The sequence below is a fragment of the Butyricicoccus faecihominis genome (genome assembly GCF_024462775.1).
Taxonomy (GTDB): Bacteria; Bacillota; Clostridia; order Oscillospirales; family Butyricicoccaceae; genus Agathobaculum; species Agathobaculum faecihominis_A.
This window is the reverse complement of sequence record NZ_JANGCE010000009.1, coordinates 57,059-98,469: the sequence shown is the minus strand read 5'-3', so window position 1 is coordinate 98,469 and position 41,411 is coordinate 57,059. Positions and strand designations below refer to the sequence as shown.

Genomic DNA, 41,411 nt, shown 5'->3' with positions numbered 1-41,411 from the left:
CAGCAAACATGGTGAACGCGCAAGCGAACGCCAGTACCAGTGCCAGAATCTTTTTGAAATGGCCTGCAAGGGAATAATTTATTCGATTGAACCGATATGTTAAAGATAAAACCTTGGTTTTTCTAATTTATTTGAAAATTTAATGTTGGTGTTTTATAGACTCGCTTGTTAGTTTGGAGCAAAATTGGTATAATGAAATTATTCAGTATTTCAAATCATATAGCAGACCGTAAATAAAGGAGTTTTCAATGGATAATCTAATACTTAAAACGCTCCGAGAGGAAATGAGCATGAACTATCGCGGTGGGTTATACCATAAAACTCAAATACTCATGGCGTACAATACCAACCGAATAGAAGGCAGCCAATTATCCGAAGACCAAACGCGATCTATTTTTGAAACAAATACACTTTTTTCTGAACAAGATCAAGCGGTTAATATTGATGATATTATTGAGACCCAAAATCATTTCCAGTTATTTGACTTTATGCTGAAGAATGCTGAGGAACTACTATCTTCAAACCTCATTAAGCAGTTTCATAAGCAGTTGAAGCGCGGCACATCAGATGCTCGTAAGAGTTGGTTTAAAGTAGGCGACTATAAACTCTTACCAAACGAGGTTGGCGGACACGAAACAACTGCGCCTGACGATGTGGATTCTGCTATGGAGCATTTGTTATCAAAATATCTTGCAAAAGTGACGATTACAATAGAGGATATTGTTGACTTTCATGCGAAATTTGAAGCGATTCATCCATTCCAAGATGGTAATGGGCGCGTCGGTCGTCTCATCATGTTTAAAGAATGTCTTAAATATAATATTATGCCGTTTATTATTGATACACAGCATCAAGCTTTCTATTATCGCGGTTTGCAAGAATATCAGGCAGGACGCGAAAAGGGTTACCTGATCGATACCTGTCTTTCGGCGCAAGACCAATATGAAGCTATTTGTAAAAAGCTGTTGCCTCCAATATCGAAGTAGTTCGACAAATCTACAAGTTTATATAGCAAAAGAAAAACTCCATGATTTGTTTCAAATTTCGGAGTTTTTCTTTTATTCCGCGATGTACAACAGGATAAAATTCATATGTAGGCCATTTCAAAAAGATTCTGGCGCTGGTACTGGCGTTCGCTTGCGCGTTCACCATGTTTGCTGGTGCTGCGTTTACAGATGAAGCTGACATTAAGAACAGCGAAGCCGTAGACGTTTTGTCCGCGCTGGGTGTCATCAATGGCTACAAAGATGGCTCTTTCCAGCCGAAGGGTACGATCACCCGTGCTGAAATGGCAAAAATGATCTACGTTCTGCGTACTGGCAGCGATAACGCTGAAGCGTACAAGAACACTACGACCAAGTTTGTAGACTTGAACACTTCCAAGAGTGCTTGGGCCGCAGGCTACATCAAGTACTGCGAAGCGCTGGGCATTATTGCCGGCAAGTCTGCTACCAAGTTCGATCCTGACGCGACTGTAACCGGCGAAGAGGCCGCCAAGATGCTGCTTGTGACTCTGGGCTACGATGCGACTAAGGCTAAGCTGGTTGGTACCGGCTGGGGTCAGCGCACTACCGCTCTGGCAGACGAAAACGGCTTGCTAGACGAAGTAACCGATCCGCTGAAGCTGGCATTCAGCCGCGACGGCGCAGCACAGATGATGTTTAATGCAGTTGACGCTTATACGGTGAAGATGACCGACGGCGAGTACTCCAACATGAACATCATCGGCAACTACTATCCCACTATCGGTGAGAAGTACATGGGGCTGAAGAAGGCTGTTGGCACGCTGACCACCATTTCCAAAGAAAGCGGCAAAAATACTTTCAAGATTACTCTTGACCAGTCCGCTGACAACAAGGATGACAGCACCAATGTAGGCACCGAAGACAACAAAAAGTACGACTCCAGCTTCACCGCTGTTGCGAAGGATTACTCCTCGCTGCGCGATCTGGAAGTCAAGGTTCTGTACAAAGCTAAGGACAAGGTTTACGGCGTTTACGCGACCGAAGACAGCGACGTTCTTTCCGGCCTGCTCGGCGCTTTTGAAATCGACAGCAGCAAGCTAAAGTTCGACGGCAGCAAGTACAGCATTTCCACCAAGGCGGTGGTCAAGGAAGACGGCTCCTATAAGATCGGTTATGACACCGATGTAAAGCTGCGCAACTATGTTGATTCCGTCAAGGGTCTTAGCAAGACTTTCACCGCAACGACTCTGTCTGATAATGACAAGATTAGCCAACTGAGCGTTAAGACCAGTTCGATTGCTAAGGTCACCTATGTTGGTAAGGATTATATCAACACCTCCAAGGTATCCGGCGGTACGTTCGACAAGATTGATACGGATTCCTCCAACTATCCGTCCGACTTGAAGAAGGACGATTACGTTGTTGTTTACAACAAGAACAATTTCGCCGATGATAAGCAGCTCGTTGAGAAGCTTGATATCGTTGAAGGCAAGATCACCTCTACCAAGAATGGCATCAAGAATGACGATTACAGCGTTATGATCGACGGCAACTGGTACGAGATGGCTATGGACATCAAGGATGGCCATGCTGGCAATGAAGAGATCGCGCTGAAGGACACCGTGGCGGTTGTTGTAAAGAACGGCTACATCGTTTATGTTGACGACGCCAAAGCCGGAGCTACCGATGTAGCTCTGCTGGTCAAGGCGGCTCAGAAGACTTCTGCGAACGACGATGAAATCGAAGCCCGCCTGATCTTCCCGGATGGCAAGGACGAAGTCGTAATTGCTAAGAGCGAGGGTATCCTTGCTGGCTTTAATAAAACCAGCGAGAAGTTTGATCAGCTCGTTTCTTACAAGAAATCCGGCAGCAAGTATGTGCTGGAAGCGATTAGCAAGTCCAATCTGGCTGGTTACGACCAATTTGCCAAGGAGTCGGCTAACAGCGTTAAGAACGATAAGTTTACTGCGAAGTCCGATTCCGATTCCATCTACTATATCTCCAGCGACGCTACTGTCTATGTTAAGGCCAAGGGTGGCGATGATTATCAGGTTATCACTGGCTCCGCTCTGAAGAATTGGAAGGAATCTGCAAAGTTTGATTCGCAGGCTCTGTCCTCCAAGAGCAACGGTATGCAGTATGCTAAGGTTGTCTTCGCGGATCTGGGCAAGGAGAATATGTCCGGCGGCAAGGATATCACCTACGGCTATGTTGTCGAGTCCTCTCGCTGGATCTCTGAGGATGACACTGATTACACGACCACCAAGGTCTGGAACGGTACTGAGGAACTGACCCTGAAGGTTGAAGACGGCGATGCGTTGACCGAGGGCGATGTGGTAGAGTACTCTAGCAACTCCAATGGCACTCACGATATCGAAAACACTTATACGCTTGGCAGCAGCCTGACGCGTGGTGTTGTGACCGGTTACGATTACAACGCTAAGGATATTGAAGGCACGCTGACTGGCTATGTTGCCACCAAGAACAATGGCGACTGGGTTGCTTCGAGCACGGCGTTTACGCTGAACATCAGCAAGGATGACCACGACTCCGTAGTCCTGTTTGTTGATACGGATAATGCGGATGGTGCTACCGACGGCGAATTCCAGGAAGCTTCTGAGAACAACGACAATCAGAAGCTAGCGAACATTGCTTATGCAGTCGATTCGAATAACAACGTTAAGGTTGTTATCGTTGATACCCAGAATCTGTTCGCTAAGTAAGACAGTACAAAAAATTTGATTACTGCGCAAAAAGGGCCCCCGAGCATACACTCGGGGGCCCTTTTTTGCATATTATCTTACAATATAGAATGTGTTTTACTTATTGTAAGTAACTTCCGGATACATCTTGTTGTTCTCAAGATCGTAGAGGATAGCAGCTACGTCACCGTCGCTGTTCAGTACGATCCGAGCGTTGGTGTAGTAAGCGGTGCCTGCCGTATTCTCTTCAGCAGAGGACGGGACAGACTCAATGCCGCCTTCCATACCCTTGGTATCCTTGTCGTTGACCGCGATGAATACGCAATCCTCATCCAGCGTGTACTGCTGGGTTGCGCTATTCGCGTAGTAGAAGCTGATTTCGCCTTCCTTAGCGCCATCGAAGCCGGTTACTGCAACCGCGTAGCCCGGGTTGTAGCTAATCTGCTCGATGAAGTCGCCGTTAACCGTGTAGGAAATTAATGTGCCAGCAATAGCAGAGCCATTGACAGAGCTGGTGTCTTCATACAGGGTCTTTGCTCCGTCAGCAGTCCAAACATCAAACGCAACCTTCTTCTCACCGTTCTTGTCAGCCTGTGCTGCATCGGAAACAAGGTAAGCATACAGCGTATCCTTGCCGGAGCCAGGTACGTTATTGGACTGAGAAGCGGTCAAGGATGCTACCTTAACATAAGCAATGCCGTTGCTTTCCTTTGTCAGGACAGCGCCGGAGAACACGAGCGGATTAACCGTATCAGACCAGTTCTTAACCTGCTTGCCAGTCAGCACCTTGGTTTCCTTACCAGTCTGAACAAAGATGGTTGCATCATCCATAATAGACATGCCGCCGATCTTCTGCTTGTAATAAACACCGTTGGACGAGCCGCTCATAACGGACGGAGTCACATAGCTCTTGAAGCCAGCCTTGTTGGAAGAGCTAACGATCTTAACGTCATAAGTGCCGTCAGAGAGCTTGCTGTAAGTGACAAGCGAGCTGGCACTCGGAACGCTAGCGTCGTTATACATAACTTCGTCGCTGGAGGGGCTAGCCTTAACGATCTTGTTGCCGTCAACCTTGGAGATCTTAACAACTGCGTTGGTGTTGTCTTGGAAGTACATACGTGCATCCAGAGTGCCGGTATGCTCGCCGGTAACCATATCTACATCGCTGCCATCAGCCTTATTGTCGATAGCGGAGATATAAGCAACACTGGTCGATTCAGCAGCGGTTTCGTCTGCACTGACAACAAAATTGCCCACAACATACAGATCATAGGTGTTGCCTGTGGTAACAGAAACGCCCATATCGAGCGCAATCTTATACCAAGAGTCATTGATCTTTACTTCGTTGGTACGGGTTGCCTGAGCCTTAGCGGTAATCTTGTCAAGCTTAACCAGCGTATCCTTCGTGCTGGCGGTGTTGTCCCCGTCGATGAAGGCTACATATTCATCCTTGGCAATGCCTTCGTAAATATCGTCGTCATCGAACTTGAGTTGACCGACCGTATTGTTTACGTTGACAGCGGTCTTGGTTACAGAAGTAACCTTGCCTACCTTGGAAGGAACATAGGAAACGTAATCGGCCTTGCCGTCGCCATCATTGTCAATCAACTTAACCTGAGCAGCAACACCGTTAGTCGCCTTGGCAGCCTTCGTGGTCTTACCCATCGTTACCAGATCATTCAAAGAAACTGCCGTTGTGTCCTTATTGAACGCATAGGCACTCTGAGTGGTCAGGGTACGATTCAGCTTGTAAGATACGTCATTGAGCTTAACCTTATCGGTAGCCGTGCCATCCGTATCCAGACCGCCGACGTAGCCGGTAGCCAGAACCTTGGTGTCCTCGCCAGCATACAGGCCGTAGACCTTGGACTTATCATTGTCCTTGATCATGATCTTAACATCCTGACCCATCAGATCAGAGTAGTCCTTCTCAACACGGGTGAAGGTCTGACCGGCAACGGTTACCTTATAAGTATCGCGGCCATCTTCCTTTTCAACAGCAGTGACAATGTTGGAATTGGTCTTGCTCTCAACCGTGTCAAGCTTCATCCACTTCTTACCCATGGTCTCGTTCTTGGTAACGGTGACCCACTGGGACGGATTGTTCATCAGTTCGAGACCCTGCGTTTCAACCTTTACATAAGTGGAAGAATCAGCATCCCACTTAACGGTATCGGCATTCAGCGCGTTGTACAGAACCTGTGCAGCATCGTCACGGGTAGCGGCAGCGGTCACAGCGCCGTTAACGCCGTCCAGCAGGCCGTTCTCGTTTGCCAGAGCCAGCGTTTTGTTCTCCCAGCCATGACCTACCAGACCGGCCTTAGTAGCATCGTAACCCAACAGGGTCAGAGCCATCTTCGCGGTCTCGGAAACAGTTACGTTTTCCTTGGGCGCAAACTTGGTTGCGGACTTGCCGGCGATGATGCCCTGCGTCTGGCAGTACTTGATATAGCCAGCAGCGTAGGCGATCGAAGAGTCGCCCAAATCAGTGAACGTGCTGCTGATGGTCTTGTAGCCATCGGCATTATCGTTACCCTGATTGCGGATTGTGTAAATCATCTTGGCCATTTCAGCGCGCAGCACATTTGCCTGCGGCTTAAACGTGCCGTCCGGATAGCCCTTGATTACACCAAGAGCGTTGAGCATGTCTACAGCTTCGGTATTTTTGATATCTGCCGAATCGCTGAAGGACGCAGCACCAGCAAACATGGTGAACGCGCAAGCGAACGCCAGTACCAGCGCCAGAATCTTTTTGAGATTCTTCATAGGTAAGTTACCTCCTTAAAATTTTGGGATGTCTCCCTTTTACGTTGTCTATCGTACCATACCGTTTTCGCCCCGTCAAGCGATTGAATCGCGACGTAACACAGGTGTAATATTGCAGTGACCGGCGGGTCATTATTACCCGCCGGTCACATTTCACAAAAAATTATGCGTTCTCGCTGTTTCGTGTATACAGGATCCGATTTACTGTAGTGCCCTGTTTGACGCGTACCGCAATCGTCTTCTCAGTATCGCCATTCAGTTCATGATTGGTCTCAACGCTGTTTCCTGCAGAATCCAGCGATACAGGCGAGTCGCCAAAATACGCTTCCACACCAGACAGATCGCCAGACTGCACCGTCAGTCGATAATCGCCGTCGCTTTTGATCGTATACGTCAACTGCACCAAACTGTCTGTCTGCGCTGTAAACGAGCCATCGCCATTCCATGCAACCGCCCCTTCCAGCGTCAGTGCGCAATCAGGTGCACCGTCCACATCACAGTCAGCCGCATACGCGGTATCGATGACCATATTAGAGAAAATGTTAAGCGCCGGTTTTATTTCATATGGTTCGATCGCAGAAACCGCTAACAACTTGCCTACAAAGGTATTGTTTTGAACGGTCAGCATCAAATTATCCAGTTGCTTTTCGTTTAATGCACGTAGCTTTTCATAGGTGCCTACCATACGGTCCACATATTGTGTCTTATCCTGTAGCAACTGGACCGCGTTCATCTGACCGACCGGATCGATTATGCTTTCATAAATTTTAAACACGTTTTGCCAAACCATCGCATCGGCTCTGACATAAGCCGCGCCTTTATCCAACGTGTCCAGCGCATCAGAAAACCGACCGGTGCTCGCATAGTACTGTGCCAGAGGAACTGCAATAGAGTTTGACTCTGCCTTTTGCAGATCAGCGGCATATTTATCCGCCACGCCTTCTTCATCACCGCCCGAGAGCAGATAGGAAAGCTTATAGTCGTTCGCTTCAAAGAAGTCGATCGCCGCGCAATTCTTGAGCGTGTCCAGCGTCAGATTTTCACCGTACATCGAGATCTGCGCAAACAGATTCAGGCCAAGCAATATAATAAAGATACTCGCGCCCGCGATCAGCGGCGCGCGGACCGCCGTTCCCTTATCCTTTTCCGGTACCTTTAAACGCAGGCTGTCGCCGCAGTACAGCGTAACAAGCGCCAGCACGGAGAAGAACATCGGCAAGCAACCGCCGACCGACCAGATGACGTCCGTCGTCGCCTGACCAAACATCTGTAGCACACACGCCGCAAGCAGCATCACGATCAACGGCTTTGCTTTACGGCTTTTCACAAAACTCCAAATCGCCGTACCGAGAACCGCCAGATAAGCGAGCAGGCCCAAAACACCTAGATTACAAAGCACCTCAACATAGTGGTTATGCGCGTGCTTAGTCTCATAATAGTAGTCCTGCACGGAAACGACGCCATTTTCAAAGCCGCCCAGACCACGGCCAATAATCGGCGAGGTCGCGAACAGGCGAAGCGCATCCTGTCGGTAAACACCGCGCTGCACAACGTTACCATTCGCGGAAAGGTCCTGAATACGGTCGGCGATGAAGGCGGGCAGCAGCTTGTAGCCCAGCTTCAGGTCGCCGCTCGCCGCGCCGCTGTATGCTGCGGTTTCAATCGTAACTCCCGGCGTACCGCCCGAAAAGGTGACAAATACCAATTCGCTGTTCTCCGGTACGGTGAACGCCACCGGCGCGTCGGAGGTCCCGGTCGCAAGTTCCGTATCGGTATTCTGAATCAAATTGTTCGTGTTCTTATAGGCCACGCGCACGTTTACAGGCGCGGAAGCCTCGACGGCAAGCGTGTATTCACCCGCCCCGAGGTCAGCGGTACGGGTGAAATCAGAGGTTTCACGGAAGGTGTAGGCGCCGGTCACATTAAGGCCCGCAACCAGATAAGCCGCTGCTGCCACGACCAGCACAGCCGCCAAGATCAGCATCAGCTTGCCCTTGCCCTGAAACGCCTCCGTTACGCGGGCGCGAACAAATACCTCCAGCAGACAGAAAACAACGCAGCCCGCGATCAAAACGATCAGCGGCAGCAACGATCCGGACACGGTGTCGCTAAAGCCGCGCGCCGCCACCATGCCGGCAGCCAGCGCCACTACCGCGGTTTGCACCAGCAGCAGAAACAAAGACATGCGGCTCTCCTTGGGGCAGAGCACAAGCATCAACACGCAGGCCAGTGCAAACACACCGAGCGAACCCATTGAAAACGCCAGCAAATAAGAAACCGTATTGACCGTCAACAAAATGCCGCAAAGCACACGCTGCCGGTTGGTATCCGCCGTCAAGGCGAGATAGAGCGACAGCAGGCAGGCCATCGCCATCAGGCCGCCGTAAATGTTCGGGTTGCCGAAGATGGTATGCAGACGCGCATAGAAGGACGCGCCTGTGTCGCCATAGCCGGCGTTCATCACGGTCATCAGTGCACGAAACGGCCGCATCAAAAGGTTGGAAGACGCCGCGTCGATCGACAGGATACCGACCGGAGCGCAAGCCGCTGCCAAAATTGCCGCGACACGCCGGAAAGAAACAGCGGATTCCTTCGCATACAGGGTGATGCCGATATAGAACCCAAATGCCGCCAGCACGCAGGAAAACTCCGCGATTGCGAATTTACCGGAGCGTGCATATAAGGTAGAGATACCGCAAAGCAGCACATAGGCAAATACCGCGAAGCCGACCGGTGTGAACAGCCGCTTGATGCGCTTTTTATCCGCAAAGGCTACCATACATAGGGTGACCGCCAGACTGACGAAGCCCACCACCTTTTCCGTCAAGTAGCTGCCATTCTGCGTGAAGGCGGTGACGAAAAACAGCAACGCCGCCATCAGTACGCAGAGCACCACCCCATTTTTCTTTTTAGCCTGTATCGGCTTCGTTGCCATATCTTGATTACCTCCAGAAAGAATTGATACGTCCTTCATGATAGCACTGCCGCAACGCTTAAGATTTTCTCCTGTGTCAAGCGCCGCTGGCAGTACCATTGTTTCCATGCAGTGCCTTTAGCCGCACTGCGGTTATTGTACCATATTTTATCCAATCGTGCAAAGCCTACTGTGAAGAATGCCCCGCAAGCGCGCTGCCGTATATTTCGATCAACTTGGGGTAAACCGTAGGCAAACCATAGCATTCTACCGAACGCCTTGCGGCTTGTCCCATCGCCGCGCGTTGCTGCACACTGAGCAAAGAACAAACCGCCTGCACAAATGCTTCCTTATTATTATAAGGAAAGAGCCGGCCGTTTTCACCGTCTATGACCAAGTCCTCGTGCCCCTTGATCCGACTGGCCACAACCGGCAGGGCACAGTGCATCGCTTCCATGAGATTAAAAGGCAGCCCTTCTATTCTGCTTGCGGAAACAGCGAGATCGGCAGCGTGATAGCACATTTCCACATCGGACATAAACCCCGGACATACAACCCGCCCGCTCACGCCCAGTTCTGCGGCAAGCGAAACGCAGGCTTCCAGCAGTTCCCCCCGGCCCGGCAGCAGCAAACCGACGTTCTCCGGCAAGGAAGGCAGCGCCTCGATCAGCATCCGTTGATTTTTTCGCCCGGAAAACTCAGCGGGATATACCAATATCACTTGTTCCGCGGAAAAACCGAACGCCTTGCGAGCCGCGCTTCGCTGCTCTGCGTTCGCTGGCGCGAATCGGGAAAAATCCACCCCCATGCCGGGTGTTTGCACGATCGCTTTGCCTAAATGGTATTGCCTTGCGATCCTTTCATCCTGCCGGTTCATGGTCAGCACATAGTCGGTCACAGGCGCGCACAGCCGCTCAGCGCCCAAAAGCAGCCAGCGCTTCGCGCCAGCTGTCTCCGCGTCGAACAGATAGCCGTGCGAGGTATTCATCATTACGGTATCGCTCTTGCCCGCGCGGCGCAATGCCAAGCGGGTAAAAAACGCGGCAAGAGCGGTGTGTGTGCTGACCAGTGCATACCCCTCTTCTCGCATCAATCGCGCCAATATACCGGCAGCGCGAAAATTAGCGGGTGCGGTCATCTTTTTTTCAAACGGCAGCTCGATCAATCGACTGACGCCAGCCAGCGTTTTTTTTTCGCCCCCCGCCGCAGCGTGAACCTCATAGCCCTGCTCAGCAAACCAGCGCATATAGGGCTGGTGGAAGGTGGCTAAATGTCCAAAAGTGGAAGCCGTATACAATACTTTTTTTTTCACAGAAACCGAACGACCTCCTTTTTTTGCACTTTATCGCTTTAATTTCATATGTAAGTATCTTATCGCATCGTTTCTCCTGTGTCAAGGCAGGGTTTCCCCAATTTGCTATGGCTGTTTTCGACAGATTATGTTATACTGGGTATCGAATACAAAAAGCCTTTCAGGGGGAGGATTCGCCTTGGTTAAAGAAAATCAAACGCTGCTTAACCGCTTAAACGGCGTTACTGACGGCTTAATGCTCATTTTGTCCATGATGCTCGCTTACTTTATCCGTTTCTATTTTTTCCATGGCGAGCCGGGACATCTGGGGCTATCCTTTTATGTTTGCGCCATTTTGATAGCTCTGCCACTATTTTTGCTGTTATATGGCTTGTTCGGCCTTTATGAATCATTCCGCTCCAAAAACTTTATTTCAGAGTTCAGTCTGCTGCTGCGCGCGAACTTTCTTGGCGCGGGTGTGCTGATGGCCGCCTTCTTTATTTTAAATAAAATGCATCCTTCCCGTTGGGTGCTGATCGTGTTCTTTGTCATCAGCACGATTTCGGTCACCGCTAAGCGCTGGCTCATGCGCCGCATGCTGCGGTTTTACCGAAAAAAGGGGTATAACTTAAAGCATGTATTGCTGGTCGGTTCGGGCGAACTGGCGCAGGGGTATCTGGACGCACTCGCGCAGAACCGCGATCTAGGCTTTGAAGTAAACGGTTATATCGCCCGGCACGACAAGCTTTCCGGTCTCCCTTACCGAGGGGGATACGAAGCCCTCCCTTCCACTCTGACCCGCCTGAAGCCGGACGAAGTCGTTGTTGCGCTCGAGGCGGACGACTATCCTTATTTGGCAAAAATCATCGCTTCGTGCGAAAAAGACGGCGTCAAGGTGTCGCTGATCCCATTTTACACGAAATTTATGCCTGCGCATCCGGTGATCGACGAGATCGGCGGCGTTTCGCTCGTCAACCTGCGCCACATTCCGCTTGATAATATCGGCAATGCGTTTTTGAAGCGTACGGTCGATATCGTTGGTTCACTGGTCCTCATCGTTTTAACGTCGCCGCTTATGCTGATCGCTGCAATCGGCGTCAAGCTGACCTCGCCCGGGCCGATTATTTTTAAGCAGGAACGCGTGGGCCGCGGCAAAGAACCGTTTCAAATGTATAAGTTTCGTTCCATGCGCGTCAACGCGAAGCAGACGACCGGCTGGAGCCGTGATGTTGATCCCCGCAAGACCAAGTTCGGCGCTTTTCTGCGCAAATTTTCCATTGACGAGTTACCGCAGTTTTTCAACGTGCTAAAAGGCGATATGAGCCTCATCGGTCCACGGCCCGAGCTGCCCTATTTCGTCAATCAGTTTAAAGAAAGCGTGCCGCTTTATATGGTCAAGCATCAGGTACGCCCCGGTATTACCGGCTGGGCACAGGTGAACGGCTACCGTGGCGACACTTCGATCCAAGCGCGCATTGAGCATGATATTTATTACATCGAAAATTGGTCGTTGCTGTTTGATGTAAAGATCCTGCTTATGACACTGTCTCGTGTGGTCAATTCAGAAAAATTGTAAAAAAATTGCCCCCCAGAAAGGAGAGCACGCATGATCCGCAATATCATATTTGATGTAGGGCAGGTTTTGCTGCGTTTCGAGCCCCTCAAATGGCTGCATACGCTGTTTGAACCGGAACGCGCGGAAGCACTTTATCCAATCATTTTTGCTGGTCCCGAATGGCCGATGCTGGATTCGGGCGCGCTTACGGACGAAGAAGCACTTGCCCGCTTCACCGCGGCGCATCCCGAACTTGCCAGCGATATTGCTCTTGCCTTTGGCCGCTGGCCCGAATGCCTGTCCCTGATCGAGGAGACCGCCGCCCTTGTCCCCGCGCTCCGCGCGCGCGGCTATCATACCTATGTGCTCAGCAATTTCAGCCCTCGCTTCTGGCAGATCGCCCCGCAATATCCCGTATTCGAGCTGATGGATGGCATATTAGTCTCCTCTAACGAGCATCTTGCCAAACCCGACCCCAAAATCTACGCACGGCTCTGCGAAAAGTTTGATTTAGTTCCCGAGGAATGCTTCTTTATCGACGACATGCCGGAAAACGTAAAGGCGGCGAAGGAGTACGGGATGGAGGCAATAATGTTCCAAGGCTCTCCGGAACAACTGAAATAGCACAAAATTTTTAACCAGTAATATACTTGCTATGCAAGTATTTTCGAGCTGGTTTTTCTATACCATAATAAAACACAAAAGCTATTAAAACATTAATTGCAAGCGCGCCCCCCAAGTTTATCCAGTTAGTGTGTTTCTGAAAATTTTGGGAAAGTCCATTTACAATCGGAAATGTAAAAATTTGTGCCATGTAAAATGAAATTAGAGCTTTATTTAATAAGGTGACAAATCGACTTTTCAAGATTATATCTAGCGAACATGGACCGCAAGAGTCCGCCCAAAATAAGGATAGTGCAAATATTGGTATGGATATAATGTTATATAGTGGATAATCATTTGTAAAGATTGAAATTTTATTTAACAACGTGACCCCTACAATGTAAGTCAAGGCAAGCATAAATAGTTTAATTCCAAAATTACCTCTAGAGCTACCACCATATGTTGCTGCGATTATCATACCTATGCTAAATTCTACAAGTCGCATAAACGGTGACGAAAAAATCGATCCTAATCCCAACCCAGATACAATAAATGGGAATAAAATCGAACCGCCTATTAGTAGGCATATAATTGAGCTTAAGTATTTACGAAGTCGCTTAATTGTTTCTTGTAAAAAAGGGAATACTATGAAACAAAATAGTAGGCAGGATAAAAACCACGTTCCTCCATTATGAAGCATGGGGAAAAGAGAGTCGAAAAAAGATTGGAGCAATATCAATTCGATTGGAGCAAGCATGAGATTTTCAAATAGTGTATTCCAATTAAAAAACACTAAGTAAAGTAAATAGACGGCCAAATAGAGCGGATAAAAAGAAAATATCCTATTTTTATAAAATAACACAGAAGTCCCTTGCTCTGTAAAATCAGTTTTGCTGTAAAGTCGAAACAAAACAAATCCGCTAACCATGAAGAAGCCTGTCATTGCTGTTGCGCCTTTACTAATAAAGGAAGTTAGAATGAAGTAGTGGACATGCAAGTGGATATGACAGTTAAATAAAAAAACCAAAAATGCACAAGCAATATTAATTCCTGCAATGCGATATAATTTGTCTTTATTCATTTTTTAAACCCACTAAAATGCATTAATTGCATCTACCACATAGCTTATCTCTTCGTCGGTCATGCCGATATAAAGTGGCAACGATAAGACAGTTTCAGCCAAATGCTCCGCTACAGGATATGCCCCCTTATGCAACCCCAAATCAGAAAGTGCCCTTTGTAAATGCATGGGAATAGGATAATGGATCATTGTTTCAATCCCTCTATCTTTCAAATGCATTTGCAAGCGATTACGTTCATTGCAACGGATAACGAATAAATGCCAAACATGATTACGTGCTTCCCCTATTTGAGGAAGAAAAATTTTTTCGTTATTAATTGCTTGCAAATATTTATTGGTGATTGCTTGCCGTTCCAATATCCATTCATCCAAACATTGCAGCTTTATTCGTAAAAAGGCTGCTTGCAATTCATCTAATCTTGAATTTATTCCTGCGTATCTGTGTATATACTTTTTACTCGACCCATAGCATCCCAATGCTCTAATTTTTGTCGCAATATCCTGATTTGAAGTAGTTATAGCTCCCGCATCGCCCAAGGCACCAAGATTTTTCCCTGGATAAAAGCTAAAAGCTCCTACGTCACCAAATGAGCCTACCTTTTTCCCTTTGTATATTGCTCCATGCGCCTGTGCACAGTCCTCTACGATAAACAAATTGTTTTTTTTTGCAATTTCGCATATTTTATCCATATCACATGCTTGTCCATATAAATGCACCGGGATGATTGCGTGCGTGTGACTAGTAATACAACTTTCTATGAAGCGCGGATTCATTGTATAGGTTTCTGGGCTAACTTCGCAAAACACAGGTTTTGCGCCTGCATATTTTACAGCTAGAGCTGTTGCAATAAATGTATGCGATGGAACAATCACCTCATCGCCAGGACCAATACCCAACGCCCTTAACCCCAGATAAAGAGCATCCATACCATTTCCAACGCCGATTCCATACGCTGTAGTGCAGTAATCGGCAAATTCTTGTTCAAATTTTTTATATTCTTCACCCTGAATGAACCATCCTTTGTCATAGCATGATTCAAATGCTCCCATTATCTTTTGTTTGATCGTAGCATGCATACGCTCGAATGTAGCAAATGGAATTTTCATCATTCTCCTCCTTTGTCATCAAAATAGGCAACAGCTTCCTTTTCATATATTTTGTAATCTCGAATATAATCCGACTCGCTGTAATGTTCGCTCGCTAATACCATCAGCACCGTTCCTTCAGAAAAATCAAACATTTCTCTCCACACCATATGTCCTATATAAAGGCCTTCTGCAGAATCGCCTAATTGGATCACTTGTTCTTCGAAAGGTGTTTGCACTCTAACCTTTACGCTACCGCTTAGACAGATCAATACTTGTTCAAGCGATCGATGCGAATGGAAACCTCGAGTTACACCATTGGGGACACAGGTTATGTAATATACGCGGCGAATGGAAAATGGAATATCCAACTCACCTTCAACAGGGGTAAGATGCCCGACGTCATTACCTATTTTTTTAAAGCGGATCATTTTGATATTCATTATTAGTCACCCCTTCCCAAAATGCTTGGGTGTCTTATTGATTTAAATGCATACTTGTTCATCAAAAATTTTTATTTCACTTAGGTAAGGGTGGACTTCTTGAAAATGAGCTTTCGTTGTCGTTAATTCCAATTCATTTCCACCACTGATAAAAGGATGTTGCCCTGTTACTATATATCCCAAACGTTTAGACCGCTTGATGCTAGCCACATTGTCTTCGTGAATTCTTGCTATAATTCTCTCAAGATTCAATTTTTGAAACCCAATATATACAGCCATCAATTCACTATAGAATCCAAGGGACTTCCCACGAGCTTGATCATCTCCAATGATTGTTTTCCCAATCTCCGCTTGTCCTTCAGAGAAATTGTACAACGATGCAGACCCTATCATGCGATTAAAATTTTCGGTCTCATCAACCGCGAAAGTAACGATGTCCTCATCTTTTTGATTTTTTCTGTACCATTCATCTTGCATCTCTCGCGTAATTTCCCCCACAGGAGTTAAATATCTAGATAATGCTTCGTTGTTTCGCCATATACGAAACAACTCTATATCTTCATAATGTACGGGGCGAATTCTACAATTTTTATACTCTGCGCAAAAACTATGTTTCATGATTTTTACTCCTTAAATCTTTCCTCTTGTGCATTAAATTTCATTCTGTATTTAAAAATAGAGCTGCATATTTCCTATTACCATACTAAAAGCCGCAGCAAGATAATATAGAACCAAAAATAAAAGTCCCCCTATTATAAGTAAGTTTGAAAACAAAGATAAAACTATTGTAAACGCTGCAGTAATCCCCATATCATAAGAAAACAATAATACGCTGCTCTCCCCAAGAATAGAGGCAAACCATCCTCCAAAACAACTCAGGATTAATCCTACAATTAGTGGAATCCACTGTTTTCCTTTCGCTTTATAATAAATATCAGGTATGTGTTTATAGACCTCAATATCAAAATTATGAATCAGGTAAAGAAACAAGCCTTTTATGCCATGTCCTTTGTATTTGGTTTGCCAATCAATCCATGCTGAATCCAAATGATGTTTATGTCGCACCTGCTCTCTTATCTCTGGGGTCACCTGATTTAAGTACGGCTGAATTTCTCTACAATAGGTTTTCTGTAAATCCTGTAAATATCGTTTATAGCTTTGACTATTCCCAGTTGAATTGCCATGACTAATACCACCGCTTCTATGTCGTATAGACACAAAATCACAATACATTATCGGAACATGTTTTCTTGCCAGCTTCAAGTGTAAGGACCAGTCTTCAATTAAATCATAGCTTTCATCAAAATATCCATATTTTTCGAAAAATGTGTGTGAAAAAAAGGTGCTCACAGATGGAAGGTATGGATGCTGCACCAATTCATTATATAATGCATTACTAGTTTGTTGATGCAGCAATATATCCCGGATATGAGGTTGCACAAAATAGTAAAGTATATGTTTCATTTTTTCATCATACATAGCTGTCTGCGTCATTAAAATATCGGCTTCAGACTTGGATGACAATTTTTTAACACATCTGGAAATTACGTCTTCGTGATCTATCATATCGTCCGCAGAGACGCTTATAAAGTACTCTCCTCGTGCCATTCTGGAGACAATATTTAAATGTTTAACAGTTCCTACATTCTTTTCATTGCGATTAATTTTCCAAGATATTATTTGTGGTGTACAATGTCGCTCAACATATGTTCGTATTCTTTCCTCCGGAAAGTCGGCAGAGCCATCATCAGAAATAATCAGTTCTATGTTTTCATAATCCTGTGCGAATACAGAATCTAACGTTTGATAAATATATTTAAAATTTTTATAACATAATACGACAATAGTTACCAGTGACGTCATTTTTACCCTCACCTTCATCGTAAGCAGGTTTTGATTTTAGCGCGCATAGATAATAAGGAAAGTACTGCATTAGCTACTATTTTTATAATCACTAATATCGCTAAAAGCAAAATAGCTGCTGCCAGCCATTTCCCTTGTTGATCCCACTGACACGACTGTATCGGTGCTTTGTACAACACACCAAGCACACATAGAGCCAAGCACTCCTGTTTTATATGAAAGCGTGAATGGTGCGTAATCGCAGACATTAACTTTATATATAATAAGGTTGGGGCCATTTTAATTCTAAAAATCAATTTATGTTTGAAGCTAGCTGTTGACCAGAAGAATTCAAGCTCCCGGCGCATTTTTATCGCCTTAGCGCTATATTTACACCTAAGAACCTGATTATATGTTCCATGCTTTTTAAGATAAGGTATCTCTTTTTCTAATATTTGCGCGCATTCCAAATAGTGCCTTGCACGTAGATGGTTCACCGCAAATTCGTTTGTGCTTTGATTTGAAATTCCCCCGTAACGATAACGAATTGTTATTTCATTTGAAAAAGTGATGTGATAACCCGATCGAACAATATGTATCCAAAATGGCCAGTCTTCTGTATACACAAAATTTTCGTCATAGCCTCCCATTTTTTGAAAAAAAGATTTTGTCATAAAGACACAGGGTGCAAAAATCGGACACCACGGACGCGTAATCATATATGTGTATAACTCTTGTGTAGTCATATCTGAAATTAGGGTAAAATCATAGTCTGTAGGATATATGTCCTGTGTTGGTTTGCCTTCATTTGTTATTGCTTTTGCGCGCGCGCAAATAATAGGCTTTTCCGGATCAACCAACAATCTTTGCATTTTGGATAACGTGTCATTACTATAGAAAGCGTCATCAGCAGCAATTGTTTTAATATATACCCCTGACATATGCGCAATGCATTTATTGCAATTTTTTACGATTCCAATATTTTCAGAATTAGAGAATACTTCAACTCGCACGAGATTTGACCGGGAATTCGTTTTAATATATGTTTCTATTTTCTTTATATCAAAATCATAGCTATGGTCATCGGCAATAATTAATTCAATTGCGGGATAATTTTGCCTCAATATTGAATCGATACAATCAAAAATATATTCTTTTTGGTTGTAGGAAATAATACCAACCGAAAATAATGGCTTGTTCATTTAACACTCCTGCAAAAAATTAATTTTTTTATGGTCCTTTTCACGATTCGTTTTAGTACGAATCGCCACTCTGACCATTTTGGTAGCTTTCCGCAAAGATATCTGTACTGATAATTAACAGCTCTCATCGTACGTTTTGATAGTTGCTTGGAATACGGAAATATTTCCTTGTGGTAACATAAAATCATATCCGGTCGCAGTAGGGAAGACTCAAATGCAGATCCTCCCTTACTGCTAATTCCTGAAAGGGCATAGCGCATTATAGGTGCTTCGTAGCATGGTATTCGCTTTCCAGTTCGCGCAACTCGCAGCCAAGTTGGCCAATCTTCCAAGTAATAGTAGCTTTCATCAAAACCGCCATCACAAAAAAAAGTTCGTTTATATAACATTCCTACTGCACTGAGAATATTTGAATACGCTAATACTTCAAACAAGTTTGGCGACAAATTAATTGTTTTTATACGACTTTTAGACGGAAACATGTACAGATTATGTTTATGTTCAGCATCAGTTACAATACAAGGTGATGTAACAATGTCCTCATCGAATAGAATAGCAAAGTCCCGGAGCGTTCTTAATGATTTTGAGGAAACAAAGCGATCCCCATCTGCAATAAACTTGATATACTCACCATGTGCCAATGAAGCCGTTATATTATTATGACGCGGTATGCCAACGTTATTAGCATTTTTTCGGACAACAACAGATTGAATGTTACCACGACGATTCTGTTCTATAAACTTTTGAATTCTTTCTTGCTCAAATGTCTCTGACGCATCATCTGATATTATTAGCTCAATATTGGGATAATCCTGCCCTAAGACAGATAATAATGTCTGTTTATACTGACTACTCTCACCGTAACTCAGTATAATCACCGTAATCAATTCCATTTTTCACTACTCAAAAGCTGTATGTGTAAGACTCCAGTGCTCATAGGCATCACATACCGCTGCACACTTTCCTTGCATTGCAACTTCTCCATGGTTTAACCATACTGCATAATCACATATCTCACGGACTTGCTCTATCGAATGTGAGACAAATAGCATGGTTGTCCCATCACTACGTAATTCATGCATTTTTTCTTCACACTTTCTTTGAAACGCCGCATCTCCAACCCCCAGCACCTCATCAACAATTAAAATATCGGGGTGGACAAGTGTTGCAACAGAAAATCCTAATCTTGCACTCATACCTGATGAAAAGTTTTTAATTGGCACATCCATAAAGTCATGCAATTCTGAAAAATCAACTATCTCATTATATTTTGATTTAACAAATTCTTTTTGAAATCCCATGACGGCACCATTAAGAAACACATTTTCACGCGCAGTTAAATCTGGATCAAAGCCAGCACCTAGTTCGATAAGAGGTGCTACCGTCCCGTTTACTTCCACTGATCCTACACTAGGCGGATATATTCCTGAAATCACTTTTAGCAGCGTTGATTTTCCCGATCCGTTTGCGCCTAAAACTCCAACCGCGCTGCCTTTTTCAACCGAAAATGTTACATTTCTCAATGCATAAAATTCATTAAACATTAGTTTACCACGTAAAAGTTTTATCACATATTCTTTTAGACTTTCAATTTTTTCGCTCGAAAGGTTGAATTGCATTGACATGTTTTTAACTTCAATAATTTTCATTTTCATTCCTTAAATATATAGTAAGAAATTCTTCTGGTATTTTTTAAAAACGATACCTCCAATCAGTAAAGCGCCAACAGCAAACGCAATGCAAATCAAATTATCTTGCACGGACGGCAATGTTCCCCACAGCACTACTTTTCGGAAGTATGTCGCAATATGATAAAGTGGATTATAATTTACAATGGCAAATGCTTCAGGCGGTAATACTTCGACTGGATAAAAAATTGGAGTCATATACATTAAAGCTTGTACAAATACGCTATAGAGATGAATCATATCACGAAAGTACGTCGCAAGTACCGACATAAAAAGTCCAATTCCATAACTCAAAAGAAAGAGATAAATTAGCGGGATTGGAAAAAGCAAAACTGTCGTATGCCACGTCACTTGCGATACCAATAGCATAATTATAATCGCTACTAGTGACCAAAGCAGATTAACACAACTAGAGCAAACTTTCGAAAGCGGCAAAATATACTTAGGCATATATACCTTCTTTATTAAGCCCGCACTTTGCTGTATCGAATGCATAGCCATAGTTGTTGCTTCAGAAAAAAAGTTGAAAAGAACCTGTCCACAGAGAAGATATAATGGAAAATTTTCAATATCATAGCGAAATACTTGTGAAAAAACAATAGAGACAACGACCATCATCAATAAAGGATTTAAAAGACTCCATAAATATCCTAAATATGATCGTTTATACTTTACTTTTAAGTCCCGATTAACCAATTGTTGTAAAAGCCATCGATATCGATACACTTTCTGAATAGCTGCTTTTATCATGCTTTTCTCACCGTTTTTTTCATATAGCTCATGTATGTTTCATAGCTCTTCTGATATGATCCATCCAAAATGTTTTTCCACCATTTTGAATTATTTAAATACCATGATATTGTCTTTTGTATTCCTTGTTCAAACTTTGTAGTAGGTAACCACCCCAGCTGATCATGAATAAACGTAGGATCAATTGCATAGCGCAAATCATGTCCCTTGCGGTCCTTAACATAGGTTATAAGAGTCTCCGGTTTCCCCAGAATAGATAGTATTATCTTAACTATATCAATATTTCTCATTTCATTATGACCGCCAATGTTATACACCTGTCCAATTTCACCATTTTGCAAAATTAAATCAATGGCAATACAGTGATCTTCAACATATAGCCAATCTCTAATATTTTCCCCGTTTCCGTATACCGGAAGTTCTTTCTCAGCCACTGCATTAGTAATCATTAACGGAATTAATTTTTCAGGAAATTGATATGGTCCATAATTATTAGAACACCGACTAATGGTAATCGGTAATCCATAAGTTCTTTGGTATGCACCACACAGCAAATCAGCTGCCGCCTTAGATGCTGCATAAGGGCTGGAGGCATGTAAGGACGAGGTCTCTGTAAAAAATAAATTAGGATTATCTAGCGGCAAATCTCCATAGACTTCATCTGTGGAAACTTGATGATACCTTTTTATTCCGTAATTTCGGCACGCATCTAATAAAACTTGAGTACCCATAACATTTGTTTGCAAAAATATTTGTGGATTTTCTATAGATCGATCAACATGGCTTTCAGCAGCAAAATTAACTACTATATCCAAGCTTTCTTTCTCAAAAACCTGATATATAAGCTCCCGATCTGAAATATCTGCTTTAATAAATTTAAACCGCGTGTTATCTATCACTGTTGCCAATGTCTCAATATTCCCTGCATATGTTAATGCATCTATACACAATATACTGTGTTCTGGATGATTATGTAGCATATGCTGAACAAAATTTCCACCAATAAAGCCAGCGCCCCCTGTCACAAGTATCTTCATATTCTCATCTTCCCTTCTGCAACTGTTTTTAAATATTTTCCATACTCCGCTTTCCCAAAAACGTTTGCCGAAGCAAGTAGTTCTTCTTTTCCGATCCATCCATTGCGATACGCTATCTCTTCCGGTGCAGAAATCATAATTCCTTGCCGCTGCTCAACCATTCTTACAAATTCTGCGGCATCGACCAACGTATCCATTGTACCGGTATCAAGCCAAGCGTATCCTCTGCCAAGTATCTGAACATTTAGAGAACCTTGCTCAAGATACATTCTGTTTAAATCTGTGATTTCCAGTTCTCCACGCTCAGAGGGTCTAACTTGCTTTGCTAACGTAACGACGCGTTTATCATAGAAGTATAATCCTGTTACAGCATAGTTGGACTTAGGAGCCGACGGTTTTTCTTCGATAGATACTGCACAACCATCTTTATCAAATTCTACAATGCCAAAGCGCTCAGGATCATTGACATAGTAGCCAAATATTGTGGCTTTTCCATTTAGCGCGTCAGCGACACTCGCCTTAAGTCGTTCACTTAACCCCGCGCCGTAAAATATGTTATCACCCAACACCATTGCGCAAGGTTCATTCTCAATAAACTCCTCACCAAGAATAAACGCCTGCGCCAAACCATCCGGCGAGGGCTGCACCTTATAAGAGAGGTGGATCCCGTAGCGGCTGCCATCACCAAGAAGGCGCTCGAAGTTGGGCAAATCATGCGGCGTTGAGATGATGAGAATATCCCGTATCCCCGCCAGCATCAGCGTGGATAACGGATAATACACCATCGGCTTGTCATAGATCGGCAGCAGCTGCTTGCTTGTCACCATTGTCAGCGGATACAAGCGCGTTCCGCTTCCACCTGCTAGTACGATACCCTTCATCTCGTCGCCCCTTGTAATTTAATTTATATATTTATTTACATAATCCTACAAAGCAACGCATGCTTCTTTTGCAGAGAATTTTCCACTCATACGCATACAGTATAGCACGAAACATTTTTATTTTCCAGCCTTTAACCAGATTTTCTATTGTGAAATATATTTAATTTTTACCTAAAATCAGAATTTTAGTATGTGGAAACTTGGTAGTCGGCCCTATAAACCAGCGTGTACGAAAAGGAAATCACACTGTAAATAATCGTATATAATTATTTACCGCAAGTAAATACTCCCCCGCAGTCCGACTCAAACGAGTGGGGCTACAGGGGAGCTTTTTATAGATGAAACCGTCTTGCCAATTCCGCTTTGATTGTCTGCCACTGGAATAGAAACAGGGCGGCGAGCAGTACAATGCTGAGACCGGCACAGAGGAAGGAGGGCAGGCGGATATTCACCTTGCCGCATGCGACCAGAATAAACGGCACCAGCCCCAGCGCGCAGGCGGCGCTGAAGCCGCCCGCAAAGGTGCGCACCGGCAGCCGCAGCGCAGTCGCGAGCACCAGCATGGTCAAAAGCGCCGCCATACACACACAGGGCAATACAAAATCGATCGACCAGCCGCGCCACCCTGTCCATAGGTCCCAAAGGATGGACAGGCCCGGGATCAAAAACATTTGCCACATGATGTTTTGCATAATATCGCGCCGGTACTGCACCCCGATGGCCGCGGCGACCCATACGCAGGCAGCGCCGACCGCGACAAACGCGCTCCACCAGACCCGCGTTGAAACCGCCATATTGACCAATACTGAAATGGCGCTCACGACAATGGCGATCAGCGCCAGCACGCGCAACACAAAGTTGCCGGAAAGGCGGCGACGCGGCAAATCGGGAAAAATCTCGGTATCCGGCTCGGGCTCGCCGGCAAGCTGTCCGCCGCACAGCGGGCAGCAGGTCTTGTGGCCCGCCACATTCACTTTGCAGTAGGGACAGTGCTGCATTACGGTTCCTCCTCATTGTACTCGTTGCTGCGTATTTCGACCTCGATCCCCATTTCAGTTAGGCGCGTAAAAAAGCGGCGCTGTACATCCGTGGCCTCTTTGACCGATGTAAACCCAAAATGCAGGCTGCTGTCAAACGTGCAAGTGCATAGCTCAAGCGCTCCCGTCGACATAAACACGCCGAAGCCGCGCACGTAGGGATGGAGTTCCTCCGGCAGCTTGAATTTGCCGACGTTGGACAGCGCGGCCGTCTCGCCCATATCGGCGATATAGCCCGAAAACCGCAGCACAGGGTTTTTAAGCGCCAACGGAATGGGCCGCAGCAGCGGGTTGTGTTCGAGCGAAGCCAGCTTGTTCAGCCGCGCCGCCAGCTTTTCCGGCGTCAGCTCGCTTTTAAAGGCCGCCGCCGTCTCCGTGAGGATATCCTCTAATTCTCCGCTGCGCTCTCCAAAATGGTAGCCCACACGGATGGTACTGAAGAAATTGCGCGTGGTATCGCTCGGAAAAAAGCCGCGCAGATCGACCGGCACCGTCAAAACGACCGGTCTTTTGCGATGCCGCACATACATCTCCTCGTGGATCGCTTCAAACAGCACGGCGGTCAAAAATACGGTCAGCGTCGCCCCATAGCGGTGCGCCGCGTCGAGCACCTGACGGACATCCGCCACGCCCTCCAGAATCGTTAAACCGCCGTCCGGGCGCTTGGGACCGCGCAGCCGGTAGGCCCGACCCGCTCCGCTCGATTGCTCGCCGCTGCGCATTTTGTAATATTTCTGGAAGCTGTCGGCCCATTTCTGGGAAACCGGCGCTTGCAGCTGCACCTGTGTGCCCGCTTCCGGATGACAAAGCGCCAAATAGGCCGTCATGAGCGCTTCAAAAAAGGCGATCGCGCCCGCGCCGTCGGCCAGCACGTGGAACATATCAAGGTTTATCTTGCTTCGCCAATAGCTCACCTCTAAAAGGAGCGAGCCGCTCCCCTCGTACAGCGGCGCGCAAGGCGGCGCATGCTCGGGCATGACCAGCGGCCGCTGGGCGGTCTGCTCTAAATAGTACCAAAAAACGCCCCGGCGCATGACCATCAGCATGTGGGGAAAACGGGTCAGCGTATCATCCAGCGCCTGCTGCAGCAGGCCGGGGTCGACCGGTTCGCGCAGCTCGCAGGACAGACGAAACACGCCCGAATCCGCCCCGTGCGAGGTAGGCGGGAATATCTTGGCCGCATTGTCCAGCCGACTCCAGCTTAAGGTTTTTTTATTCGTTTTTGCATTCGGTACACGTTTTTGCTTTCTTTTTGCTTTGTCTCTCGGCATGAAGCAGCCTCTCCATTCAGGAAATGATCGATCATATCGTAGGTGTGCCGTACCGCGGAGTAGCGGGGCGGCAAGGAAAAATAACCGTGCAACGTATCGGGCATGCGGTAAAGCATGACCTCGTTTCCTGCGCGCCGAAGCGCATAGGCATACGCTTCGCCTTCGTCGCGCAGCGGGTCAAATTCAGCGGTAACAACCAGCGTGCGCGGCTGACGCGATAGATCCTTTGCCAGCAGAGGCGCAAAATAGGGATCGTTCATGCATTCCGGCTCGTCCCCCGCGTAAAGCGCCATGTAGTCCCGCACGCGTTTTGCCGTGAGCAGATAATCGTACCCGTTTTCCCGTACGGATTCAAAGCGGGAATCCGGTGAATGATCGTTATAGGTAGCGGGGTAGATCAGAATTTGCCGGGCAATTTCAAATTCTCCCCTATCGCGCGCCATCAGCGAGACCGCCGCCGCCAGATTCCCGCCCGCCGAATCGCCGATAAGCGTGATCTCGCGGCAATCCACACCGAATAGATCCGGATTTTGATAGACCGCCCGCGCGGCCGCGTAGCAATCCTCCAGCCCTTCGGGGAAGGCATGCTCGGGCGCCAAGCTGTATTCGACCGAAGCGACGCGGCAACCCGTCCGCTTGGCCAAATTACGGCACACGGTGTTGTAGGTATCCACATTTTCCAGCACCCAGCCGCCGCCGTGGAAAAAGAGCAGCAACCGGTTATCTGTCTGCACCTTGGGCGTGTAGATGCGCACGCGCACCTCGTGCCCGTCCCGCTCGATCTTTTTGTCCCATAGCTGGTACAGCGGCGAAAGCGGCGCGCTCAATCCGCGAAGCACCCGCTCGACCTTATAGGTTTTGCTCAGGTCGATTGAAGCCGGATAGGACAGCGCCCGCAAAGCGGTGCGCATTGCCTTGTTAATGGCCATATTATTTGTGCTCCGTTCTTTTTTAGTGTTCTTAGTATACCACGGCGGCAGGTATTTGAACGGGCTTTTTCTATTCCTAAGCGCCGTTGGCGGCCTTACTAATTTAATCCGGATATAATAGCCGCTTTACGGCTATTATACCACAGCGGCAAGCAATTCCGAAGAGTTAAAACGCACCTAAGAGCCGCTGATGGTATAATTAATTTAATCAAAAGTATAATAGGCGCTTTGCGGCTATTATACCACAGCGGCAAGCAATTCCGAAGAGTTAAAACGCACCTAAGCGCCGCTGATGGTATAATTAATTTAATCAAAGTATAATAGGCGCTTTACGGCTATTATACCACGAATACCCGTTTCACGCCATAGCGTCTACCGCTTCACGGAAATTTTACGTTTTCTTGCCTTTCTTCTCTTGACGACGGCGCAATTTTTTCCGATAATGGAAGCAGTGAGCGGAATACTACTCATGATATCATACAGAGGAGAATTATTATATATGAATGGATTGTTAGAAGAGCTGCGCGCAAAAAAGGGTTTTATGTGCGACATGGACGGCGTCATCTATCACGGCAACCGGCTGCTGGACGGCGTGACCGATTTTGTCGATTGGCTGCAGCGGGAAAACAAAAGTTTTCTGTTTCTGACCAACTCTTCCGAGCGCTCGCCGCGCGAATTGCAGCAAAAGCTTGCCCGCATGGGATTGGAGATCGGCGAGGAGCATTTTTACACCTCGGCGCTTGCTACGGCGAAATTCGTGGCCAGCCAAAAGCCGGGCGCATCGGCTTATATCATCGGCGCGCCCGGGCTGGTCGGCGCGCTGTATGAAGCCGGCATCGTCATGAACGATGTCGATCCCGATTACGTCATCTGCGGCGAGACCTCGAACTATAACTACCAGACGATTCTCAAGGCGGTCAGCTTGGTAAACGGCGGCGCTCGCCTGATCGCAACCAACTCAGACCTGACCGGCCCCTCGGAGGACGGGATCATCCCCGCCTGCCGCGCGCTCGTATCACCGATCGAGCTGGCGACCGGCAAGCCCGCCTACTTCGTCGGCAAGCCCAATCCGCTGATGATGCGTACAGGCCTTCGCCTGTTGGGCGTGCATTCGCACGAGGCCGCCATGGTGGGCGACCGTATGGATACCGACATCGTCGCAGGTATGGAGACCGGCCTTGATACCGTTCTGGTGCTTTCGGGCTGCACCACGCGCGCGGAAGTTGAAAATTATGCCTATCGCCCGCACCATATCTTGAACGGCGTGGGCGACATCCCGCCCGAAGCGTAAGCATTCTACCCAACCAGCATCCATGCATTCTGTAATATTCGCCAAAAAGGCGTTGTCGAATTGACAACGCCTTTTTATGGTGCTATATTTATTTCAAGGCCTATAATATGGGTTGAATTTTTGTGTTGACACAAAACGATTCGCCCAGTCGCTTCCCGCGGAAAGCGCTATCACCCATTCGCCATATGAAAAGGAGATAGCGATGCAAAAGAAAAAACTGACTGCCCTGCTGTTGACACTCGCCCTCTGTCTCTCCATGGCCGCATGCGGCGGCCCTTCCCCCTCCGCCGCCGGAGGCGACCCGGTAACCCCAGCGCCCGTAGTCATCGACGCGGTCGATACGTACGCCGCCATTCCTTCCAGCCGCGACGCTTCTGTCGAAATTCCAATCGGTGTGACCGTACCGGCGCACGTGGAAGGAGAAAACTGCCCTGTAGCCGTGCTTGTTCACGGTTTTCTTGGTTCCAAAGACGAAGAATTCGGCTTTTTTGCCAATGGAACGGACGAGACCTATCCTTACGAAAGCATGGCGGATCAACTGCTTTCGCTTGGCATCGGCACCATCCGTATCGATCAGCCGGGCTCCGGTGAATCGGGGGACGATTTCCGCAACTATACGCTGGATAACTGCGTTTCCGACGTGCAGGATGCTTACGACTATTGTATGGAAACCTATGATTTCGACGCAAACCGCGCCGCCATGATTGGCTGGAGCATGGGCGGCAAGGTCGGCCCTAAATTTGTTTCCCAAAACAGCAACATCTCCACGATGGTGCTGCTCAACCCCGCCGCGGATAACGGCGCGACCTCGCTGCTTACCGCCGCCGGGGCCGCGCTTGATTGGGAAACGCTGAACGCGGCCGCGCAGGCGAATGGCGAAGTCTTTAACGAGACCGCTTCCGGTTTTGTAGGGCGCGAACTCACCATGTCTAAAGCCTTTTTCGATCAGGTGAATTCCTCCAAGACCGGCGACGAACTGACCGCCTTTATTCAAAACGGCGGCCACGGCCTGATGATCTACGGAGATCAGGACAGCGTGATTAATCCGGTGACCTACCAGTGGGTGATCGAGCATTCCGGCATGGCATATCTCTGCGTGCCGGGCATGGATCACGATCTTGGTCTGGAAAGCGACCGGCCTGATTATACCCGCATCGTGCTCGACGCGGCGGTTTCCTATACCTACCGGTATTTGACGGCCGCATAAAGCTTTATCGTTTGCTTTTTCCATGGCACGCCGCAGGCATTTATGCCGCGGCGTGCCATTTCTCTTGAATTTTCTTGCGGTTTATCTATCCTTTTGCCCCTTTGCTATGCTATAATTTTGTTACCAAACTTTATAGAAGGAGAGAAATCCGATGCGCATACGCATGACACATCTCTTATGCGCCGGCGCCGGCGCGATCGTCTTTTCCATCCTGCTCGAGCGGCTGAGCCTTGGCGGCGTGGCGACCGGCGCTGCCGCGGGGCTGCTTTTTGCCGCTGCTGTTCGTCCCATTGGCAAAGCGGCTGTGCTGCCGCTGCATGGGCTGTCGCTGCTGCGCTACGGCGCGCTGCTTCTTGCCGATATGGCGGCGGCGACCGCGCGGCAAATGCGCGCCGTGCTGCGTCCCCACCTCTTTCAGGCCGCTATTTTGCACCTGCTTCCCGCAGCAAACGAGCAAGGCCGCGTGCTCGTTGCAAACAGCATCACGCTCACGCCGGGCACCGTGACCTTGGAGGAAAACGAAACGGAATACGCCGTACTGTGCGCCGACCCACCCGCGCAACCGGAAGCCCGGCAGGACGTGGCCGCCCATTTTGAAAACCGGCTGCCGAAAAAGGGGGTGCGGTCATGATCCTTTTTGCCCTTGGCTTCATTTTGGCCTGCATGCTCGTGTGCTTTGTTTTGCTCGTTCGCGCGCGGGAAGCGTTTTCCCGCGTGCTGTTTCTCGGCCTAGAATCCGCTTTGATCGTAGCCGCGATCGTGCTGTGGGCGGCCCATACGGGCGAAAGCATGTACCTTGACGTGGCGCTCGCCTTCGCACTGCTCGGGTTTATGGATGTGCAGTTCTACGCCGTCTATCTGCGCCGGAAGGGGGATCTTTGATGCTGCTGCTTGGCAATCTGGTCCTTGCCCTCGGCCTAGTCATCATCGCCTGCGGCATGATCGGGCTGATCCGCGCAAAGGGTTTTTACCGCCGCCTGCTCGCGGGCGCGCTGGTCGATACGGCGGGCCTGCTCGTCCTGCTGCTTGGCGTGCTGCTCCGTCAGGGCTTAACGCCGTTTTCTCTTAAAATAGCGCTGCTGATGGGCGCGGTATTGTTGACCGCCCCGCTGATTACCCATAAGCTTGGCCGCTCCGCTTACCTTTCGGGCCACCGCGAGGAGGTGCAAGAGCATGTCGAATAGCCTGCCGCTGTATGTGGTGCTTGGGCTGATGGTCGCCGCCGCCGTGCTTACCGTGATCACCGACCGCCTGCTTTCCGCCGTGATGTTCGCGGGGGCGCTTTCCGCCTTTGCCGCGCTGGGCTATTTGCTGCTGGGCGCGCCCGATGTGGCGCTTGCCGAGATCGTGGTGGGCGCGACGCTTTCCACCGTGATCTTTTTGGTAACGCTGAAAAAGTACCGTATTTTTACCGTCTACCTGACCGGACCGGGCGAGCCGGACGGCGACGCGCGCATTTCCGGGGCGATCAGTCGCGCCTTGAAGACGCGCGAACTGGAGCCGCATATGCTGCGCGCACAGGAAGATGCCGCCGCGCTCCTTTCCCGCCCCGGCTGCGATCTTGTGGTGGAGCAGGACGGCAACACGATCGTACTGCACCGCGAGGAAAGCAGCCAATATGTAAAAGAGATCTTCGCGTCGCTGGAGGCCGAAGGCTTTTCGGTCTCCTTGCAAGACAGCCTTGCGCAAAGCGCGACGGATTACAGGGAGGGCCGCGCATGACGCAGAGAAAGATCGGCCTCCTATTCATCCTGCTGGTGGGCGGCGGCCTGTTCGCGGGATATTTTCTGATGGGCGCGCCCGGCCCCTCTCCCCTGTTCGACGCGGTGTTTTCGCGCGGCCTAACTGAAACCGGCGCGGAAAATCTCGTCGCCGCCATTTATCTCGATTACCGTTTGTTCGATACGCTGCTAGAAGCGCTGCTGCTGCTCGTATCGGTCATCGGCGTATCGCAATTTGGCAGCCTATCGGGCAGTGAGCGGGTGCATCCGAACATCGCGTCCTCCGGCGCGCCAAGGCATGACGGCGCGTCGCGCATCATGATCGGTTCGCTCGGCCCTGTGTATCTGCTGATCGCGCTGGCGGGCGTTTATACGGTCGTTACCGGTATGGACGGCCCGGGCGGCGGCTTTCAGGGCGGCGCTATTCTGGCCGCGATCGTGATCAGCGCGCATTTTGCGGAGGGACGGCAGCTGCTTCGCCTGCAAACCGGCGCGCGGCTGGAAAAGCTGATGTACGCCCTCATCCTGATTACCGGCATGGTGTTTCTTGCGTCAAGCGGCGGCTGGAGCTACCGGCAGCACCGCTTATATCTGCTGATCATCAATGTTTTGATTGGCGCCAAGGTATTTTCCGGGCTATCTATGATCTATCTGCACTTTATGGCAGGCGAAACGGAGGACGAAGCATGAATTTTAACCCGGTCGAGATCACAGGTCTGCTCCTGTTCCTCATAGGGCTTTACGGCCTTGTCGCGCGCCGCAACATCGTCAAAACGCTGCTTTCGCTCGGCGTGATGGATGTCGGCGTTATCACGTTTTTCCTCGGCGTGCGTTTTCAGCCCGGTTCGCGCCCGCCCATCGGTGAAAGCACCGCGCAGGCCATGACGGCCGACCCCGTGCCGCAGGCGCTGATGATCACCGCCATCGTGATCGGCATCGCGGTCACGGCGGCCGCGCTGATGATGTTTTCGGCGCTTTACCACCGCTACGGTTCGACCAACTGGCACACGGTACATAAAATCCGCAGGGAGGAACGGAGGCGCTGATGGAATTATATCTTTTGATCGTACTGCCTATTTTCACCTCGCTGCTGCTGTACCTCATCCCCCACAAGATAACGACTTATCTGTCCACCTTGGTATACGGCGCGGTGCTGCTTGTCACGCTGCACCTGTTCTACCGCGTGCGCTTTCTCGGACAAACGGTCTCCACGCATCAAGGCGGCGGTTTTCTCGGTATCACGCTCTATTGCGACCTGATCGCCGCCGTATTTCTTGTGCTGGTAGCGTTTTTATTCCTGTGCATGTTCCTGTTCACCAGCGTGCGCGAACGCACCAGCAAGCTGTATTCGTTTCTGTTTACCGTTCTGGAAGGCCTGATCATGCTGATCTTCCTTTCGCGCGATCTGTTCAACATCTATGTCGCGGTGGAGGTATCGGCGATCGTCTGCGCCATTTTGATCATGTTCAAGCGCGAGAGCCGGTCGATCAACGACGGCCTTGTCTACCTGTTGACCAATATCACCGGCATGCTGTTTTTCTTGCTCGGCATCGGCATGCTGTACCGCCAGACCGGCGTTTTGGATTTTGACGGCATCGCCGCCGCGCTGACGGTTTGCGACCCAAAAACGCTTGTGCTGCCGTTCGCTCTGCTGATGACGGGCACCGCGCTAAAGTGCGCGCTGTTTCCCATGCACTTTTGGCTGCCGCTCGCGCACGGTACGCCGGGCGCGCCGACCGCGGTCTCCGCTATTTTGTCCGGCATTTACATCAAAAGCGGCGTTTATCTGTTTCTCCGCATGCAGGGCCTGTTTTCGCCCGTCGTCGACTGCGCGCCGTTCTTCTTCTGGGCGGGCGTTATCACCTCGGTCGCGGGCATTTGCATGGCGGTTTGCCAAAGCGACTGCAAGCTGATTCTGGCCTATCACACGGTCTCGCAGATCGGTATGATCATTGCCGGGCTGTGCTACCCGAACGAAACCGTGCAGGCGGGCGCGATGCTGCACATCATGAACCACGCGCTGTTTAAATCGCTTCTGTTCCTCGCCACGGGCATGCTGATCGCGCGGTACCGCACGCGCAATATCTACGAGATACGCGGCGTGATGCGCAGCGCCCCGCTCGCCGGGGTGGCCATTATCGCGGGCATACTCGGCATAACGGGCGCGCCCTTTTTCAACGGCAGCATCTCCAAATACTTTCTCGCGCAGACCGATACGACGCTTGCCAGCATCTGCTTTCTGATCATCAATTTCGGCACCATCCTTTCCTTTGTTAAATTCGGGCGCGTACTGTTTGGCCCAAAACGCGATATTGATTTTCGGTACGACTTTTGGTCGACCGCAGTCGTGGTCACGCTCAGCGCGCTCTGCTTGCTGACCGGCATATTCGCCGCGCCGCTACTGAGTCTTGTTCTGGATTCTCCCCTTTCCATCAGCGTATCGGGCTATGTGACCAAAACGCTCATTTGGGCGGCCAGTTTCGTGCTGGCGGATCTTGTATACCGCAAGTTGATCAGCCGGTCCGCACGGCTGAAAGCCGGTATTGATCTCACGCTCGATTTCAACGGTATCGCACTGTGCACGGGCGGCAGCTTCCTGATTCTTCTCGCGGCGTCGCTGGTCGCCGTGCAATAATAAAAATACACTGCCCCAAGGCCAATGTCATTAAGTTAAGGGTTTGTCATCCTGAGCGGAGCGAAGGATCTCGCGCGAACGCGCGTTCCTTACCGAAAATCGCGCGTTCGCGCGAGATTCTTCGTCACTACGTTCCTCAGAATGACAACCGGGAAAGCTTAACTTAATGACATTGGCCCCAAGGCAGTGTATTTTTATTATTGCGTTTCTTCCTTTTCATACGGCTTGTCCGGCTCGAAGACCTGTGCGCGGATTGCCGCTTCGACTTCGCGCTTGGTTTGGCGCTTGTCGATCTGGGAAATGTACAAATACTTGCGGATGACGAACAAAATGCCGACCGCCAAAACAGCCAGCAGGTTTTCCAGCGGCGCGGTATGCTCGACGATCATCTGCCGCGCCACGGCAAGCAGCATAACGTCCACCACGGAATCGATCGTATAGCTGGTGATCATTTTGACCAGCTCGATACCGATGATGATCAGGCAGGCGTCCGACAAGCGGGCCTGTAAATAGTCCGGGTTTTCCAGCAGCAGCCCAAAGTCCGTGGAAAAGAGAATGCCGACGCCCGAGATCACGCAGGCCAGCAGGATGATAACGCCCAGTCCGATCTCGATCACGGTCACCGCGCCGTTGATTTTGTCACGTAGGTTAGCGTTCATAGTACTCTCCTTTTTTGCGATTTTCCGCCCACGCCAAAGGGAATCGCCCGCAGTCTCCGATAGGCTGCGGGCGATGCGTGGGAAAGGGGGGATGGGATAGTTTTTTAGATCAGCCGATGCCGCCGTATTTTGCGCCCAAAATCAGCGCGAGCAGTGCAAGCGGCACATAGATGTACTTACCGAGCGGATAGAACCAACTGCCGATAGGCTTCTTCGCGCCCTCGTTGACAGAACCCAGCGCCGATTCTTTCTTGAGCACCCAGAAGAACATGATGCCGGCCAGCATTGCGCCCAGCGGGCAGATATAGATCGAAACGACGTCCATCCACTGCGAGGTCCAAGGCTGGATGCTGAGGGAAACGATCGCGCCGATGATACCGATCCCTCCAACCGCCGCCAGACGGTTGAACTTCAGCTTTTCCTGCAGGAAGGCGACCGGCGCCTCATACAGGTTGACGATGGACGACACGCCCGCGAACAGCACGCAGATAAAGAAGATCATGCCGATGATACGGCCGCCGGGCATCGCGTTAAAGACGTTGACCAGATAGACGAACATCAGGCCGGGGCCGCCGGATACTTTGCTGATATCCGCGCCTAGAACAGACGCCATGGCCGGGATGATAACGAAGGCCGCCAGCAGCGCCGCCAGCGTATCGAATACCGCGACGTTACGCGCGGAGTTCGGGATATCCTCTTTCTTACTCAGGTAAGAGCCATAGATGACCGAACCATTGCCCGCGACGGACAGCGAGAAGAACGCCTGACCGAACGCGAATACCCAAACCTGCGGATTGAGCAAACCGCCCGGGCTTAACGTAAAGATGTACTTATAGCCCTCGGACGAGCCGGGCAGCGTGGCGATATAAATGCCGAGCGCGAGGAACAGGAAGAACAAAACAGGCATCATAATCTTGTTGGCCTTCTCAATGCCGCCCGCAACGCCAAGCGCCATAATGGCCAGCGAAGCAACCAGACCAACGAGCTGCCAAACGCCGTTGCCGATTCCGAAGAAGCCGTTCGACGCCATCATGCCGATGGCCTCGCCCAAGTGCTCCGCTTCCGGCGCGGTCGCGCCGAACGCGCCGCCGATCGCGCCCATATCGGTGCCCAGACCGAACAAGCCGCCTGAAATGGACAAAAACGTATACTTGAATATCCAGCCTAAAACGACCGTGTAGCCGATGGCCAGCATCAGCGCGCCGATGATCGGGATCGCGCCGATCAGCTCGCCCGAACCCTTCTTGCCCGTGCGCTCCTCGGTGCACATGCCAAACGCGCCTACCGGGCCCGCCGCCGCGCGGCGGCCAAGGGCGAATTCCTCCATAACGCCGGAGGACGCGATCAGTACGACGAAAATAAAATACGGGATCAAGAATGTCAAACCGCCGAATTTCTGCACCATGATCGGGAAACGCCAGATATTGCCCATGCCTACTGCGGAGCCGATACAGGCCAGAATAAAGCCCCACTTGCTTTTAAAGCCGTCGCGGCTGGTAGTGGTCTCGTTACTCATATGTAGTCACACCCCTTTTTTCTCTTTCAAACCCGAAAAAAACGTCCGCGGAACTCTTTACTTTTCCGCGGACGTTTTCCAATCATTCTTCCTGCGCACTTTCCACGCGGCGCAGGTTACGCACAGATTGTTCCGTCTGCCGGTTGATTACTTTTCCTCGTTCGGGTAGGGCTCCAAAAATGCGTGGAAGTGACGCATCGGCAGGTTGTGGCCCCATACGATACGGATGTTCGGAATGCTCTCGCGGTCTTCGTACAGCGCCTTGACCGCGGCGATTACATAGTCCAAATGCTCCTTGGTCAAACGGCTGCGGTCGATCGCGAAGCGAACCACGTTGGCCAGCTCGGCCTGCTGCTCCGGCGTCTTGAGGTCATACTCCATGGAGTAGTCGCCCAATTCTGCGGTGCGGATACCGTAGCGGCGGATCAGCTCGATGCTGAAGCCCTGCCCGGCAAAGGTATCGTGGCCGCGCTTGCCGTCGAAGAACTCATCCATATTGATGTATACGGCGTGGCCGCCCGCGGGAATGACAACGCCCTTGACGCCGGCATTGTAGAAGCCCTCGGCCAAATAGTTGCACTGCTCCACGCGCTCACTCATGTAGTTATAGTCGCAGCTCTCGTACAGGCCGACAGCCAGCGCCATGATATCGCGGCCGGACATGCCGCCGTAGGAATCATTGCCGTAGCAGGAGATCTGCTTGACCTTGAGCAGAACGCCAACGTCGGTCTTGATCGAGCCGTCCTCGTTGAAGTCGGAGAATTTCTTCCAGAACAGGCCCTTGTCGCGGAAGGCCAGCATACCGCCCATGTTGGCGTGGCCGTCCTTCTTGGCGGACATGCTGAACGCGTCGCAGTAGGAGAACATCTCGGTCGCGATCTCGGCGATGGATTTATCGGCGTAGCCTTCTTCATTCATCTTGATGAAGTAGCAGTTTTCCGCCCAACGGGCAACGTCGAATACCAGCGGGATGTCGTACTTATGGGCAACGCGGTTGATCTCGCGGATGTTGGCCATGGAAACGGCCTGACCGCAGATGGGGTTGTTGGTGATGCAGGTGAAGATCAGAGGCACGTTCTCCGGGCCGCAGGTCTGGATCAGCTGTTCGAGCTTTTCGATATCCATGTTGCCCTTGAAGGGGTTCTTCTCGTACTTGCCGCCTTCGGGTACTTCGTACAGCAGTTCCTTGTTGTACAGGTTGCGCGGAATAGAGCCCATCTGCTTGATATTGCCTTCGGTGGTGTCAAAGTGGCCGTTGGACGGGATGGTGAACACCTTGCCTGGATAGCGCTGGGCGAGGATCTTCTTGACGATCTCCATCAGAACGGATTCCGCCGCGCGGCCCTGCTGAATGATGAAAGCGTTGGGGCGTTCCATCTGCGCGGCGCCGCCGTTGAACAGGCCGCCTTCGTACTCGCAGAGATAAACCTCATCCATCATCTTTTCCACATCGCGGCAATCGGTGCGGACCAAATCGATGATCTTCTTCCAGTTCTTCTCGCCGCCGCGCTCGAAGATGTCGCGGAAGGTGTCCAGCAGTACATAATAGCCGGTGTTGCGGCCATAGGCCTCGTCGCCTAAAAACAGCGACGCCCACTGCTGGTTGGTCATGGCGGTGGTGCCGGAATCGGACAGCATATCGATAGTCAGCATCCCGGAGGGGAAGGCAAACTCATTATAATGGGTGGCTTTCAGTGCGCGCTCGCGCTGCTCGACCGTGACGTCGGGAAGGTCGCGGACCGCAAATGTAAAATGGTGCGGGGCGGGAACGCTCAACGGATACTCTTTCATACTATGTTACCTCCATATTTGGCGCTTTTGCGCCTTCATTAATTTGGAGATACCCCGGTCATCGGTCGCCGGTTTTTGACTTCCGGCTGATGCGACTGGCGGACAGTACCTTTGACTAAGGAAAACCGGCTGGGGCCACCGCCCCGTCTTACAGAGCCACGATCGCTTCGATCTCTACCAGCGCGTCCTTCGGCAGACGCGCTACCTCGACCGCCGAGCGGGCCGGGAAACCGCCCTCGCCGAAGAAGGTGGCGTACACCTCGTTCATAGCGGCAAAATTGTTCATGTCGCTAAGAAAAACCGTGGTTTTTATCACACGGTCCATGCCGACGCCCGCTTCAGCCAATATGGCCTTTACGTTCATGAGCGACTGATGGGTCTGCTCCGCGATACCCTCCGGAAAAGCTCCGGTTTTGGGGTCGATCGGCAGCTGGCCCGAGGTGATCAGCAGGCCTGCCGTGGAAACTGCCTGCGAGTACGGGCCGATCGCCGCCGGCGCTCGATCCGTAGCAATTACATTTTTCATTCGTTCCCGCCTCCCTTTCTCTGTGCAACTAATTTATCACCAAAATAAACTTTTGTCAATGCCATTTTGTGCATTTTGTATTATTTATCAGAATCACGCTTTTCTTTTATGGAAATTATCCATAACCATTGTCATTTTGATGAGAATTTATCCCTCATTATTGTAATAATTTATTTTATTCTCTTTTGACAAAGCCGATTGCGGTACGCTATAATGAAAGTAAGAGAAAAACGGGTGCTATATATGCGCCTGTTTTTTGCATAGCATTGTTTCTTTATAAATTTTTCTTATGATAACAGAAACGAGGTGGATCCTATGGCAACCCCATTGCTGCAACATTATGTTAAGCTGACCGAATTTCTCGGCGAGGCGCTCGGCCCGGACTACGAGATCGCTCTACACGATTTGACCGACCGAAACCGTTCGATCATTGCGATCGCCAACAGCCATGTCAGCGGCCGGCAGGTCGGCGCGCCGCTCACCAATGTCGCGCTGCAGATCCTGATGGATAAAACCTACGAATCCTCCGATTATCTGCTGCACTACCGCGGCGTATCGGCAAACGGCAAAATGCTCCGCTCCTCCACGCTGTTCATCAAACAGGGCGCGCGGCTGATCGGCATGCTGTGCATTAATTTTGACGACAGCCGCTACCAGTCCGTGAGCGACGACATCCTGCGGCTGTGCCACCCGGACGCTTTTATTGACGAAAACCTGCAGCTGCGGCAGACCGCTACCGAAAAACCGCGCCACATCACCCCGCCGACCGAGATTTTCCACAACACGATCGACGCGGTCGCGGCGGACGCGGTCGGGCGCGAGCTTGACGCGCTCGGCGTCACGGCGGAGCGCGCCACGGCGGATGAACGCGTGCAAATCATTGCCGCGCTCGAAGCCAGCGGCATTTTCCTGCTCAAGGGCGCCGTCAAGGACGTGGCGGACGCGCTGCACTGCTCGCAGGCCAGCGTGTACCGGTACTTATCCCAAGTGAAAAAGGAGGAGTGACGCCATGCTGCTGCCGCTCACCGTTTCCGAGATCCCTGCCTTTACGGCCGCGTGTGGGCATGAGCATGTGTTCGGCTCCAAAGCGCTAACCGCGCTGCGCGCCTACGGCCTCGGCGACCCGCGCGCCCGGTTCTACGTCTGCATCAAAGGGCGCGAGCCCGCCGCCGCGCTGTACCAAGCGGGCAGCGTTCTGGTCATTTCCTCCGACGAACGGGCCGACAGCGAAGTGATCGCCGACCTTGTCCGCCGGGAGCAAATCACCGAAGTGGACACCAACTGGACGCAATGTCAGGATTTGCAGAGACTGCTCGGCGGAACGACGGAAAGCTCCTACTACATGGTATACCGCGGCCCGCTTTCGCATGCGGAATTTCCCGATATCGTACCCGGCGACAAAGCCAAGGTGTTCGACGTTTTGGGGCGCAGCCATGAATATTACCGCACGCATTTCGAGTATGATTCTTGGGCGGGCGACATCGCTCAGAAGCAGGGACGCGGCCTGCTGGAGCTGTACCAGCTGGAGCGGGACGGCAAAGCCGTCGGCACGGGCTGCATCGTATCGGAGGACGACGAATGCGGCGTGCTCGCGGCGATCGCCGTTGTGCCCGAATACCGCCATCAGGGGCTGGGCTCCTATATCAGCCGCTTTTTGACGCAGCGCATCCTGCAAAAGGGCAAGACCCCCCGGCTAATCGCGGGATATGACGAAGTAGCGGAGCTATACCGCCGCATCGGCTTCGCCCCTTGCGGACGGTGGGGAGAACTGTACCTCTAAGGGGGATCCTCGTCTAAGGTGGACTCCGTCCCCCTTAGATACGAAAAAAGTTCCCTTGAAATTTTTTTCGATATCCCCCTCGCCTTTGCACGGCAAAGGCGGCTTTGGACACGTGTCCAAAGCCAGTGGGATAAAACCGAGGCAGAGCCCCGGTTTTATAAAGCATTTCATACCGGCGCCGCGGCGCGTTGCGCCGAACGCGGGATCGTTTTTTGAGAGGGTGTTCTTCATGAGGGAGATTGATTTAAGAAGCGACACGGTGACGCTGCCGACGCAGTCGATGCGGGACGCGATGGTTCACGCGGCCGTTGGAGACGATGTGTTCGACGACGACCCCACCGTAAAGGAGCTGGAGGAATACGCCGCCGGACTGTTCGGCAAGGAAGCCGCGCTGTTCGTCACCTCGGGCACGCAGGGCAACGCCTGCGCCCTGATGGCGCAGACCCGGCGGGGCGACTGCGTGGTGCTCGCCCCCACTTCGCATATCGCCGCGCACGAAGCCGGCTCTTACGCCCAGCTTGCCGGGGTTTCCCCGCGCTTTCCTGAAAGCGCGAACGGCGTTATGGACCCCGCTTCGCTCCGCGCGTGCCTGACGGACGACAGCGACCTGCAAATCGCCCGCGCCGGGCTGGTCGTGCTGGAAAACGCGCACTCCACCGGCACGGTCGTGCCGCTGGACAACATGCGCGCCGTATATGAAACCGCAAACGAAAAGGGCGTGCCCGTTCACCTAGACGGCGCGCGCCTGTACAACGCGGCGGCCTACCTTGGCATAACCGACGCGCGCGAGCTGACGCGGTACTGCGATACCGTGATGTGCTGCCTGTCCAAGGGGCTGTGCGCCCCGGTCGGCTCTATCCTCGCCGGGCCGCGCGAAACGATCTTGCGCGCCAAAAAGGTGCGCAAGCTGCTTGGCGGCGGGATGCGGCAGGCGGGCTTTCTCGCGGCGGCCGGCAAGCTGGCGCTCAGCGAAATGGCCCACCGCCTGCACGAGGACCACGAAAACGCCCATTACCTCGGCGAGCTGCTTGCCGCCATCCCCGGCGTTTCGGTGTTCCACGAACGCATCCAGACCGATATGGTCTTTTTCTCCGCCGATTGGAATGCGGAGAAAGCCGCGCGCTACCCCGCTTTCATGCTTTCCCAAAACATCAAGGTGACCGGCCTGATGGACGGCGAATACCGTATGGTCACGCACTACGGCGTTACCGCGGAGGATATCGGCGCCGTTGCCGCCGCCGTGCGCGCGTTCGCATCGGAGGGGTGACCGCATGGAACAGCACCACTACATCCGCCGCCTAGGCGTGCTCACGCTGGGCCTGCTGGTCAGCGCGGTCGGCATCGTGATGATGCTGCAGGCGAACGTCGGCTTGGAGCCGTGGAGCGTCTTGCAGCAGGGCCTCGCAGAATCGATCCACATCACCTACGGCACGGCTTCGGTGATCGTCGGCGCGGTCGCGATCGGCATCGCGGTGCTGTGCGGGGAAAGCTTCGGCTTTGGCACGGTTATCAACATTGTTTTATGCGCGATTTTTATCGACAGCCTGCTCGCCCTCGGCTGGATCCCTGCGATGCACAGCCTGTGGTCCGGTATTCTCATGCTGCTTGGCGGGCTGGAACTGCTCGCTTTCGGCACCTATTTGTATATGCAGTCCGCGCTCGGCTCCGGTCCGCGCGACGCGCTGATGGTGGCGCTCGCCCGCAAGACGGGGCGCTCGGTCGGTCTGTGCCGCGCCTCGGTCGAGGTGATCGTAATCCTTTCCGGCTGGCTGCTCGGCGGTCAGGTCGGTATCGGCACGGTGATCGCCGCGTTAGGGCTGGGCTCGCTATTCAACCTAAATTTTCACTATCTGCATTTTAACGCGGCCGAGCTGCATCAGGAAAACGTGGCGGAAACGCTGCGCAACCTGCAAAAAAAATGACCGTTACCTCCCTGCCTGCTGCCCTTCATTTGCTTTGGCAAATGGGGGGCAGCATTGATTTTCGGGCACCATATCCAGATACAGAAGAGCAAGAAACATGAAAACCGCCGATTTCCGCTTTGCTATAATCGAAAGAAAGGAGGGAAACCCATGCTTCATCATATTGAAAATGTTGCCGCCGCCATCCAGTTCATCGAAACGCACCTAACCGAAAAGCTGGATCTGGAAGGCGTCGCGGCGGCCGTACACTATTCCAAATACCACCTGCACCGCATATTCGTCTCCACGGTCGGCATGACGATCCACGACTATGCACAGCG

General features: G+C 50.4%; 39 protein-coding genes (1 of these 39 cut by a window edge). 18 read left to right on the top strand and 21 right to left on the bottom strand.

Features of this window, described 5'->3' with window-relative positions; translation table 11 throughout:
• Positions 1–290: 290 nt before the first annotated feature.
• Positions 291–986: a Fic family protein gene (locus NE562_RS07035; RefSeq protein ID WP_280961703.1), complete on the top strand. Its 696-nt coding sequence runs from the start codon at positions 291–293 to the stop codon at positions 984–986.
• Between the two features lie 164 nt (positions 987–1,150).
• A complete protein-coding gene (locus NE562_RS07030; RefSeq protein ID WP_280961702.1) occupies positions 1,151–3,688 on the top strand; it encodes an S-layer homology domain-containing protein in 2,538 nt (845 codons plus the stop codon).
• Positions 3,689–3,784: 96 nt separating this feature from the next.
• On the opposite strand, the gene NE562_RS07025 is transcribed toward NE562_RS07030, so the two are convergent.
• The 3 genes from NE562_RS07025 to NE562_RS07015 all read right to left on the bottom strand — a co-directional run bounded on the left by NE562_RS07025 (position 3,785) and on the right by NE562_RS07015 (position 10,659).
• Positions 3,785–6,433, bottom strand: coding sequence for an S-layer homology domain-containing protein (locus NE562_RS07025; protein WP_280961701.1), 2,649 nt, complete (start codon positions 6,431–6,433; stop codon positions 3,785–3,787).
• A 163-nt stretch (positions 6,434–6,596) separates the two neighbouring features.
• Positions 6,597–9,368 carry an O-antigen ligase family protein gene (locus NE562_RS07020; RefSeq protein ID WP_280961700.1) on the bottom strand — a complete coding sequence of 924 codons (2,772 nt, stop codon included), beginning with the start codon at positions 9,366–9,368 and terminating at the stop codon, positions 6,597–6,599.
• 166 nt (positions 9,369–9,534) lie between these two features.
• Positions 9,535–10,659: a glycosyltransferase gene (locus NE562_RS07015; protein WP_280961699.1), complete on the bottom strand. Its 1,125-nt coding sequence runs from the start codon at positions 10,657–10,659 to the stop codon at positions 9,535–9,537.
• Positions 10,660–10,837: 178 nt separating this feature from the next.
• Between NE562_RS07015 and NE562_RS07010 the strand changes: the two genes are divergently transcribed.
• Both NE562_RS07010 and NE562_RS07005 read left to right on the top strand, forming a co-directional pair.
• Entirely contained in the window at positions 10,838–12,214 is a 1,377-nt protein-coding gene (locus NE562_RS07010; protein WP_280961698.1) for an undecaprenyl-phosphate glucose phosphotransferase, read from the top strand.
• 30 nt (positions 12,215–12,244) lie between these two features.
• A complete protein-coding gene (locus tag NE562_RS07005; RefSeq protein ID WP_280961697.1) occupies positions 12,245–12,817 on the top strand; it encodes an HAD family hydrolase in 573 nt (190 codons plus the stop codon).
• A 10-nt stretch (positions 12,818–12,827) separates the two neighbouring features.
• Here NE562_RS07005 and NE562_RS07000 read toward each other — a convergent pair whose 3' ends face one another.
• The 14 genes from NE562_RS07000 to NE562_RS06935 form a co-directional block, all read right to left on the bottom strand.
• Positions 12,828–13,877, bottom strand: coding sequence for an acyltransferase family protein (locus NE562_RS07000; RefSeq protein ID WP_280961696.1), 1,050 nt, complete (start codon positions 13,875–13,877; stop codon positions 12,828–12,830).
• 12 nt (positions 13,878–13,889) lie between these two features.
• The gene (locus NE562_RS06995) at positions 13,890–14,987 is read right to left on the bottom strand and encodes a DegT/DnrJ/EryC1/StrS family aminotransferase (RefSeq protein ID WP_330645868.1); all 1,098 of its coding nucleotides are present in this window, start codon (positions 14,985–14,987) and stop codon (positions 13,890–13,892) included.
• Complete coding sequence (locus NE562_RS06990) at positions 14,984–15,406, bottom strand: sugar 3,4-ketoisomerase (RefSeq protein ID WP_305147399.1); 423 nt, start codon at positions 15,404–15,406, stop codon at positions 14,984–14,986. The genes NE562_RS06995 and NE562_RS06990 overlap by 4 nt, the downstream gene beginning before the upstream one ends.
• Before the next feature lie 42 nt (positions 15,407–15,448).
• Complete coding sequence (locus NE562_RS06985) at positions 15,449–16,024, bottom strand: GNAT family N-acetyltransferase (RefSeq protein WP_280961695.1); 576 nt, start codon at positions 16,022–16,024, stop codon at positions 15,449–15,451.
• A gap of 51 nt (positions 16,025–16,075) precedes the next feature.
• A complete protein-coding gene (locus NE562_RS06980; RefSeq protein WP_280961694.1) occupies positions 16,076–17,269 on the bottom strand; it encodes a glycosyltransferase in 1,194 nt (397 codons plus the stop codon).
• A gap of 14 nt (positions 17,270–17,283) precedes the next feature.
• Positions 17,284–18,450, bottom strand: coding sequence for a glycosyltransferase (locus NE562_RS06975; protein WP_280961693.1), 1,167 nt, complete (start codon positions 18,448–18,450; stop codon positions 17,284–17,286).
• Positions 18,447–19,343, bottom strand: a complete 897-nt coding sequence (locus NE562_RS06970; RefSeq protein ID WP_280961692.1) for a glycosyltransferase — start codon at positions 19,341–19,343, stop codon at positions 18,447–18,449. Before NE562_RS06970 ends, NE562_RS06975 begins: the two co-directional genes overlap by 4 nt.
• A gap of 6 nt (positions 19,344–19,349) precedes the next feature.
• Positions 19,350–20,105: an ABC transporter ATP-binding protein gene (locus tag NE562_RS06965; RefSeq protein WP_330645867.1), complete on the bottom strand. Its 756-nt coding sequence runs from the start codon at positions 20,103–20,105 to the stop codon at positions 19,350–19,352.
• Between the two features lie 3 nt (positions 20,106–20,108).
• Positions 20,109–20,888: an ABC transporter permease gene (locus NE562_RS06960; protein ID WP_280961691.1), complete on the bottom strand. Its 780-nt coding sequence runs from the start codon at positions 20,886–20,888 to the stop codon at positions 20,109–20,111.
• Complete coding sequence (gene rfbB / locus NE562_RS06955; protein WP_280961690.1) at positions 20,885–21,925, bottom strand: dTDP-glucose 4,6-dehydratase; 1,041 nt, start codon at positions 21,923–21,925, stop codon at positions 20,885–20,887. Before rfbB ends, NE562_RS06960 begins: the two co-directional genes overlap by 4 nt.
• The gene (rfbA, locus tag NE562_RS06950; protein ID WP_280961689.1) at positions 21,922–22,806 is read right to left on the bottom strand and encodes a glucose-1-phosphate thymidylyltransferase RfbA; all 885 of its coding nucleotides are present in this window, start codon (positions 22,804–22,806) and stop codon (positions 21,922–21,924) included. Before rfbA ends, rfbB begins: the two co-directional genes overlap by 4 nt.
• A gap of 332 nt (positions 22,807–23,138) precedes the next feature.
• Complete coding sequence (locus tag NE562_RS06945; protein WP_280961688.1) at positions 23,139–23,804, bottom strand: DUF6320 domain-containing protein; 666 nt, start codon at positions 23,802–23,804, stop codon at positions 23,139–23,141.
• The gene (locus NE562_RS06940; protein WP_280961687.1) at positions 23,804–25,114 is read right to left on the bottom strand and encodes a hypothetical protein; all 1,311 of its coding nucleotides are present in this window, start codon (positions 25,112–25,114) and stop codon (positions 23,804–23,806) included. Before NE562_RS06940 ends, NE562_RS06945 begins: the two co-directional genes overlap by 1 nt.
• Positions 25,045–26,043, bottom strand: coding sequence for an alpha/beta hydrolase (locus tag NE562_RS06935; RefSeq protein ID WP_280961686.1), 999 nt, complete (start codon positions 26,041–26,043; stop codon positions 25,045–25,047). Before NE562_RS06935 ends, NE562_RS06940 begins: the two co-directional genes overlap by 70 nt.
• Positions 26,044–26,542: 499 nt before the next feature.
• On the opposite strand from NE562_RS06935, the gene NE562_RS06930 reads away from it, so the two are divergent.
• The 9 genes from NE562_RS06930 (at position 26,543) to NE562_RS06890 (ending at position 32,897) form a co-directional block, all read left to right on the top strand.
• Positions 26,543–27,334: an HAD-IIA family hydrolase gene (locus NE562_RS06930; protein WP_280961685.1), complete on the top strand. Its 792-nt coding sequence runs from the start codon at positions 26,543–26,545 to the stop codon at positions 27,332–27,334.
• Positions 27,335–27,536: 202 nt separating this feature from the next.
• A complete protein-coding gene (locus NE562_RS06925) occupies positions 27,537–28,541 on the top strand; it encodes an alpha/beta hydrolase family protein (protein ID WP_280961684.1) in 1,005 nt (334 codons plus the stop codon).
• 163 nt (positions 28,542–28,704) lie between these two features.
• Positions 28,705–29,172: a Na+/H+ antiporter subunit E gene (locus NE562_RS06920; RefSeq protein ID WP_280961683.1), complete on the top strand. Its 468-nt coding sequence runs from the start codon at positions 28,705–28,707 to the stop codon at positions 29,170–29,172.
• The gene (locus NE562_RS06915) at positions 29,169–29,423 is read left to right on the top strand and encodes a monovalent cation/H+ antiporter complex subunit F (RefSeq protein WP_280961682.1); all 255 of its coding nucleotides are present in this window, start codon (positions 29,169–29,171) and stop codon (positions 29,421–29,423) included. Before NE562_RS06920 ends, NE562_RS06915 begins: the two co-directional genes overlap by 4 nt.
• Complete coding sequence (locus NE562_RS06910; RefSeq protein ID WP_280961681.1) at positions 29,423–29,725, top strand: monovalent cation/H(+) antiporter subunit G; 303 nt, start codon at positions 29,423–29,425, stop codon at positions 29,723–29,725. The genes NE562_RS06915 and NE562_RS06910 overlap by 1 nt, the downstream gene beginning before the upstream one ends.
• Positions 29,715–30,263: a Na(+)/H(+) antiporter subunit B gene (locus NE562_RS06905; RefSeq protein WP_280961680.1), complete on the top strand. Its 549-nt coding sequence runs from the start codon at positions 29,715–29,717 to the stop codon at positions 30,261–30,263. Before NE562_RS06910 ends, NE562_RS06905 begins: the two co-directional genes overlap by 11 nt.
• Positions 30,260–30,952: an MnhB domain-containing protein gene (locus NE562_RS06900; RefSeq protein WP_280961679.1), complete on the top strand. Its 693-nt coding sequence runs from the start codon at positions 30,260–30,262 to the stop codon at positions 30,950–30,952. Before NE562_RS06905 ends, NE562_RS06900 begins: the two co-directional genes overlap by 4 nt.
• A complete protein-coding gene (locus tag NE562_RS06895; RefSeq protein WP_280961678.1) occupies positions 30,949–31,308 on the top strand; it encodes a cation:proton antiporter subunit C in 360 nt (119 codons plus the stop codon). The genes NE562_RS06900 and NE562_RS06895 overlap by 4 nt, the downstream gene beginning before the upstream one ends.
• Entirely contained in the window at positions 31,308–32,897 is a 1,590-nt protein-coding gene (locus tag NE562_RS06890) for a complex I subunit 5 family protein (protein WP_280961677.1), read from the top strand. The genes NE562_RS06895 and NE562_RS06890 overlap by 1 nt, the downstream gene beginning before the upstream one ends.
• Positions 32,898–33,094: 197 nt before the next feature.
• Here NE562_RS06890 and NE562_RS06885 read toward each other — a convergent pair whose 3' ends face one another.
• From NE562_RS06885 to NE562_RS06870, 4 genes are all read right to left on the bottom strand, one after another.
• Positions 33,095–33,556 (bottom strand): phosphate-starvation-inducible PsiE family protein, encoded by a 462-nt coding sequence (locus NE562_RS06885; protein WP_280961676.1) that lies wholly within the window; start codon positions 33,554–33,556, stop codon positions 33,095–33,097.
• Positions 33,557–33,665: 109 nt separating this feature from the next.
• On the bottom strand, positions 33,666–35,072 hold the full coding sequence (locus tag NE562_RS06880) for a sodium-dependent transporter (protein ID WP_280961675.1): 1,407 nt from the start codon (positions 35,070–35,072) through the stop codon (positions 33,666–33,668).
• 147 nt (positions 35,073–35,219) lie between these two features.
• A complete protein-coding gene (locus NE562_RS06875) occupies positions 35,220–36,863 on the bottom strand; it encodes a tryptophanase (RefSeq protein ID WP_280961674.1) in 1,644 nt (547 codons plus the stop codon).
• Between the two features lie 148 nt (positions 36,864–37,011).
• Positions 37,012–37,389, bottom strand: a complete 378-nt coding sequence (locus NE562_RS06870; protein WP_280961673.1) for a RidA family protein — start codon at positions 37,387–37,389, stop codon at positions 37,012–37,014.
• 315 nt (positions 37,390–37,704) lie between these two features.
• On the opposite strand from NE562_RS06870, the gene NE562_RS06865 reads away from it, so the two are divergent.
• The 5 genes from NE562_RS06865 to NE562_RS06845 all read left to right on the top strand — a co-directional run.
• Complete coding sequence (locus NE562_RS06865; RefSeq protein WP_280961672.1) at positions 37,705–38,394, top strand: helix-turn-helix transcriptional regulator; 690 nt, start codon at positions 37,705–37,707, stop codon at positions 38,392–38,394.
• 4 nt (positions 38,395–38,398) lie between these two features.
• Positions 38,399–39,169 carry a GNAT family N-acetyltransferase gene (locus NE562_RS06860; RefSeq protein WP_280961671.1) on the top strand — a complete coding sequence of 257 codons (771 nt, stop codon included), beginning with the start codon at positions 38,399–38,401 and terminating at the stop codon, positions 39,167–39,169.
• 229 nt (positions 39,170–39,398) lie between these two features.
• Positions 39,399–40,436 (top strand): threonine aldolase family protein, encoded by a 1,038-nt coding sequence (locus NE562_RS06855; protein ID WP_280961670.1) that lies wholly within the window; start codon positions 39,399–39,401, stop codon positions 40,434–40,436.
• Between the two features lie 4 nt (positions 40,437–40,440).
• Entirely contained in the window at positions 40,441–41,091 is a 651-nt protein-coding gene (locus NE562_RS06850; protein ID WP_280961669.1) for a YczE/YyaS/YitT family protein, read from the top strand.
• Positions 41,092–41,241: 150 nt separating this feature from the next.
• Positions 41,242–41,411, top strand: partial view of a GNAT family N-acetyltransferase gene (locus NE562_RS06845; RefSeq protein WP_280961668.1) — the 5' end (the start) only. It continues 691 nt past the right edge of the window; only the first 170 of its 861 coding nucleotides appear in the window; its start codon is at positions 41,242–41,244; the stop codon falls past the right edge of the window.

Excerpts from the sequence above, each read along its gene's own strand:
- NE562_RS07005 (WP_280961697.1), top strand. The coding sequence starts at position 12,245 with ATGATCCGCAATATCATATTTGATGTAGGGCAGGTTTTGCTGCGTTTC.
- NE562_RS06865 (WP_280961672.1), top strand. The coding sequence starts at position 37,705 with ATGGCAACCCCATTGCTGCAACATTATGTTAAGCTGACCGAATTTCTC.
- NE562_RS06990 (WP_305147399.1), bottom strand. The coding sequence starts at position 15,406 with ATGAATATCAAAATGATCCGCTTTAAAAAAATAGGTAATGACGTCGGG.
- NE562_RS06910 (WP_280961681.1), top strand. The coding sequence starts at position 29,423 with ATGCTGCTGCTTGGCAATCTGGTCCTTGCCCTCGGCCTAGTCATCATC.
- NE562_RS07000 (WP_280961696.1), bottom strand. The coding sequence starts at position 13,877 with ATGAATAAAGACAAATTATATCGCATTGCAGGAATTAATATTGCTTGT.
- NE562_RS06965 (WP_330645867.1), bottom strand. The coding sequence starts at position 20,105 with ATGAAAATGAAAATTATTGAAGTTAAAAACATGTCAATGCAATTCAAC.
- NE562_RS06900 (WP_280961679.1), top strand. The coding sequence starts at position 30,260 with ATGACGCAGAGAAAGATCGGCCTCCTATTCATCCTGCTGGTGGGCGGC.
- NE562_RS06985 (WP_280961695.1), bottom strand. The coding sequence starts at position 16,024 with ATGAAACATAGTTTTTGCGCAGAGTATAAAAATTGTAGAATTCGCCCC.
- NE562_RS06970 (WP_280961692.1), bottom strand. The coding sequence starts at position 19,343 with ATGGAATTGATTACGGTGATTATACTGAGTTACGGTGAGAGTAGTCAG.
- NE562_RS07025 (WP_280961701.1), bottom strand. The coding sequence starts at position 6,433 with ATGAAGAATCTCAAAAAGATTCTGGCGCTGGTACTGGCGTTCGCTTGC.
- NE562_RS06960 (WP_280961691.1), bottom strand. The coding sequence starts at position 20,888 with ATGATAAAAGCAGCTATTCAGAAAGTGTATCGATATCGATGGCTTTTA.
- NE562_RS06880 (WP_280961675.1), bottom strand. The coding sequence starts at position 35,072 with ATGAGTAACGAGACCACTACCAGCCGCGACGGCTTTAAAAGCAAGTGG.
- NE562_RS06925 (WP_280961684.1), top strand. The coding sequence starts at position 27,537 with ATGCAAAAGAAAAAACTGACTGCCCTGCTGTTGACACTCGCCCTCTGT.
- NE562_RS06930 (WP_280961685.1), top strand. The coding sequence starts at position 26,543 with ATGAATGGATTGTTAGAAGAGCTGCGCGCAAAAAAGGGTTTTATGTGC.
- NE562_RS06885 (WP_280961676.1), bottom strand. The coding sequence starts at position 33,556 with ATGAACGCTAACCTACGTGACAAAATCAACGGCGCGGTGACCGTGATC.
- NE562_RS06860 (WP_280961671.1), top strand. The coding sequence starts at position 38,399 with ATGCTGCTGCCGCTCACCGTTTCCGAGATCCCTGCCTTTACGGCCGCG.
- NE562_RS06920 (WP_280961683.1), top strand. The coding sequence starts at position 28,705 with ATGACACATCTCTTATGCGCCGGCGCCGGCGCGATCGTCTTTTCCATC.
- NE562_RS07020 (WP_280961700.1), bottom strand. The coding sequence starts at position 9,368 with ATGGCAACGAAGCCGATACAGGCTAAAAAGAAAAATGGGGTGGTGCTC.
- NE562_RS06975 (WP_280961693.1), bottom strand. The coding sequence starts at position 18,450 with ATGAACAAGCCATTATTTTCGGTTGGTATTATTTCCTACAACCAAAAA.
- NE562_RS06855 (WP_280961670.1), top strand. The coding sequence starts at position 39,399 with ATGAGGGAGATTGATTTAAGAAGCGACACGGTGACGCTGCCGACGCAG.
- NE562_RS06945 (WP_280961688.1), bottom strand. The coding sequence starts at position 23,804 with ATGCAGCACTGTCCCTACTGCAAAGTGAATGTGGCGGGCCACAAGACC.
- NE562_RS06895 (WP_280961678.1), top strand. The coding sequence starts at position 30,949 with ATGAATTTTAACCCGGTCGAGATCACAGGTCTGCTCCTGTTCCTCATA.
- NE562_RS07030 (WP_280961702.1), top strand. The coding sequence starts at position 1,151 with ATGTTTGCTGGTGCTGCGTTTACAGATGAAGCTGACATTAAGAACAGC.
- NE562_RS06980 (WP_280961694.1), bottom strand. The coding sequence starts at position 17,269 with ATGACGTCACTGGTAACTATTGTCGTATTATGTTATAAAAATTTTAAA.
- NE562_RS06890 (WP_280961677.1), top strand. The coding sequence starts at position 31,308 with ATGGAATTATATCTTTTGATCGTACTGCCTATTTTCACCTCGCTGCTG.
- NE562_RS07035 (WP_280961703.1), top strand. The coding sequence starts at position 291 with ATGAACTATCGCGGTGGGTTATACCATAAAACTCAAATACTCATGGCG.
- NE562_RS06940 (WP_280961687.1), bottom strand. The coding sequence starts at position 25,114 with ATGCCGAGAGACAAAGCAAAAAGAAAGCAAAAACGTGTACCGAATGCA.
- NE562_RS06870 (WP_280961673.1), bottom strand. The coding sequence starts at position 37,389 with ATGAAAAATGTAATTGCTACGGATCGAGCGCCGGCGGCGATCGGCCCG.
- NE562_RS06915 (WP_280961682.1), top strand. The coding sequence starts at position 29,169 with ATGATCCTTTTTGCCCTTGGCTTCATTTTGGCCTGCATGCTCGTGTGC.
- NE562_RS06875 (WP_280961674.1), bottom strand. The coding sequence starts at position 36,863 with ATGAAAGAGTATCCGTTGAGCGTTCCCGCCCCGCACCATTTTACATTT.
- NE562_RS06850 (WP_280961669.1), top strand. The coding sequence starts at position 40,441 with ATGGAACAGCACCACTACATCCGCCGCCTAGGCGTGCTCACGCTGGGC.
- rfbB (WP_280961690.1), bottom strand. The coding sequence starts at position 21,925 with ATGAAGATACTTGTGACAGGGGGCGCTGGCTTTATTGGTGGAAATTTT.
- rfbA (WP_280961689.1), bottom strand. The coding sequence starts at position 22,806 with ATGAAGGGTATCGTACTAGCAGGTGGAAGCGGAACGCGCTTGTATCCG.
- NE562_RS06935 (WP_280961686.1), bottom strand. The coding sequence starts at position 26,043 with ATGGCCATTAACAAGGCAATGCGCACCGCTTTGCGGGCGCTGTCCTAT.
- NE562_RS06905 (WP_280961680.1), top strand. The coding sequence starts at position 29,715 with ATGTCGAATAGCCTGCCGCTGTATGTGGTGCTTGGGCTGATGGTCGCC.
- NE562_RS06995 (WP_330645868.1), bottom strand. The coding sequence starts at position 14,987 with ATGATGAAAATTCCATTTGCTACATTCGAGCGTATGCATGCTACGATC.